Annotated in this window: 57 protein-coding genes (2 of these 57 only partly in view); 24 read left to right on the forward strand and 33 right to left on the reverse strand. The window is 71.7% G+C overall.

Annotated features, from left to right (window positions below):
* Positions 1-1610, forward strand: partial view of a polyprenol phosphomannose-dependent alpha 1,6 mannosyltransferase MptB gene (gene mptB, locus ACN27G_RS20260; RefSeq protein ID WP_421494345.1) — the 3' portion only. It extends 166 nt beyond the left edge of the window; 1610 of the gene's 1776 nt are visible here — the last part of the coding sequence; its start codon lies beyond the left edge, outside the window; it ends in the stop codon at positions 1608-1610.
* Here mptB and ACN27G_RS20265 read toward each other — a convergent pair.
* From ACN27G_RS20265 to ACN27G_RS20275, 3 genes are read right to left on the reverse strand one after another with little or no spacing between them, the layout of a single operon-like run.
* Positions 1586-2044 (reverse strand): lycopene cyclase domain-containing protein, encoded by a 459-nt coding sequence (locus tag ACN27G_RS20265; RefSeq protein WP_421494346.1) that lies wholly within the window; start codon positions 2042-2044, stop codon positions 1586-1588. The genes mptB and ACN27G_RS20265 overlap by 25 nt on opposite strands.
* A gap of 49 nt (positions 2045-2093) precedes the next feature.
* On the reverse strand, positions 2094-2438 hold the full coding sequence (locus ACN27G_RS20270) for a lycopene cyclase domain-containing protein (RefSeq protein WP_421494347.1): 345 nt from the start codon (positions 2436-2438) through the stop codon (positions 2094-2096).
* A 14-nt stretch (positions 2439-2452) separates the two neighbouring features.
* Complete coding sequence (locus ACN27G_RS20275; protein ID WP_421494348.1) at positions 2453-2824, reverse strand: Rv2175c family DNA-binding protein; 372 nt, start codon at positions 2822-2824, stop codon at positions 2453-2455.
* 188 nt (positions 2825-3012) lie between these two features.
* Here ACN27G_RS20275 and pknB point away from each other — a divergent pair, with 188 nt between their 5' ends.
* The 3 genes from pknB (at position 3013) to ACN27G_RS20290 (ending at position 6860) form a co-directional block, all read left to right on the forward strand.
* Positions 3013-5022 carry a Stk1 family PASTA domain-containing Ser/Thr kinase gene (pknB, locus tag ACN27G_RS20280; RefSeq protein WP_421494349.1) on the forward strand — a complete coding sequence of 670 codons (2010 nt, stop codon included), beginning with the start codon at positions 3013-3015 and terminating at the stop codon, positions 5020-5022.
* Between the two features lie 91 nt (positions 5023-5113).
* The gene (locus ACN27G_RS20285; RefSeq protein WP_421497399.1) at positions 5114-5983 is read left to right on the forward strand and encodes a deoxyribonuclease IV; all 870 of its coding nucleotides are present in this window, start codon (positions 5114-5116) and stop codon (positions 5981-5983) included.
* A 91-nt stretch (positions 5984-6074) separates the two neighbouring features.
* Positions 6075-6860, forward strand: coding sequence for a M15 family metallopeptidase (locus ACN27G_RS20290; protein WP_421494350.1), 786 nt, complete (start codon positions 6075-6077; stop codon positions 6858-6860).
* A 57-nt stretch (positions 6861-6917) separates the two neighbouring features.
* Here ACN27G_RS20290 and ACN27G_RS20295 read toward each other — a convergent pair whose 3' ends face one another.
* The 4 genes from ACN27G_RS20295 to ACN27G_RS20310 form a co-directional block, all read right to left on the reverse strand.
* Entirely contained in the window at positions 6918-7928 is a 1011-nt protein-coding gene (locus ACN27G_RS20295; RefSeq protein ID WP_421497400.1) for a threonine aldolase family protein, read from the reverse strand.
* A 73-nt stretch (positions 7929-8001) separates the two neighbouring features.
* Positions 8002-9408 carry a class II 3-deoxy-7-phosphoheptulonate synthase gene (locus ACN27G_RS20300; protein WP_421494351.1) on the reverse strand — a complete coding sequence of 469 codons (1407 nt, stop codon included), beginning with the start codon at positions 9406-9408 and terminating at the stop codon, positions 8002-8004.
* Between the two features lie 108 nt (positions 9409-9516).
* Positions 9517-10014: a hypothetical protein gene (locus ACN27G_RS20305; protein WP_421494352.1), complete on the reverse strand. Its 498-nt coding sequence runs from the start codon at positions 10012-10014 to the stop codon at positions 9517-9519.
* A gap of 92 nt (positions 10015-10106) precedes the next feature.
* Positions 10107-11297, reverse strand: a complete 1191-nt coding sequence (locus ACN27G_RS20310) for an MFS transporter (protein ID WP_421494353.1) — start codon at positions 11295-11297, stop codon at positions 10107-10109.
* A gap of 80 nt (positions 11298-11377) precedes the next feature.
* Here ACN27G_RS20310 and ACN27G_RS20315 point away from each other — a divergent pair, with 80 nt between their 5' ends.
* Positions 11378-12481, forward strand: coding sequence for an ArsR/SmtB family transcription factor (locus ACN27G_RS20315; RefSeq protein ID WP_421494354.1), 1104 nt, complete (start codon positions 11378-11380; stop codon positions 12479-12481).
* A 30-nt stretch (positions 12482-12511) separates the two neighbouring features.
* Here the strand turns inward: ACN27G_RS20315 and tuf are convergent, their stop codons facing one another.
* From tuf to ACN27G_RS20330, 3 genes are all read right to left on the reverse strand, one after another.
* Positions 12512-13699, reverse strand: coding sequence for an elongation factor Tu (gene tuf, locus ACN27G_RS20320; protein WP_421494355.1), 1188 nt, complete (start codon positions 13697-13699; stop codon positions 12512-12514).
* Between the two features lie 588 nt (positions 13700-14287).
* Positions 14288-14584 (reverse strand): flavin reductase, encoded by a 297-nt coding sequence (locus tag ACN27G_RS20325; protein WP_421494356.1) that lies wholly within the window; start codon positions 14582-14584, stop codon positions 14288-14290.
* Positions 14585-14587: 3 nt separating this feature from the next.
* Complete coding sequence (locus tag ACN27G_RS20330) at positions 14588-14968, reverse strand: hypothetical protein (protein ID WP_421494357.1); 381 nt, start codon at positions 14966-14968, stop codon at positions 14588-14590.
* A gap of 251 nt (positions 14969-15219) precedes the next feature.
* Here ACN27G_RS20330 and ACN27G_RS20335 point away from each other — a divergent pair, with 251 nt between their 5' ends.
* The 5 genes from ACN27G_RS20335 to ACN27G_RS20355 all read left to right on the forward strand — a co-directional run bounded on the left by ACN27G_RS20335 (position 15220) and on the right by ACN27G_RS20355 (position 18748).
* Complete coding sequence (locus tag ACN27G_RS20335) at positions 15220-16017, forward strand: helix-turn-helix domain-containing protein (RefSeq protein WP_421494358.1); 798 nt, start codon at positions 15220-15222, stop codon at positions 16015-16017.
* On the forward strand, positions 16004-16192 hold the full coding sequence (locus ACN27G_RS20340; protein ID WP_421494359.1) for a DUF397 domain-containing protein: 189 nt from the start codon (positions 16004-16006) through the stop codon (positions 16190-16192). Before ACN27G_RS20335 ends, ACN27G_RS20340 begins: the two co-directional genes overlap by 14 nt.
* A gap of 178 nt (positions 16193-16370) precedes the next feature.
* Complete coding sequence (locus ACN27G_RS20345; RefSeq protein ID WP_421494360.1) at positions 16371-17006, forward strand: hypothetical protein; 636 nt, start codon at positions 16371-16373, stop codon at positions 17004-17006.
* Positions 17007-17374: 368 nt separating this feature from the next.
* Entirely contained in the window at positions 17375-18217 is an 843-nt protein-coding gene (locus tag ACN27G_RS20350; RefSeq protein ID WP_421494361.1) for an alpha/beta fold hydrolase, read from the forward strand.
* Between the two features lie 27 nt (positions 18218-18244).
* A complete protein-coding gene (locus tag ACN27G_RS20355) occupies positions 18245-18748 on the forward strand; it encodes an SRPBCC domain-containing protein (RefSeq protein WP_421494362.1) in 504 nt (167 codons plus the stop codon).
* A gap of 206 nt (positions 18749-18954) precedes the next feature.
* Here ACN27G_RS20355 and ACN27G_RS20360 read toward each other — a convergent pair whose 3' ends face one another.
* A complete protein-coding gene (locus ACN27G_RS20360; protein ID WP_421494363.1) occupies positions 18955-19692 on the reverse strand; it encodes an SDR family NAD(P)-dependent oxidoreductase in 738 nt (245 codons plus the stop codon).
* A gap of 127 nt (positions 19693-19819) precedes the next feature.
* Between ACN27G_RS20360 and ACN27G_RS20365 the strand changes: the two genes are divergently transcribed.
* Positions 19820-20290: a MarR family winged helix-turn-helix transcriptional regulator gene (locus ACN27G_RS20365; protein ID WP_421494364.1), complete on the forward strand. Its 471-nt coding sequence runs from the start codon at positions 19820-19822 to the stop codon at positions 20288-20290.
* Between the two features lie 11 nt (positions 20291-20301).
* Here the strand turns inward: ACN27G_RS20365 and ACN27G_RS20370 are convergent, their stop codons facing one another.
* Positions 20302-20775, reverse strand: a complete 474-nt coding sequence (locus tag ACN27G_RS20370) for a CGNR zinc finger domain-containing protein (RefSeq protein WP_421494365.1) — start codon at positions 20773-20775, stop codon at positions 20302-20304.
* Between the two features lie 81 nt (positions 20776-20856).
* Between ACN27G_RS20370 and ACN27G_RS20375 the strand changes: the two genes are divergently transcribed.
* The 4 genes from ACN27G_RS20375 (at position 20857) to ACN27G_RS20390 (ending at position 24016) form a co-directional block, all read left to right on the forward strand.
* The gene (locus tag ACN27G_RS20375) at positions 20857-21738 is read left to right on the forward strand and encodes an alpha/beta fold hydrolase (protein ID WP_421494366.1); all 882 of its coding nucleotides are present in this window, start codon (positions 20857-20859) and stop codon (positions 21736-21738) included.
* 153 nt (positions 21739-21891) lie between these two features.
* The gene (locus tag ACN27G_RS20380) at positions 21892-22479 is read left to right on the forward strand and encodes a carboxymuconolactone decarboxylase family protein (RefSeq protein WP_421494367.1); all 588 of its coding nucleotides are present in this window, start codon (positions 21892-21894) and stop codon (positions 22477-22479) included.
* Entirely contained in the window at positions 22479-23357 is an 879-nt protein-coding gene (locus ACN27G_RS20385; RefSeq protein ID WP_421494368.1) for an RNA polymerase sigma-70 factor, read from the forward strand. Before ACN27G_RS20380 ends, ACN27G_RS20385 begins: the two co-directional genes overlap by 1 nt.
* Positions 23358-23407: 50 nt before the next feature.
* Positions 23408-24016, forward strand: coding sequence for a YdeI/OmpD-associated family protein (locus ACN27G_RS20390; protein ID WP_421494369.1), 609 nt, complete (start codon positions 23408-23410; stop codon positions 24014-24016).
* A gap of 7 nt (positions 24017-24023) precedes the next feature.
* Here ACN27G_RS20390 and ACN27G_RS20395 read toward each other — a convergent pair whose 3' ends face one another.
* Positions 24024-26306: a putative bifunctional diguanylate cyclase/phosphodiesterase gene (locus tag ACN27G_RS20395; protein WP_421494370.1), complete on the reverse strand. Its 2283-nt coding sequence runs from the start codon at positions 26304-26306 to the stop codon at positions 24024-24026.
* 448 nt (positions 26307-26754) lie between these two features.
* On the opposite strand from ACN27G_RS20395, the gene ACN27G_RS20400 reads away from it, so the two are divergent.
* Positions 26755-28014: an MFS transporter gene (locus ACN27G_RS20400; RefSeq protein ID WP_421494371.1), complete on the forward strand. Its 1260-nt coding sequence runs from the start codon at positions 26755-26757 to the stop codon at positions 28012-28014.
* A 117-nt stretch (positions 28015-28131) separates the two neighbouring features.
* Here ACN27G_RS20400 and ACN27G_RS20405 read toward each other — a convergent pair whose 3' ends face one another.
* The 5 genes from ACN27G_RS20405 to ACN27G_RS20425 all read right to left on the reverse strand — a co-directional run bounded on the left by ACN27G_RS20405 (position 28132) and on the right by ACN27G_RS20425 (position 32000).
* Positions 28132-28455 carry a plasmid stabilization protein gene (locus ACN27G_RS20405; RefSeq protein ID WP_421494372.1) on the reverse strand — a complete coding sequence of 108 codons (324 nt, stop codon included), beginning with the start codon at positions 28453-28455 and terminating at the stop codon, positions 28132-28134.
* 28 nt (positions 28456-28483) lie between these two features.
* Positions 28484-29332 carry a glucose 1-dehydrogenase gene (locus ACN27G_RS20410; protein ID WP_421494373.1) on the reverse strand — a complete coding sequence of 283 codons (849 nt, stop codon included), beginning with the start codon at positions 29330-29332 and terminating at the stop codon, positions 28484-28486.
* A 123-nt stretch (positions 29333-29455) separates the two neighbouring features.
* On the reverse strand, positions 29456-30148 hold the full coding sequence (locus ACN27G_RS20415; protein WP_421494374.1) for a hypothetical protein: 693 nt from the start codon (positions 30146-30148) through the stop codon (positions 29456-29458).
* 137 nt (positions 30149-30285) lie between these two features.
* Positions 30286-31359, reverse strand: coding sequence for a hypothetical protein (locus tag ACN27G_RS20420; RefSeq protein WP_421494375.1), 1074 nt, complete (start codon positions 31357-31359; stop codon positions 30286-30288).
* A 128-nt stretch (positions 31360-31487) separates the two neighbouring features.
* Positions 31488-32000 (reverse strand): 2'-5' RNA ligase family protein, encoded by a 513-nt coding sequence (locus ACN27G_RS20425; protein ID WP_421494376.1) that lies wholly within the window; start codon positions 31998-32000, stop codon positions 31488-31490.
* A gap of 332 nt (positions 32001-32332) precedes the next feature.
* Here ACN27G_RS20425 and ACN27G_RS20430 point away from each other — a divergent pair, with 332 nt between their 5' ends.
* Complete coding sequence (locus ACN27G_RS20430) at positions 32333-32674, forward strand: hypothetical protein (protein ID WP_421494377.1); 342 nt, start codon at positions 32333-32335, stop codon at positions 32672-32674.
* A 99-nt stretch (positions 32675-32773) separates the two neighbouring features.
* Here the strand turns inward: ACN27G_RS20430 and ACN27G_RS20435 are convergent, their stop codons facing one another.
* Positions 32774-34387 (reverse strand): glycosyl hydrolase family 18 protein, encoded by a 1614-nt coding sequence (locus ACN27G_RS20435; RefSeq protein ID WP_421494378.1) that lies wholly within the window; start codon positions 34385-34387, stop codon positions 32774-32776.
* A 254-nt stretch (positions 34388-34641) separates the two neighbouring features.
* Between ACN27G_RS20435 and ACN27G_RS20440 the strand changes: the two genes are divergently transcribed.
* Entirely contained in the window at positions 34642-35139 is a 498-nt protein-coding gene (locus ACN27G_RS20440) for a glutathione peroxidase (protein WP_421494379.1), read from the forward strand.
* Between the two features lie 66 nt (positions 35140-35205).
* Here ACN27G_RS20440 and ACN27G_RS20445 read toward each other — a convergent pair whose 3' ends face one another.
* The 4 genes from ACN27G_RS20445 to ACN27G_RS20460 form a co-directional block, all read right to left on the reverse strand.
* Positions 35206-35556 (reverse strand): DUF2203 domain-containing protein, encoded by a 351-nt coding sequence (locus ACN27G_RS20445; RefSeq protein WP_421494380.1) that lies wholly within the window; start codon positions 35554-35556, stop codon positions 35206-35208.
* 57 nt (positions 35557-35613) lie between these two features.
* On the reverse strand, positions 35614-36438 hold the full coding sequence (proC, locus tag ACN27G_RS20450; protein ID WP_421494381.1) for a pyrroline-5-carboxylate reductase: 825 nt from the start codon (positions 36436-36438) through the stop codon (positions 35614-35616).
* 126 nt (positions 36439-36564) lie between these two features.
* Positions 36565-37593 carry a 6-phosphofructokinase gene (locus tag ACN27G_RS20455; protein ID WP_421494382.1) on the reverse strand — a complete coding sequence of 343 codons (1029 nt, stop codon included), beginning with the start codon at positions 37591-37593 and terminating at the stop codon, positions 36565-36567.
* Positions 37594-37768: 175 nt separating this feature from the next.
* Positions 37769-38278: a polyadenylate-specific 3'-exoribonuclease AS gene (locus ACN27G_RS20460; protein ID WP_421494383.1), complete on the reverse strand. Its 510-nt coding sequence runs from the start codon at positions 38276-38278 to the stop codon at positions 37769-37771.
* A 482-nt stretch (positions 38279-38760) separates the two neighbouring features.
* Here ACN27G_RS20460 and ACN27G_RS20465 point away from each other — a divergent pair, with 482 nt between their 5' ends.
* On the forward strand, positions 38761-39453 hold the full coding sequence (locus ACN27G_RS20465; RefSeq protein ID WP_421494384.1) for a Crp/Fnr family transcriptional regulator: 693 nt from the start codon (positions 38761-38763) through the stop codon (positions 39451-39453).
* Between the two features lie 128 nt (positions 39454-39581).
* Here ACN27G_RS20465 and ACN27G_RS20470 read toward each other — a convergent pair whose 3' ends face one another.
* A complete protein-coding gene (locus ACN27G_RS20470; protein WP_421494385.1) occupies positions 39582-39767 on the reverse strand; it encodes a hypothetical protein in 186 nt (61 codons plus the stop codon).
* Between the two features lie 270 nt (positions 39768-40037).
* On the opposite strand from ACN27G_RS20470, the gene ACN27G_RS20475 reads away from it, so the two are divergent.
* Positions 40038-43775: an AAA family ATPase gene (locus ACN27G_RS20475; RefSeq protein ID WP_421497401.1), complete on the forward strand. Its 3738-nt coding sequence runs from the start codon at positions 40038-40040 to the stop codon at positions 43773-43775.
* A 97-nt stretch (positions 43776-43872) separates the two neighbouring features.
* On the opposite strand, the gene ACN27G_RS20480 is transcribed toward ACN27G_RS20475, so the two are convergent.
* Entirely contained in the window at positions 43873-44604 is a 732-nt protein-coding gene (locus ACN27G_RS20480) for a lysophospholipid acyltransferase family protein (RefSeq protein ID WP_421494386.1), read from the reverse strand.
* Positions 44605-44864: 260 nt separating this feature from the next.
* On the opposite strand from ACN27G_RS20480, the gene ACN27G_RS20485 reads away from it, so the two are divergent.
* A complete protein-coding gene (locus tag ACN27G_RS20485) occupies positions 44865-45728 on the forward strand; it encodes a DUF308 domain-containing protein (protein WP_421494387.1) in 864 nt (287 codons plus the stop codon).
* A gap of 219 nt (positions 45729-45947) precedes the next feature.
* Complete coding sequence (locus tag ACN27G_RS20490) at positions 45948-47363, forward strand: alpha,alpha-trehalose-phosphate synthase (UDP-forming) (protein WP_421494388.1); 1416 nt, start codon at positions 45948-45950, stop codon at positions 47361-47363.
* A gap of 69 nt (positions 47364-47432) precedes the next feature.
* Here the strand turns inward: ACN27G_RS20490 and ACN27G_RS20495 are convergent, their stop codons facing one another.
* Both ACN27G_RS20495 and ACN27G_RS20500 read right to left on the reverse strand, forming a co-directional pair.
* Positions 47433-48239, reverse strand: a complete 807-nt coding sequence (locus tag ACN27G_RS20495; protein WP_421494389.1) for an alpha/beta hydrolase — start codon at positions 48237-48239, stop codon at positions 47433-47435.
* Positions 48236-49636, reverse strand: coding sequence for a flavin-containing monooxygenase (locus tag ACN27G_RS20500; RefSeq protein ID WP_421494390.1), 1401 nt, complete (start codon positions 49634-49636; stop codon positions 48236-48238). Before ACN27G_RS20500 ends, ACN27G_RS20495 begins: the two co-directional genes overlap by 4 nt.
* A 292-nt stretch (positions 49637-49928) precedes the next feature.
* Here ACN27G_RS20500 and ACN27G_RS20505 point away from each other — a divergent pair, with 292 nt between their 5' ends.
* Entirely contained in the window at positions 49929-50594 is a 666-nt protein-coding gene (locus ACN27G_RS20505) for a TOPRIM nucleotidyl transferase/hydrolase domain-containing protein (RefSeq protein ID WP_421494391.1), read from the forward strand.
* Between the two features lie 20 nt (positions 50595-50614).
* Here ACN27G_RS20505 and ACN27G_RS20510 read toward each other — a convergent pair whose 3' ends face one another.
* The 6 genes from ACN27G_RS20510 to ACN27G_RS20535 all read right to left on the reverse strand — a co-directional run bounded on the left by ACN27G_RS20510 (position 50615) and on the right by ACN27G_RS20535 (position 55385).
* Positions 50615-51604: an alpha/beta hydrolase gene (locus ACN27G_RS20510; protein ID WP_421494392.1), complete on the reverse strand. Its 990-nt coding sequence runs from the start codon at positions 51602-51604 to the stop codon at positions 50615-50617.
* Positions 51605-51631: 27 nt separating this feature from the next.
* Positions 51632-51937 (reverse strand): putative quinol monooxygenase, encoded by a 306-nt coding sequence (locus ACN27G_RS20515; RefSeq protein WP_421494393.1) that lies wholly within the window; start codon positions 51935-51937, stop codon positions 51632-51634.
* Positions 51938-52078: 141 nt separating this feature from the next.
* Complete coding sequence (locus tag ACN27G_RS20520) at positions 52079-52765, reverse strand: endonuclease/exonuclease/phosphatase family protein (RefSeq protein ID WP_421494394.1); 687 nt, start codon at positions 52763-52765, stop codon at positions 52079-52081.
* A gap of 83 nt (positions 52766-52848) precedes the next feature.
* Entirely contained in the window at positions 52849-53796 is a 948-nt protein-coding gene (locus ACN27G_RS20525; RefSeq protein WP_421494395.1) for an ROK family glucokinase, read from the reverse strand.
* 104 nt (positions 53797-53900) lie between these two features.
* Positions 53901-54668, reverse strand: coding sequence for a hypothetical protein (locus tag ACN27G_RS20530; protein ID WP_421497402.1), 768 nt, complete (start codon positions 54666-54668; stop codon positions 53901-53903).
* 255 nt (positions 54669-54923) lie between these two features.
* Entirely contained in the window at positions 54924-55385 is a 462-nt protein-coding gene (locus ACN27G_RS20535; RefSeq protein ID WP_421494396.1) for an SRPBCC family protein, read from the reverse strand.
* Between the two features lie 227 nt (positions 55386-55612).
* Between ACN27G_RS20535 and ACN27G_RS20540 the strand changes: the two genes are divergently transcribed.
* Positions 55613-56008: the 5' portion of an AMP-dependent synthetase/ligase gene (locus ACN27G_RS20540; protein WP_421494397.1), read on the forward strand. The gene runs 1419 nt beyond the window's last position; 396 of the gene's 1815 nt are visible here — the first part of the coding sequence; the start codon lies at positions 55613-55615; the stop codon falls past the right edge of the window.

Below are 56008 nucleotides of genomic sequence, written 5' to 3' on the forward strand. Positions count from 1 at the left end.
ACGGCTGGATCTCCTGGCTCGGCCTGGCCGGTTGGTTCGCCGGACTGGCGATCCTGACGGGCGTCTGGTGGCGGCTCGGCCTGCGGATCCGGCGCCGGCCGGGGAGCGTGCCGCTGGGGTGGCTGCTGCGCACCGGGCTGCTCTGGGCGGTTCCACTGCTGGTCGCGCCCCCGGTCGGCAGCCGGGACGCGTACGCCTACGCCTGTCAGGGCGCGCTCTGGCTCGACGGCGTCGACCCGTACACCATGGGTGTGCTGCCCGGCGGATGCGTGTGGGCGGACGCCGTGCCGGCGCTGTGGCGGGACACCACGACGCCGTACGGGCCGCTGGCGGTGGCGCTGGCCGGCGGGGCCGTCGCGGTGGCCCGGCTGGTCACGGCGTCGACCGACGGCCAACTGCTGGTGGCGGTCGCGCTGCTCCGGGCCGAGGCGGTGGCCGGCGTCCTGCTGGTCGCGGGTTGCCTGCCCCGGCTGGCCCGCGCCGGTGGCGTCGAGCCGGTCCGGGCCGCCTGGCTCGGGCTGGTCTCCCCGCTCGTCCTGGTCCACGCGATCGGCGGCGCGCACAACGACGCGCTGGTGCTGGGGCTGGTCGTGGCCGCCCTGGCGCTGGCGGCCAGCGACCGGACCGTCGGTGCCGACCCGGGGTCGGGCACCGGCCGGGCTCGTGTCCCGGTCGGCGTGGTGGTCGCGGTCGCGGCGATCGCCGGCGGGCTGCTCGGTCTGGCAGTCGCGATCAAGGTCACCGCGATCGTGGCACTGCCCTTCGCCCTCCTACTCGCCGCCGCCCGGCCCGATGCCGCCCAGCCCCGCACCAGCCGGCCCGACATCGCCCAGCCCCGCACCAGCCGGCCCGACATCGCCCAGCCCCGCACCGGCGAGGCCGAGAGCGGCCAGTCCCTCCCGACCCTCCTGCCGACCGTCGCGGTGGCCACCGTCGCCGGGCTGGCCGGTGCGGGGCTGGCCTTCGCCGGAGTGTCCCTGGCCACCCGGCTTGACCTGGGCTGGCTCGGCGCCCTCTCCGACACGGGCCGACTGGTGCAGTGGACGTCGATACCCACCGGGCTGGGCATGGCGGCCGGCTACCTGCTGCGCCTCCTCGGTCGCCCGGAGGCGGTCGACGGCGCGGTGGCGACGGCCCGGCTCGCCGGCCTGCTCGCCCTGGCCGGCACATGGGGACTACTACTGGTCCACGGCTGTCGGATACTGGTCCACGGCTCGCGGGTGCACAGCTCGCGGGTGCACAGCTCGCGGGGCGCTTCGGCAGCCGACCGGACCCGCACACGGCGCCACCTGGTCGGCACGACCGGGGTGGCCTTCACCGCCCTCGCCCTGCTCTCCCCGATCTTCTACCCGTGGTACGGGCTGACCGCCGTGGCCGTGCTCGCGGCCGGCCTCTCCGCCGACCGGTGGATTCGACGGGTCGCCGTGGCGGTGATCGTCCTCAGTTTCCTGGTCCTGCCCGGTGGGCTCGGCCTGGCAGTGCTCACCAAGCTGCCCGGTGCGCTCCTCGACGTGGCCCTGGTGGCGGTGCTGTCCGCCGTGGCGTACCGGAAATGGCGACGCCGGTCGCGGGCAGGCCGTCGGAATCAGCGCCGCGTCCGACGGCGCTGACCGGACTCCCGGCGTGCGTCGGCGCCGTCAGGGGACCGGCCAGGGTCGGGTGCCACCGGCGCGGTGCCGGGCTGCTGCCGATCCAGGGGCCGGAACAGCCGCAGCAGCCGGGCCCCGTCACCCGCGGCCGGGGCGCGCTGCACGCCGGCCCTGCCGAGCCGGACCCAGACGGCCAGGGTCAGCAGCACCAGGGCGAAGCCGAAGAGCAGATCCTCCACCGGCGCGTACGCGATCCGCCAGCCGATGATCGCATCCGGGGCGTACCGGACGATGTCCCGGCCGGTCAGGATCCCATTGGAGATCAACTGGAAGAAGACGACGATGGGATAGGTGGCCCAGAAGACCGGCCGGAGGAGCAGCCGGGTGCGCAGTACGAAGAGGTCGACCAGGGCGACGCCGGCCACCCCCAGCAGGGCCGCCACCGTGTAGCTCACCGCGCCTCTCCGCCCGTCTCGTCCACTCCGTCCCGCACCCCCGCCCGAGCTAGCCGCCGTCCCGCGGCGGCTCGTCACCGGCCGGCCAGCGCCGTACCGCCCGGACCGCCTCGAAGCCGAGGATGGCGCAGCAGGGTACGACGAGGAAGAAGAGCACCTCGTCCAGGGGCAGCCCTCCGGGGAGCAGTACGCCGGTGGTCTGCTCCGGATCGAAGGTCCAGTGTCCGGCGGCGATGGCGGCCAGGTCCCAGAGCGCGAAGACCACGACCACCGGCAGGAGGGTGAGCAGCAGTCGACGCCACCGCCGCAGCACGTTGACCCGCAGGACCGGTTCCAGCCACAGCGCGGCGCCGAGACATCCGGCGAGCACCCCCAGGTAGGTGAACCGCTGCACGACGCGAAACCCGGTCAGAACCCGGTGGCCTGGGCCCGGCGCTTGACCTCCCGGGCCCGGTCGTCGCCGAGCGCCGCCGCCGGGGTGCCCGGCAGGGTGTCGTCGGGCAGGTAGAGCCAGCGCAGTGTCGCCTCGTCGTCGTATCCGGCGTCGTGCAGCAGGGTGAGAATACCCGGCAGGTGCTTGCGTACCGTCCGGTTCGCGACCAGCTCGCCCGGAACCACCCGGGTGCCGTCCCGGCGGACCGCCAGCAGCTCCCGGTCCCGGAGCATCTGGTGCACCTTGCTGATCGACACCTCGAGGCGTTCGGCGACCTCCGGCAGGCTCAGCCACCCCGACGGCTCGGTGGGCTGCGGCTGCGGGTCGGCGGGTGAGGTTTCGGTCACCCGCTCACCTTGCCACGTGGTCGCCCGCACCGACGAGCGGCTCCCCGCGACGGTCCGGCCGGAAGGTTTCCTGAGCGGGTGCGACCGCCGCACCGGAGGCGGCCCGGGCGACACGAAACTTTTCGCTTCGGCGTCGGCTGTGGCATCCTGTTCTGCCGCTGCCCTCTGGAGACATAGACTGCCTGCCGATGGACATACAGGTCGCCGACACGCTGCTGAACTCGCTGATCGACGGGCGCTACCGCATCCGCGGTCGCGTGGCCCGTGGTGGGATGGCGACCGTCTACACCGCCATCGACGAACGACTCGACCGTACGGTCGCAATCAAGATCATTCATCCTAACCAGGCCCCGGCCGCGCGGGTGCAACTCACCGACTTCCTGGAGCGGTTCACCGACGAGGCCAAGACCATCGCCCGGCTCACCCATCCGAACGTGGTCGCCGTCTACGACCAGGGCACCCACGGCGGGCTGCCCTACCTGGTCATGGAGTACGTCCGCGGCCGGAACCTGCGGGAGATCCTGGCCGAGCGCAAGCGGCTCAACCCGAGCGAGGCGCTCGCGATCCTGGAGCAGATGCTCGCCGCGATCGGGGCCGCCCACCGGGCCGGCCTGGTGCACCGGGACGTCAAGCCGGAGAACGTCCTGGTGGCCGAGGCGCCGAGCGGCGGCGCGGGCAACCTGATCGACAGCGTGGTGAAGGTCGCCGACTTCGGGCTGGCCCGGGCGGTGGAGGCGAGTTCCGACACCGAGGGCGGCAACCAGTTGATGGCGACGGTCGCCTACGTGGCGCCGGAGCTGGTCACCGACGGCCGGGCCGATCCCCGTACCGACGTCTACGCCGCCGGCATCGTGCTCTTCGAGATGCTCACCGGCCGGGTCCCGTACGACGGCGACCGGGCCGTCGACGTCGCCTGGCAGCACGTCGACCGGGACGTGCCGCCGCCGTCCACGCTGGTCCCGGGCCTGCCACCCGTCCTCGACGAGCTGGTCCGCCGGGCGACCCGCCGCGATCCGGGAGCCCGGCCGACGGACGCGGGTGCGTTCCAGAGCGAGGTCCAGGTGGTCCGGGACGACCTCGGCACGGTCGCCAACGCCAACACCACGGTGCTGCGGCAGATATCCACCGCCGACCAGCCGACCATGGTGGTGCAGCAGCCGACCATGGTGGTCCCGCCCGTACAACCCAGCGAGCGGCCGTCCTGGGCCCGCCTGCCGGACCAGCCGCGGGAGCGACAGGCCCGGGACGGCGGCACCCCGCACCGCCGCCGCGCGGCGAGCCCGGGGTCGGACCTTCTCGACCGGGTACGCGAGACCGGCGAGCGGATCTTCGCCGGCCGGGCCGCGGTGGTGGTGACCGCGGTGGCGCTCGCCCTGGTCGTCGGGATGGTCGGCTGGTGGTTCGCGTTCGGCCGTTACACCGAGACACCGAGCCTGGCCGGCCTGGCCAGGGCGGAGGCGCAGGCGCAGGCCGAGCGGTCGGGTTTCGTGGTGAAGTTCGCCGATCCCCGCTACAGCGAGGAGGTGACCAAGGACGCGGTGCTGGCACAGGATCCCGAGCCGACGAGCCGGATCCGGCGGGGCGGCACCCTCACCCTCACCCTGTCGCTCGGTCCGGAGCGCTTCCCGGTGCCGGACGTGGTCGGCAAGACGCTCGATCTCGCCCAGCTCGACCTGGAGAACGCGAATCTGGTCGTGGAGCGCGGCACCGACCGCTTCAACGACAACCTTCCGGAGGGCGTGGTGATCGCCACCAGCCCGAAGGTCGGCACCGTGGTCAAGCCCGGAGACAAGATCACCGTCATCGTGAGCAAGGGCAGGGCGCCGATCGACGTTCCCCTCCTGGTCGGCAAGAACATCAACGACGTACGCGGCATCGTCGAGGAACTCGAGCTCAAGCTCGTCCTGGAATACAAGGACTCCGACAAGCCCAAGGACCAGGTGATCGCGCAGAGCCCGCAGGACGGCGCCGGGGTGGAGAAGGGCGCGGAGATCAAGGTCGAGGTCAGCGAGGGACCGCCGGCCGTGACCATGCCCCGGGTAATCGACCTGCCCTGCCAGCAGGCGAAGCAGCTCCTGGAGGGCCAGGGTCTCGCCGTCGGCGTGCAGTTGAACCCGAACGGGACGGTCCGGTTCCAGAACCCCAACGAGAACACGCCGGTGCCCCCGGGGACACAAGTTGTCATCACCTGCCTCTGAACCCGCCCCTGAGCCCGCCTCGACGCCGGGCGGCCGTCCGCCTGCCGCTGCCGCTGCGGCTGCGGCTGCTGCGGGGCCGCCGCGCCGGCCCATCGGCTCGCACACCCCGACCTCGGGCGGGCTGGCCCGGGCCGCCCTGCCCTACGCCGAGGCGGTCGGCTCGGAGGTGGTGCAGGTCTACGTCGGCAACTCGCGCGGCTGGGCGCTGCCGCCCGGCGATCCCGGGCAGGACGCGGCGTTCCGGGCCGGCTGCGAGGAACGCGGGCTGCGCGCGTACATCCACGCGTCGCTGCTGGTGAACCTCGGCTCGCCGACCGCGGCAACCGTCCAACGGTCGGTGGCGACGCTGGCGCACGCGCTGGACCGGGGGGCTGCGATCGGTGCGGCCGGGGTGGTGTTCCACGCCGGCAGCGCGGTCGACGCCGGGCACGCGGAGGCGGCGATGCGCCAGGTACGCGAGGCGCTGCTGCCGCTGCTCGACTCGGCCGCGGCCACCGGCGGGCCGAAGCTGCTGGTGGAGCCGAGCGCGGGTGGTGGCCGCTCGCTGGCCTCCCGGGTCGAGCACCTGGAGCCGTACCTCGCCGCCGTCGAGTGGCATCCGTGGCTCGGCGCCTGCTTCGACACCTGTCACGCCTGGGCTGCCGGGCACGACCTGGCCCGCGAGGGCGGCATGCGCGAGACGCTGGACGCGCTGGTCGGCGCAATCGGGGCGGACCGGCTCTGGCTGGTGCACGCCAACGACTCGCGCGACCTCTGCGGCTCGACCCGGGACCGGCACGAGACGATCGGCAAGGGCAGCATCGGCGAGTCCGCCTTTGCCGAGCTGATGGCCCATCCGGCGACCGCCGGCATCCCGGTGGTCGTCGAGACGCCCAGCGAGAACCACGGCCACGCCAACGACATCACCACCCTGCGCCACCTGACCATCCCGCACACTGCCACCTCTCCCTCCGCCACCTGATGGGAGCGCCGGGTCGCGTAGCGTGGCGGCGGGTCGCGTAGCGTGGCGGCGGGTCGCGTAGCGTGGCAGCGGGTCGCGTAGCGTGGCGGCGGTGAAACGCAGGTCGCGCGGTTCGCCGCTGATCGGGCTGCTGGCCGCCCTCGCCGTGGCCGCCCTCGCCGTGCTCGGCGGTGCCGCCGGCTGTGCCGCCCGATCGGCCGACCCCGCCGGATCCCCGGAAGCACCGACGGCGCCGGCCGGTGGTTCGGGCACGCCGACCGCGTCCGCCGGCCCGGGTGGCGGTGCAGGTGATGACCGGAGCTCGACCGTGCCCGGATTCGTCACCGAGGTCTCCACGGTCACCGCCGACGACCTCGGCGCGAGCTGGCGCCCCGGCTGTCCCGTCGGCCCGGACCAGCTCCGGCGGATCCGCCTCGGATACTGGGACTTCGACGGCCGGCCCCAGGTCGGCACGATCATCGTGCACCGGTCGGTCACCCCGGAGGTGGTCGGGATCTTCGCCACGCTCTACCGGGAACGGTTCCCGATCCGGCGGCTACGGCCGGTCGACGCGTACGGCGGCAGCGACGACAGGTCGATGGCCGACGACAACACCTCCGGCTTCAACTGCCGGAAGGCGGTCTCCACCGGCCGGGCGACGTGGTCCTCGCACGCGTACGGGAAGGCGATCGACGTCAACCCGGTGGAGAACCCGTACCTGCTCGACGGCCGGGTGCTGCCGCCGGCCGGGGCGGCGTACCGGGACCGCTCCGGTTACCGCCCCGGGATGGCCGTCCGGGGCGGCACCCTGGTCGAGGCGTTCGCGGCGGCGGGTTGGCAGTGGGGTGGCGGGTGGGACTCCCCCGACTACCAGCACTTCACCAGGACCGGCGGCTGAGCCCACCACCCGCCGGGCCGGCGCCGGAAAAACGAGGTCAGCGCCGGGAGATCGAGGTCAGCGCCGGAAAAGGTCGGTGAGCACCGTGATCGCCCGGTCCACGCCCGCGTCGTCCAGATCGTGGTGGGTCACCAGCCGGGCGATGCGCGGGCCGAGCACCGAGACCAGTACGCCCCGCTCCCAGGCCGCCGCACCCAGCGCGGGAGCGTCGAACCCGCACTTGGTGAGGTCCAGCGGGACGATGTTGGTGCGCACCGGACCGGCCAGTACACCGAACGGGGCGAGCGCGTCGGCGAGCCGGGCCGCCCGGGCGTGGTCGTCGGCGAGCCGCTCGACGTGGTGGCGCAGCGCATACCGGCCGGCGGCGGCGAGCACCCCGGCCTGGCGCATCCCGCCGCCCATCCGCTTGCGGATCGTCCTGGCCCGGGCGATCCGCTCGGTGCCGCCGACCACCAGCGAGCCGACGGGCGCGCCGAGCCCCTTGGAGAGGCAGACGGAGAGGGTGTCGAAGAGCGCGCCGTAGCTCGCCAGCGGCACCCCGTCGGCGACGTGTGCGTGCCAGATCCGCGCGCCGTCGCAGTGCAGCCCGACACCGGCGTCGTCGGCGATCCGGCGCAGCTGCCGGAGAGTGGCCAGCGGGATGACCCCGCCACCGCCCCGGTTGTGGGTCTGCTCGACGGCGATCGCCCGGGTCGGCACCGCGTGGTAGCCGTCCGGGCGGATCATCGCGGCTACCACTTCCGGGTCGAGGTCGGCACCGGCCGGCGACCACGTCCGGGTGGAGACGCCGCCGACCGCGGCGGCCGCGCCGATCTCGTACGTCACGACGTGCGCGTCGGCGTCGCAGAGCAGTTCCTCGCCGGGCGGGACCAGGAGCTGGATGGCGATCTGGTTGGCCATCGAACCGGTTGGGGCGAAGAGTGCCGCCTCGTGCCCGAAGAGCGCGGCGACCTCGGCTTCGAGGGCGTTGACGCTCGGGTCCTCGGCGTAGACGTCGTCGCCGACCTCGGCCGCCGCCATCGCGGCACGCATCCCCGGGGTGGGCCGGGTGACCGTGTCCGACCGCAGGTCGACGGGGGCCGGGGCGGCCGAGGCAGCAGCCGGCGCCGGGGCGGGCGGAGCCGGGGAGGACCGGTCGCGGTCAGCCACGGAGCATCTCCGCCACCAGGAAGGCGAGTTCGAGCGACTGCTGGGTGTTGAGCCGGGGGTCGCAGGCGGTCTCGTAGCGGTCCGGCAGGTGGATGTCCTCGATCGCCTGGGCGCCGCCGAGGCATTCGGTGACATCCTCGCCGGTCAGCTCGACGTGCAGGCCGCCCGGGTGGGTCTCCAGGGACCGGTGCACCTCGAAGTAGCCGAGCACCTCGTCGACGATCCGGTCGAAATGCCGGGTCTTGTAGCCGTTGGAGGACTCGTGGGTGTTGCCGTGCATCGGGTCGCACTGCCAGACGACCTTGGCGCCGGCGGCGGTGACCTTGGCCACGATCGGCGGAAGCACCTCCCGGACCCGGCCGTTGCCCATCCGGCTGATCAGCGTGAGCCGGCCCGGCATGTTCTCCGGGTTCAGCTTCTCGCAGAGCTCGATCGCCTCGTCCGGGGTGGTGGTGGGGCCGAGCTTGACGCCGATCGGGTTGGCGATCCGGGAGATGAAGTCCAGGTGCGCGCCGTCGAGCTGCCGGGTGCGCTCGCCGACCCAGAGGAAGTGCCCGGAGAGCCCGTACGCCCGGCCGTCGGAGACCCGGGTCAGGGCGCGGTCGTACTCCAGGGCGAGCGCCTCGTGCGAGCAGTAGAGGGTGACGGTGCGCAGCGCCTCGTCCTCGGTGAGCCCGCAGGCCCGAATGAAGGCGAGCGCCCGGTCGATCTCCCGGGCGATGGCCTCGTAGCGCTCGCCGGCCGGGGAGTTCTTGACGAAGCCCTTGTTCCAGTCGTGCACGGCGTGCAGGTCGGCCAGCCCACCGGCGAGGTACGCCCGGAGCATGTTCATCGCGGCGGCCGAGTTCGCGTACGCCCGGATCATGCGCTGCGGGTCGGCGACCCGGGCCTCCGGCACCGCCTCCAGCGAGTTGATCATGTCGCCCCGGTATGCCGGCAGCCCTCGCGCGTCGGTCGGCAGCGAGCGCGGCTTGGTGTACTGCCCGGCGACCCGGGCCACCTTCACCACCGGCAGCGAGGCACCGTAGGTCAGCACCACCGCCATCTGGAGCAGGGTCCGGGCGTTGGCCAGCAGGTGGCTCTCGGTGTTGTCGGTGAAGGTCTCGGCGCAGTCGCCGCCCTGGAGCAGGAACGCCCGGCCCTCGCAGACCTGCGCCAGCCGCTGCCGGAGCTGGTCGACCTCGTAGGGCGCGACGATCGACGGCACGTTCTGGAGAATCTTGCAGACCCCGTCGACCACCGCCTGGTCCGGCCACGGCGGCGTCTGGGCCCGGGGCAGCTCCCGCCACCGGTCCAGGCCGAGCGCCTCGTCCTCGGCGGAGTCCTCCGTGGGTCGGCTCGTCTGCAACGTCGGGTTGCCCACGGCGGGGTAGCTCAACTGGTGCCACTCATGGCGCATGCCAAGAAGCGTACGGCGACGGCCGGACCGGTACGGGGGCGAGGTGTCCCGGTCCGCTTCGTGGGAGCTGTCCGCCGGCCCTCATCTCGCGGCCGGCCCACCGGCAGGTCAGCTCTCCGGGTCGGGTGTGCCGGACGGCGGCGCCGGGGTGTGGCCGCCGACCTGCTCCCTGGCGATGCACCACTGCCCGTCGGCCCTGGCGACGGTAAAGAGGATCTTGGTTGAGGCGGCCTTGCCGCCGACCTTCACCGTGATCGACGTGCTGACGTCCTGGTCGGCCCCGTTGGCCCGGACATCGACGATCTTGGCGGCGGAGACCGTGAAATGCTTCGCGAAGTCGCCGGTCGGGCCCGTGGCGGCCTGGTCGAAGGACTTCCGCAGCGGCTCGCAGAGCTGTTCGCGGCCGTCGGCGACGCTCTTCGCCTTCATCGCGTCGAGGTACGCCTGCACCCGCTCCCGGGCCCGCTCCGGCCCCTCGTCCGGGGTGGGGGTGGGCTCGGCGCCCTGCCCGACGAGCCCGTCGAGCGGGCCGCAACCGGCCAGGCCCAGCGGCGCCATCGCGAGCACCGCGACCACGCCGACCATCCGCCGCCGTACGCCGACCATCCTGCTCCTTCCGCCGGAGAGTTTCCCACCCTAGTCCCACCGGAGGGATTCTCAGGTGGTGGACCCGTCGGCGACATCGCCCCGCGATGGGATCAGGCGGCGGCCGGTTCCGGCGTACGGGCGTCGGCCGGAATGCGCAGCCCGGGGCGGAGCAGCAGCACCACCGTCAGGGAGAGCACCGCCATCGTGGCCATGGCGGCGCCGACCGGCAGGTACTGGGCGACGGCACCGGCCACGGTCGCCGCCACCGCCTGCATGGTCAGCATCCCCGAGGAGTGCAGCCCGAGCGCCTGGCCGCGCATGTCGGCCGGGGTGAGGTCGACGAGGCGCTGCTGGAGCAGCACCCCCGCGCCGAAGCCGGCCGAGGCCGCCGCGGCGGCGAGCGCCGCCACCGGCAGCGGGATCGGCAGGACGAAGAGCAGGTACGGCGCCCCCAGCAGCAGTTGCAGCGGCGTGATCAGCCGGTGCCGCCATCCGGCCGGGACGAACCGGCCGACGATCGTGTCCCCGGCGAGCATCCCGAGCGCCCCGGCGACGAAGAGCGCTCCGGCGGCTTCCGGGGCGTACGGGATGAACAGCGCCTCGCAGCCGACGACGAGGCCGTTCGGCAGCCAGAGCGCGAGGTAGACGTACCGCCGGGCGGGTGCCGCCCAGAGCCGGACGTTGACCTGCCAGGTGCGGCGGACCGAGGGCCGGCCCACGGCCCTCGGCGGGCGGCGGCCGAGCCCGAACCGCGCGACGAGCGCGGCGGTGAGATACAGGGTGGCGCCGATCAGCAGCACCTGGCGGGGTGTGGCGACGGTGAGCAGGGCACCGCCGAGGGCGAAGCCGCTGATCTGCGTCGCCCCGACCGACATGTTGATCACCGACCGGCCGAGCAGGTAACCGCCCTCCGGCAGGATCTCGCCGAGCAGCCCCCAGCGGACGCCACCGCCCATCGAGCCGGCCAGCCCCATGAAGAAGATCACCACGAAGAGCGCCCAGATCGGCCATCCGGGCAGTGCCAGCACCAGGGCACCCGCGCCGAGGAACAGCGCGACGCCGGCCAGGGCGGCGCGCGGCGGCACCCGGTCGGCGACCGAGAGCAGCGTGGTGGCGCCGACCACCTGGGCGAAGGAGGGGCCGAAGATGCTGATCGCGGCGAGCAGCGGCGATCCGGTGGCGGAGTAGACGAGCGTGCCGAGGGCCAGCCCGTTGACGGTGGTCCCGGCGATCTGGGTGGCGATCAGCAGGAAGAGGGGACGGAACTCTGGGACCCGGAACAACTCCCGATAGGTACGCACGGCCAGCAGTCTGCGGTGCGCCGGCCACGACCGGATACCTTTTCACCTGCACACGAAACCGGCGTGGTGTGCGGCCGAGGGTGGAGGTGGCCGTGGGGCTCTGGCTGCTCGACGCGGACGTGCTGGCCCGGAGCAGGTTCGCCGTCTCCCCGCTGGTCGAGACCGTCGCGGCGCTCAAGGCGCTGGACGGCCATCCGACCCTGCCCGGCCAGCGGGCCTGGATCGAGGCGCACTCCCCCGCGTACCGGTCCCGGCTGGCCGCCGACCCGTTCGCCGCCGCCTTCGTCCGGGCCGCCTTCCCACCGCGCTGGCTGCCCGACTTCCTCGCCACACCCGGCGCCTCCGCCAACCCCGGCAGCTCCCGCCCGCCCGGCGTATCCGCCACGCCCAGCGGCTCCCGCACGCCCAGCGGCTCCCGCACGCCCAGCGGCTCCCGCACGCCGGCCGGCGACGCCGACGCGGCGCTCGCCGCCGAACTGCGTCGGATCCGCGACACCGCCGCCGAGGTCGTCCGGGCCGACCTGTCGGCCGGGCTGGCCGGGCCACTCCCCGCCGAGCTGACCGGCGACGACCTGCCGGAGCGCGCCGCCGAGCTGCTGGAGTGGGTCTGGCAGCGCACGCTGCGCCCGGACTGGCCGCGCCGGCAACGGCTCTTCGAGGCCGACATCGTCTCCCGGGTCCACCTGCTCGGCTCCGGCGGCTGGGCGGCGACCCTGGACGGGATGCGGCCGGGGATGCGCTGGCTGGGGCGGGGCCGGCTCCAGATCAACACGTACGACCTGCCGCCGCAGGACCTCGCCGACACCGGCCTGCTCTTCGTGCCGAGTACGTCCAGCCGGGGCTGGGTCGGCTCCGACCAGCCCGACACGCACACGGTGGTCTACCCGTGCCGGGGGATCCTCGCCGACCCGGCCCGGAACGCCCCGCCGGCCGCGCTCCGCCGGCTGCTCGGCCCGGTCCGGGCGGAGATCCTGACCCGGCTGGAGTCGCCGACCAGCACCACCGGCCTCGTCGCCGCCACCGGATACGGGCTCGGCTCGGTCGGCGGGCACCTGCGGGTGCTGCTCGACGCCCAACTGGTGCACCGGCGCCGCTCGGGACGGTACGTGCTCTACTACCGCACCCCGGACGGCGACCGGCTGGTCCGGCTCAGCCGGCGGCCCGACGAGCGGACCGCCGGCTGAGTTCCCGGTCGGGTAGGGCCGACGGAGGCCCTAGTCGAGCAGCGCCGTCACCGTGCCGGCGGCGACCGTCCGGCCGCCCTCCCGGACCGCGAAACCGAGCCCGACGTCCATCGCGATCGGCTTGCCCAGCTCGACGGTGATCGAGACCGTGTCACCGGGCGCGACCTGGTGCAGGTCGCCCAGGTCGACCGCGCCGACCACGTCCGTGGTCCGGAAGTAGAACTGCGGCCGGTAGTTGGCGTGGAACGGCGTACGCCGGCCACCCTCGGCGGTGGTCAGCGCGTAGAGCTGCGCGGTGAACCGGCGGTGCGGTGTGACACTGCCCGGCAGTGCCACCACCTGACCCCGCTGCACCTGGTCACGCTTGACCCCGCGCAGCAGGACGGCCGCGTTGTCCCCGGCCTGCGCCGACTCCAGCGACCGGCCGAAGGTCTCCAGCCCGATCGCCACCGTCGCCAGCGTCGGCGCCAGCCCGACCACCTCGACCGGGTCACCCGCGCGCAGCGAGCCGCGTTCCACGGCTCCGGTCACCACGGTCCCCCGGCCGGAGATGGTCAGCACGTTCTCGATCGGCATCAGGAACGGCCGGTCGAGTTCGCGCGGCGGCACCGGCACGTACCGGTCGACGGCGTCGAGCAGGTCGGCGATGGAGCCGACCCAGGCCGGGTCGCCCTCCAGCGCCCGCAGCGCGGAAACCCGCACCACCGGCACCTCGTCGCCGGGGAAGCCGTACTCGCTGACCAGCTCCCGGACCTCCAGCTCGACCAGGTCGAGCAGCTCGGGGTCGTCGACCGCGTCGGCCTTGTTCAGCGCCACCACCAGGTACGGCACCCCGACCCGCTGGGCGAGCAGCACGTGCTCCCGGGTCTGCGGCATCGCACCGTCGAGGGCGGAGACGACCAGGATCGCCCCGTCCACCTGCGCCGCCCCCGTGATCATGTTCTTCACGTAGTCGGCGTGACCCGGCATGTCGACGTGCGCGTAGTGCCGGGTGGCGGTCTCGTACTCGACGTGCGCGATGGTGATGGTGATGCCCCGGGCGACCTCCTCCGGCGCCCGGTCGATGCCGTCGAAGGCGACGAACCGGTTGACGGACGGGTCCCGCTCGGCGAGCACCTTGGTCATCGCGGCGGTCAGCGTCGTCTTGCCGTGGTCGACGTGCCCCATCGTGCCGATGTTGAGGTGCGGTTTGGTGCGTACGAACTGGCTCTTGGCCATGACTGTGTCCTCGACAGAGAGACGGGTTGGCGGACGACGAGCGCGGGCGGCTGCCACACCGCGAGTAGGAGACCGCGCCAGAACCGCGCATCCGGTGCGCCGAAAAAGATGGGGCGGCACCGGGAACCGGGCCACCCTCCTCCGTGGGTTCTGCTGGTGCGGGAGGAGGGTCAGCCTCGCGCGCCGCTATCCAGCCGGTGGGGCTGGACGCTCGGCGAGCTGGATGCCACGCACACGACGGCGGGGCCCGGCAGGAGGAACCCTGCGGGCCACACGAAGCCGGCCGTGCCGTACATGGCGATCACGTTAGGTCGGAACGCTCCCGACCGCGACCGATATTCCGGCCCCGCCGCCCCGGAACCCTGACCGCGCGGCACCGGTCGTCGGGAGCGCCGGTGCCGATCCTCGACATCCGTCGGCACCAGGGCCAGGGCCGGCGGGTGGATCGGCCACCAGGCGCCCACCGGACCGGTCGAACCCTCGCCCTTGATGCTGGCCGGGACGTCCTGCCGAGACGCCGCGCCCACCCGCCCCGGCCCGCCGAGGGGAGGCGGCGAACCGGGGCGGGCCGCCCGGGTGACGGGGCGGTCAGCGGCGGCGGGGCACCCAGCAGAGGATCTGGCCGACGATCAGCGCGGGGTGCCGGTCCGGCAGTGCCGCCAGGGCGCGGGCGAGGTGGGCGGCGAGGTACATCATCAGGGCGAGCCGGTCGCCGTCGAAGCCGATCAGCAGTGCCCGCCGGGCGGGCCGGCACGGCCAGGCGTGGTCACACTCGGAGCAGGCGTACGTCCGCGCCGGCAGATGCCCGCCGATGAGATCGGGTAGGCGACGACGCCTCCGTTTCCGCGCGACGTGCCGGTACCAGCGTTCCTGCGGGCCGATCACCGCTCACGTCCGTGCACTACGGTGCCGGGCACGATGCACCGGTGCCGGGATCAGTCCCTCGGCGCGGGCGTTGATCGGGTGTGCGCGGGTGGGCGCGGCTCGCCCCGCAGCGCGACCGTTGCCCGCCTGGACACGGGCCCAGGCGCGGGCCGGTGGTGATGGCGTGTCCGCAGCATCGGCGGGCGGCGGCGTGGCCGCGAGGGCCCGGATCTCGGCCCGCTCCGCCTCGGTCAGCCGGGGCGGTGACTGGTAGGGCACCGGCACCAGGTCGACCGAGCCCGGGCAGCGCCAGCGCCAACCGCATCGGCAGTAGCGCCACAGCCGGCGCCAGTCCCGGCGGTGGTAGGGGCGTGGCCCGATCAGCTGCCGCAGGAGCCAACTCATCACGTCCTCCTCGGGGTAGTGCTCGTCGGGGTGTTGGAGGGGAGCCGGTCTCAGCAGGAGGTTGACACCGGCTCCCGAGGCAGGTTCCACCCGGGCGCTTGACGGTCACCGAGCAGTTCCGCTGGGTGACACTCTGGTGTGGACGGCACTAGGCTCGGAAGGCAATCGAGCAGGTGACGGCACAGGTCTGGCCAGCCACCAACGGCGGCCGGCAACGCCCTGGCGATCTAGACACACTCTCTGGAGGTCCGATGGGACACGAAGACGCGTTCGCCTTCATCAGGGATCAGGTCAGGCGGCAACGAGCCCTGCGCGGCATGTCACAGGAGGAGTTCGGCAAGCGGGCCAACTACTCGGCCTCCACCGTCTCCGCAGCCGAGACCGGTACCCGGCCGATCGACATGCCATACGCGACGCGAGCCGACGAGATCCTGGATACGGGTGGACTGTTGGTGTCCCTGGTGAAGGCGGCGCAGCGGGACAACCAGCCCACCTGGTTCAAGCGCTGGCTGGACGCGGAGCGTGCCGCCACGCAACTCCGCTACTACCATCCCACCCTGATCCCCGGCCTACTTCAGACCGAGAACTACGCCCGAGCGGTGCTCCGCCTCGACCCCACTCGCACCGATGCGGAGGTGGAGAAGCTGGTCGCGGCCCGACTCCAGCGACAGGAGATTCTGACCAGGGATGAACCGCCGCTGGTGATCGCCGTGCTCGACGAGTCAGCGCTGCGCCAGCGCGACGCCATCATGGCCGAGCAGCTCCGTCACCTGCTGCGGATGGCCGAGTTGCCCTACGTGCAACTGCACGTCATCCCGGCCGACGCCGGCCTGCACATCGGCCTGTCGGGACAACTCGCCCTGGCCAGATCCGCCGACGGCAACTGGACTGGAAACCTGGAGAACCAACTGGCCGACTTCGTCGTCGTTGACGAGGATGGGATCGCCACGCTCCTCGCGCGTTGGGAGAGCGTGCGCAGCGTAGCCTTGCCGCAGAACCAGTCGCTCGCCCTGCTGAAGGAAGTAGAGAGCCAGCATGCACCCCAGTAATGCCCAGTGGCGGAAGTCGACCCGCAGCGGTACGGCCGGCGGTGACTGCGTAGAGGTGGCCGAGAACCTGCCCGCTGTCGTCGCCGTCCGGGACAGCAAGGACCCGGCCGGGCCCGTGCTGACCTTCGAGCCGGCGGCCTGGCGCGCCTTCGTCAACCTCGCCAGGCAGGGCTGACCAGCACGGCAGCCTCCAAGGACCGGCATCGCCCCGCCGCCCACTTCAGACCCTGAAATGTCCGTGGTGGATCTTTCTCCCCATGCTGCACGACGGGGACTGTGACTGATCCATCGACCGGAGGACATACTTTGTCTACCACCTCGGCCCTGGAGGCGCTGTGAAGATGGTCGGCCCGATGTCCCGGTATCTCCGGCGTATCAGCATCGTCACGGTTGTCGCGCTGTTGGCGGTCGCGGGAATCGCCGCCCCGGCCAGCGCCGCGCTCGCCGGGCCACCTCGCGGTTGGTGCAACGCCAGCACCGCGAACAGCATCTGGTACGACATCACCGCGGCCGAGGTCAACCCGACGCTCACGCACTTCATGAGCATCAACATCACCCCCGGTACGACCGGCGAGCGGACCGAGACGCTGAGCAGGGTCAATTCGGTGAGTACGACCATCGGCGGCAGCGTCGAGATCAGTTCCAGTGCGGGGGCGATCTTCGCGAAGGTCTCGGTCAAGGTCGGGTTCTCCGTGCAGAACACCACCGCCAGCACCGACACCGAGACGACGAGCATGCGCTGGACATTCAGCGAACCGGGCTACTACGGCCTCTACAAGGGCACCCGGGCGGTTGCCGGCTCGTACGCCAGTTTCCGATGCATCCGCCAGGACCTCCCACCGCCGTACGGGACGTCCTACAGCGTCTGGAACATGGGCGAGACCCAGTACACGACCTTCGACAACATCGAGGTGGGCACCGTCCGCTGCGACGATCCGGTGCCGGCGGGCACCCTGCGCTTCAAGGCACGCCTGCAACTCGGCTGCTGACCTCAGCCGGGTCAACTGATCCAGCTCGGCTCACCCCGCCCCCGCCGCGCCACCGGGCCTGCTTCGTCGGCCGCTGGGCCTGCTTCGTCATGGGCGTTGCCAACAGCCCATGCCGTCCAGGCTGCCGGCGGCGGTCGTAAAGAACTCCACCCGGTGGCCGACACGGCCCTGCGGGCATTCCCGCCCACCTGACCCTCTCGACCACCTCGACCGCGGTAGGTCTCGTCCACCGCGTTGTCAGGCGCGTCACACTTCAGTACCGATCGGTCCATAAGTGCTACGGTGGCTTCTACACCGATCGGTACTGAAGTTCGGCCGCCCTGCGGTCGATGCTCCGTACAGCACTCCACACAGAGTCAGGACTGAGGATGCTCGAAGGATTCGACAGCCGCTTCGCCGACGTGAACGGCACCCGCCTGCACTATGTCATCGGCGGCGAGGGCGACCCCCTGGTGCTGCTTCCAGGATGGCCACGCACCTGGTACCAGTTCCACAAGATCATGCCGCGGTTGGCGGAGCGCTACCAGGTGATCGCCGTTGACCTGCGGGGCATGGGCGACTCAGACAAGCCCGTGCACGGATACGACAAGAAGACCATGGCCCGAGACATCTACGAGTTGGTCCGTTCTCTCGGGCTCAACCAGGTCAATGTCGCGGGCGAGGACATCGGGTCGATGGTGGCGCACAGCTTCGCCGCGAACCACCCCGAAGCGATCCGGAAGCTCGCCCTGTGGGAGGCGGGGCATCCCACCGAGGCGTTCAACGAGGTGCGCGCGCTGACCCAGCCGGGCCAGCCGACGACACCGTGGTGGTTCGCCTTCAACGAGCTTCACGGGCTTCCCGAAAAGCTGGCCGAGGGTCGGTTCCGGTACATCGTCGACTGGCTGATCGACTTCCACGCCACGACCCCGGAGGCATTCAGCGAGGAGACCCGGGATCTCTACGCCGCCGCGTACAACACCCCGGACGCGATCCGGGCCGGAAACGGCTGGTACCAGACCTTCCAGCAGGACATCGTGGATCTGAAGGACTATCCGGTCCTGACCCTGCCCGTCCTCGCGCTCGGTGGCTTCTATTACCCGCTCATGGTCGCACAACTGGAGGGAAGAGCCACCGACGTGCGCTTCGTCGAATTGAAGGGCGCGGGTCACTACCTTGCCGAGGAACGTCCCGACGAGGTCGTACGGGAACTGACGGAATTCTTCGCGTAACATATCCGGTGCAAGAGGAGAGACATCATGTACGACAAGGTCAACTGGCCTGAGAAGTTCGATCCGAGGACCTCGGCCATATACGGGCTCAACGACATCGACGTGAAGGCGCCACCCGAGGTCGTATGGAAACTGCTGGTCGACGCCGAGAACTGGTCGAGCTACTTCCCGCCCGAAAACCAGATCAAGATCGTGAGCGGTACGCCTGACCTCGAACTGGGCAGCGAATACACCCGGGTGACCGTCGGATTCAGGATGCGCTGTGTCGTGACCGAGTACGAGCCGTTCCGCCGACTGTCGTGGCGGACAACCGTCGACGGGGACGAGACCGGCTCGACCGCGTACCACGGGTGGGTGATCAGCCCGACCGACGACGGATGTCACGTGCTGACCGAGGAGACGCAGCAGGGGCCCTTCTTCCTCGAGGAGATCGGACGCAAGCGCCCCGGCGCGGTCTACGACTACCACCAGCAATGGGTCGAGCTGCTCGCCGAGGCGGCGGAGGCGGAAGTGGCGAAGCGCGCCCGCTGACTCCGGCGGCTGTTGGGGGCGGATCACCTCACTCGCTGCCGGTGATCCGCCCACGCCGAGACGGCGGGCATGCGCGGGACGTTCAGCGAACCGGGTTGCTACGGACGGGGCAGCTCGACAGCGTGCTTCCGACGGGTTGTCCCGCCTGTCACCCCGGTGAGGACGCCCCGGCTGCGCAGGGCCGGTACATCAGCGACCGCCACTTCTCACAAGAAATGTAACCCGCCGTCGACGTTGACGGTCTGGCCGGTGAGGAACCGGGCGTCGTCGGAGGCCAAGAAGTAGATCGTTCCGACCAGGTCGGCCGGCGTCTCGTCCCGGTGGAAGGACCGCTGGTCCCGCTGCATCTGGAGCAGCTCCTCGGGCAACACCCCCTCGGTCATGGGCGTGATGGTCAGCCCCGGCGTGAGTAGGTTGACGGTAATGCCGTACCCGCCGAGTTCGCGCGCCAGGACCCGGGTCAGGCCCACAACACCGCCCTTCGCCGCGATGTAGTGTGCCTGCCTGGGAGTGCCCTTATAGACCGATCCTGATCCGATGTTGATGATCCGGCCGCGGCTGCTCTCCTTCAGGAGCGGAACGAACGCCCGGATCATGAGGAACGTTCCGGTCAGGTTGATGTCGAGAACCGTGCGCCACTCCTCGGTGCTCATGTCCTCGAACCGGGTGTGCGAGAAGAATCCGGCGTTGTTTATCAAGACGTCGGCTCCGTCGGCCCGCTGCCGCACCGCGTCGGCCAGCGCGGTGACGCTCTCCTCGCTCGCGATGTCAGCGGCGACGGTGTGCAGAGCGGCTTCCCGGCCTCGGGTTGCGTTGTCGTCCCAGCGGCTACGCCACTCCTCGAGCGCGGCCTCGGACAGGTCGGACGCGACGACGGTGTCGCCCTCGGCGAGGAAGCGATCGACAATTTCCGAACCGATGCCGCCGGCGGCGCCGGTGACCACGACCGTGCGACTCATCTGGATCCCTCCTGTCGGTTGTCAGCCAGCTTATCAGGCAGCTGATAACTGGCAAGCGGGTTAGCGTATGCCAACGCACCGTGGATGAGCGACCGGAACGAGGCAGGGCACGATGGCGGAGAACTTCGAGGAGCGGCTGACCTACCTGATGCGAAGGGTGAGCACGGCGCTCGCACAGGACGTCGACCGGGTGCTGCGGGACTTCGCCATCACCCATGCCCAGTACGGCGCGCTCGCCCAGCTGGGCCTCGTCGACCCTGAGGCGCTGTCCGCCGCCACCATGGCCGACCGGAACGGCATCACCGCCCAGTCCATGTCGTCGGCCATCGCCGGACTGCTCGACCGGGGTCTCGTCCGCCGCGAGCCGCATCCGACCCACGGGCGCATCCTTCAGGTACGGATCACGCCGAAGGGCGCCGAGCTACTCGACCGGGCACACGTTGCCACCGGCAAGGCCGAGAACCGTTCGCTGGCGTTCCTCGACGAGCAGCAGAAGCATGCCCTCGGCAGCTCGCTCCGCGCCATGATGCGGGCGATGGGCCTGTACCTCTACTTCCCGGCAGCCGACGGCGACCGGCCCTGAGGTCGCCGTCACTACAGGTCTCCGGTGTGCGATGACGCCTGGTGCCGAGTCCGTCGGTAGTGCCGTCGCGCCTTCAACTTGTTACCGCATGTGGCCATCGAGCACCATCTTGCGCTGTTTGACCTGCTACGGTCCAGCAGGAACAGGGTGCAGTCGTCGTTTGCGCACGGGCGAAGCCGGCCGGGACGCGTGCGCCGCACCTCGTCCCACGCGGAGATCACCCTGACCAGTAGGGCACGCGCCTTCGAGGCGTGGACCGTCCAGGCGAGCCGACCGTCCTCGGTGATCGACGGGTGTGACGCCACGCCTTCAAGCAGCGGAGCCAGCGCCGAGGGCGGCAAGTCTCCCCGGACGACCGCCTGGATGAGGTCACGGCCTGCCCGAAGTGTTGCCTGGTCGTCGATGTCGAGGGCCAGGATGTCGGTACGGACGCCGTTGATCATAGGCGTGCTGTTGAGCAGTGTGAGGAGCAACTCTTCGCTCATCTAACCCCCAAACCTGACTTGCCTGGTTATGCTAGCGGACGCAGGAAGTAACCACCAATCAGCTTCAAGGGAGTTAGTGCCGTGGTGCATCATCGGTACGCGACGGTCGACGGACACAGAATCTTCTATCGGGAGGCCGGCGATGCGGCGAAGCCCGCAATCGTCCTGTTGCACGGTTACCCCACCAGCTCGTTCATGTTCCGAGAGCTCATCCCTCAGCTCGCCGACGATTCCCATGTGATCGCGCCGGATCACCTGGGCTTCGGACTCTCCGACGCCCCGCCGACAGCCCGATTCGACTACACCTTCGACGCGCTCGCCGAGGTCACCGCCGCACTGCTGGCGCAGCTCAGGGTCGAGCGATACGCGATCTACGTGCAGGACTACGGCGCCCCGATCGGCTGGCGGCTGGCGCTCAACGACCCGTCCGCTATCACCGGGATCGTCACGCAGAACGGCAACGCGTACGATGCCGGATTCGTCCCCGGGTTCTGGGACAGCGTGTGGGCCTACCACCGCCAGCGCGACGAAGCCACGGAAGCCGCGATGCGGCAGGCGATGACGCTCGAAGCGATCCGGTGGCAGTACGTGACTGGGGTGCCGGACGAGACACTGGTCGACCCCACCACCTGGTGGCACGACTACGCGCTGGTATCAAGGCCCGGCAACGACGCCATCCAGCTCAACCTGTTCGCCGACTATGCCAGCAACCCGCCGCTCTACCCACGGTTGCATGAGTATTTCCGCAGCTACCAGCCGCCGCTGCTAGCCGTTTGGGGCGAGGGCGACGAGATCTTCGGGCCGGCCGGCGCCCACGCATTCGCCGACGATCTGCCGAACGCCGAGATTCGGCTCATGCCTGGCGGCCACTTCCTTCTGGAGACCGCGGTCAACGAGGTGGCGCTACTGATCCGGCAGTTCCTGACCAACCGAACCGGCCGAGCCGCCCTCCCCGGAGAGTGAGGTGCCGCAGCAGCGGGCGGCCGGCGCGGCCGCACAGACGGTGTCGGACCGATCTGGTCTTCCGTCCGGTGTCACACCCGGAGCCCGGCCGGTGTCTTCATGACATAACGACCTGCCAACCCGTCGGCACGGCCACCGCTCGCAGGAGGAGACATGGCGCACACGACCCGCATCCCGCCGGCCGAGATCACCGGTGTCAGGGGAGCGCTGATCAAGCGGATGATCGAGAAGAAGCTGGGCAAGGTGCCGACGGCGGTGGGCGTCTACTGGCACAACCCCAGGGTGCTGTTCGCCAGCTTCGGCCTCGGCGGCAAGCTACGGAAGTGGGACGCCTGCGACGAGAGCCTCAAGTCGTTCGCCCACATGGCGGTCGCGTCGCTGGTCGGCTGCACGTGGTGCCTGGACTTCAACTACTTCGAATCACGCAACAGGGGACTCGACGTGGAGAAGGCGCGCGAGATCCCACGGTGGCGGGAGGCGGATGTCTTCACCGCGGTGGAGCGCGACGTCCTGGAATACGCCGAGGCGATGAGCCAGACACCGCCGACCGTGACCGACGAGTTGGTGGACCGGCTGCACACCGCGCTGGGACCCTCCGCCGTGGTCGAGCTCACCTCGGTGATCGCATTCGCCAACATGAGCACGCGTGGCAACGTGGCGCTCGGGATCGAGTCCGACGGCTTCGCCGCCGCGTGCGGCTTGAGGCCGCTGGCCGAGCGACCGAAGGTAGCGTCCGTGTGATGAGCGGGGATCCCTTCATCGCCCACCGCAGCCTGCTGTTCACCGTCGCCTACGAGATGCTCGGCTCGGTCGCCGACGCCGAGGACGTGGTGCAGGAGACCTGGCTGCGGTGGGCGGCCCCGGCCGACGCCGAGCGCGGCGAGGTCCGGGACCCCAGGGCGTACCTCGTGCGGATCGTGACCCGGCTCTGCCTCAACCGGCTGCGCACCCTGGCCCGACAGCGCGAGGAGTACGTGGGCGAGTGGCTGCCCGAGCCGCTGCTGACCAGCCCGGACGTCGCCGAGGACGTCGAACTCGCGGAGAACGTGTCGATCGCCATGCTGGCGGTACTCGAGACGCTGCTACCGACCGAGCGCGCGGTCTTCGTGCTCCGCGAGGTCTTCGACGTGCCGTACGACGAGATCGCCGAGGCGCTGGACAAGTCGCCGGCAGCGGTGCGCCAGATCGCGACGCGAGCCCGCAGGCACGTGGCGGCGCGCCGGCCACGGATGTCGGTGAGCCGCGCCGAGCAGGAGCAGGTGGTGGAGCGGTTCCTCGCCGCGCTGACCACCGGCGACGTGCCCGGGCTGCTCAAGGTGCTGGCCCCCGACGTGCTCGTCGTCGGCGACGGCGGCGGCCTGGCCCCGACAATCCCGAAGCCGGTCCGCGGTGCCGAGAAGCTCGCCCCGGTGATGGCCCGCTTCGCCGAGGTCACGCCGGACGCCAAAGCCTCCGTCGTCGACCTCAACGGCGGCATCGCGGCGCGCATCGACCCCGGCGGCGAGAACGACACGGCCGTGTCGTTCGTCATCGAGGACGGCCGGATCACCCAGATCTACGCGATCCGCAATCCGCACAAGCTCGAGCGGCTGCGCGAGGTGGCCGAGCTCCGCCGGTGAGTCCGGACCCACGCATGCCGCGGCTGCGGCGCAGCGGCTAACCTGCCGTCATGGCGAGCGTCGAGTTGGACGAGTTGATCGTCGCGGACGCCGGAGCGCTGCGATCGTGGTTGTCGGCCAACCACGCCACGTCGCCCGGCGTCTGGCTCGCCCTGACCCGGAAGGGCGGCGCGGTCACCACGCTGACCTGGCAGCAGGCGGTCGACGAGGCGCTGTGCTTCGGCTGGATCGACGGGCAAACCCGTAGGCGGGACCAGGAGACCTCCTGGATCCGGTTCACCCCGCGCCGGTCCCGCAGTTCCTGGTCGCAGCGGAACGTCGCCCACGTGGCCCGGCTCGAGGCGGAGGGGCGGATGCTGCCCCCGGGCCGCGCCGCGGTGGAAGCCGCGAAGGCGGACGGGCGGTGGGCGGCCGCCTACGCCCCGTCGTCGGAGGCCGAGGTGCCGGCCGATCTCCTCGCCGCGATCGCCGCCGTCCCCGCCGCCCAGGCCATGTTCGAGGTACTCACCAGGACCAACCGGTTCGCTCTCATCCACCGCGTCAACGCCGTCAAGCGGGCGCAGACCCGCGAGCGGAAGATCGGCGAGTTCGTCGCCATGCTGGCCCGTCACGAGACGATCTATCCGCAGAAGGCCAGGCCGCCAGACCCGCCGTCATGATGGCGCCTCAGCGTTCGGCGGCGGCCATCGTCTGCTGGCGTGCCAGCAGCCGCGACACGCCCTGCGCGGTCATCGGCCGGGCGAGGTGATAACCCTGGCCGTGGGTGTAGCCGAGCTCGCGGAGCACCGCCGTCTGGCCGGCGTTCTCGATCCCCTCGGCCACGGTGTCCAGGCCGAACGCGTGGGCGAGCTGAATCACCGCGCGGGCCACCGCCTGCCGGGCGTCGGCGGCCGCCGCCTGGCCGTCGTCGATCTCGATGCCGTCGACAAAGGACTTGTCGAGCTTCACGATCGCCGCCGGGAACGCACGCAGCAGGCTCAGCGACGATTCGCCGGTGCCGAAGTCGTCGAGCGACAGGCGGATCCCCATTCCGTCGAGTTCGCACAGTGTCCGGGAAACCTGTTGGCCGCGAAGCACCGCCGACTCGGTCACCTCGAGCACGAGCCGCTCGGAGGGCAGCCCGCTGTCGGCCAGCGCGGCAGTCACGTCGGAGACGAAGTCGGGGTCGTGCAGTTGTCGCGCGGAGACGTTCAGCCCCGCCTCCTGCAGCGCGTCCGGCCCGAACTCCGACGACCACGCGGCCGCCTGGCGGCAGGTCTCGCGCAGCACGAACCGGCCCAGCGGCACGATCAGGCCGGTCCGTTCGGCCGCCGGGATGAACTCGGCCGGGGAGACGACACCGCGGGTCGGGTGATGCCAGCGGACCAACGCCTCGACACCGATCACCCGGTTGTCGTCCAGCCGCAGGATCGGCTGATAGACCAGCCGGAACTCGTTGTCGTCCAGGGCCCGTCGCAGCTCGCCGCCGAGCTGCATGTGCGCCAACACGGGCTCCCCCATGCCGTCCACATAGCGCACGAAGCTCGCCTTACCACGCTGTTTGGCCGTGTACATCGCGACGTCGGCGTCCCGCAGCACCGAGTCGACGGTCGCGCCCGGCACGGCGGCGGCGATGCCGATGCTGGCCTGCACCAGCAGGCGGTGCTCGCTGATCGGGCGGTCGAGCGCGGCGAGCAGCCGGCCGGCCAACGCCTCGGGGTCGGCATCGGCGCCGGTGAGCAGCACCGCGAACTCGTCACCCGCAACGCGCACCGGCAGTCCGTCGTCCCCGACCTCGGCGCGCAGCAACTGTGCGACCGAGACGAGCAACCGGTCACCGACGCCGTGGCCGAGCAGATCGTTGACGGTCTTGAAGTCGTCCAGGTCGACAAGGAGCACCGAGGCCCGTGCCGTCGTGGCGAGAGCGGTCGCGAGCCGGTCCCGGAACAACGCCCGGTTGGCCAGCCCGGTGAGGGCGTCGTGGCTGACCTCGTACTGAAGTCGCTCCTCCTGAAGACGCGTGTTCCGGAGCAGCCGGGCGTTCTCCCGGAAGGCGATGAACTGCCGGGCCCCGACCAGCGTGGTCACCACCACGGCGGCGACCAGGACCACCCGGACCGACCAGCTCAGTGGTGCGCCGGCCGCGACCGCGAGCAGCGGCACGTCGACCGCCATCATGGCCAGGTACGGCAGGAGCACGCCACTGCGGGCCGCATGGCGGCGAAGCCCGAGGTCGGCACGGCACTGCGCCACGACGCCCAGCGTGGCCAGCACCGGGGTCAGCGGCATCACGACCGCCTGGGCCGCGATGCCGCCGGCATACCCGAACCACACCGCGAGCACGGCCACGATTCCGGCGGTGACGCCGCCGCTGGCCGCGACGAGCCGTATCGCGGCGCGGTCGACGGGGCCGCCGGCGACGTACGACACCTTCGTCGCCGCGCCGACGGCGACCAGGAACGCGAGCCCGACCAGCGCCATCGCCTGCCGGCTCCACGGCTCACGGGCGGAGAGCATCGGGGACAGCCCGACGTACCACAACACGGTCGCGCAGCCGAGGAACGCGATCGTGCGGTCGAGCACCATGCGCCACCACTCGACCCCACCGGCCGTGACCACCGGCACCCGGGCCACCGCCCAGATCGCGACGCCGAAGCCGATCGCCACGCAGGCCGCGGCCGGTAACGGCATGCTGCGCGTACGGGCCTGGGCGGCGTGCGCCAGCATGTCCACCGCCAGCCAGCCGTAGCCCACGGTGATCGCAGCCGCCGCGACGAGCAGGGCACCCCAGAACCGCCGGGCGACGGGGTCGAGCTCGCCGCCGCGGAGCAGATGGAGGACGGACGCGGTGGTGAGCACACCGCCGACGGGAACGAACACGTACGACAGCGCCTCGGTGCCGGCGCCAACCGTGAGGGACGCCACATACCAGACGGTGCCGATGGCGGCGACCCCGACGGTGGCTGTCACGTACCGCCGGGCGGCCGGGCAATCGCTTGTGCCAGCGACGTCGGCCGCAGGGCTCACCATTGACCGAAGCGCCTCTCGCGTCACGGCCCCGACAATAACCCGCCATTTGTGTACGGCATCTCACCCGAACGTTTGGAACTCACCCGTGTGCGCCCGGATCCACAGAGGCAAGCATTAGCAAGTCGACTGAGGTGAGCTTTTCCTACGACGCGCATTACCGGTTCGATCGGTTCGGCGACCGTCCTGAGTCGAACGAAAATCCGGACCGCTGATTGCCGAACGTCCGGGTCGACGGTAGGCGTCGAACATAGAAATTCCACGGAACAGCGGTCGGACGAAGCCACCGATCCGATCCGTGGGTGACGAGTGACACCCTGGCGGGCCGACCCGGATCTTCTCTACGGTCGAGAGCGGCCGATCACGGGAAACAATCCTTACCGGAGGACGGGTGCGGGCGGCGGCAAGGGCGTGGCTCGCCGACACTGCCGGCGGGTTGCCGGCGGTCTTCTGGTACCTCTGGTCGGGGCTGCTGGTCAACCGGGTCGGCGCCTTCGCCATGCTCTTCCTCCCGCTCTACCTCACCGACGTACGCGGGGCCGGCGACGCGCTCGCCGGCCTGATCGTCGGGGCGTACGGGCTCGGCGGCGTGCTGGGGGTCCTGCTCGGCGGGGTGCTCGCCGACCGGTGGGGGCGGCGGCGCACCCTCGTCTGGTCGCATCTCGCGGCCTCGACGCTGCTGGCCACGATGGCGATCGTGACCAGCCTGCCGGTGATCGCGCTGCTCGCGACGCTCGTCGGGATCGCCCACTCCATGCCGGGCCCGGCCTTTGTCGCCGCGATCGTCGACGTGGTGCCGCCGGACCGCCGCTCCCGCGCCTTCAACCTCCAGTTCTGGGCTCTCAACCTCGGCATGGCGGGCGCGTCGGCGCTGGCCGGCCTGCTCGCCGAGGCGAGCTATCTGGCGCTCTTCCTGGTCGACGCGGCGGCCACCCTGGTCACCACCGCCATCATCGCCTGGAAGGTGCCGGAGACCCTGCGCCGCACCGCGCCGACGCCGCACCCGGAGCTGGCCGGAAGCCGCCGGGCCGGGTTGCTCGCCCCGCTCACCGACCGCGTCTTCCTGGTCTTCGTGGGCCTGACCTTCGCGTACGCCGTGATGACCACCCAGACCTCGACGGTGATGCCGCTGGCGATGCGCGCCGACGGCCTCGGTTCCTCGGCGTACGGGCTGGTGGTGGCCGTCGGCGGGTTCCTCATCGTGATCGGACAGCTCTTCGTGCCCCGGCTGATCGACGGTCGCCGCAAGCACCGGGTGCTGGCCACCGCGCTCGGGCTGGCCGCGATCGGGTACGCCGGTCTGGCCGTCACCGACGGACTGCCCGGCTACCTGGCGGCGGCGGTGGTCTGGACGGTCGGCGCGATGCTCGCCGCCCCGCCGAACGCGGAGATCAACGCCGAGTTGGCCCCGCTCGCACTGCGTGGCCGCTACCAGGCGGTCTTCTTCCTGACCTTTCCGGCGGCGGCGTTCGTGGCACCGGCGGTCGGCGGGGCGAGCCTGCAGTACCTCGGCGACGGCCACTGGTTGGCGGTCGGCCTGCTCGGCCTCGTCACGGTCGCCGGTCATCTGCTCGCCGGTCCGCCCCGGGAACGCCGGGTGGCCCGCCTCACCCGGGTCCGGACAACCACGCCGGTGGTGCGGCGACGGTAGCCGGTCAGCGGTGCGGTCCGGCGCGGATCTCGGCGGCGGTGGCCAGGTCGGTGACGGCGAAGAAGCGCGGTTCGATGCCGCCCCGGCGGACGGCGGCGTACGGGTCGGGGCGGTTCCTCAGCGCGAGAGCGCCTTCTCCAACTGGGCCTTGGACATGCTCGACCGGCCCTTGATGTTGCGCTTCTTCGCCTCGTTGTAGAGCTGCTCCTTGGTGCGCCCCTGCGCACCGCTGTGCGACCGCTTGCCACCCCGGTGCCCGGAGGAGACGTCCTTGACCGACGAGCGGCTGGCGGTCTTCGACTCGCCGGAGCGGGCACGCTCCTTGTTGACGGTCCGGGCGGCGATCTCCTCGGCGCGGCCGGCCGACTCGCCACGCTTCTTCGCGCTGGCCTTGATGTGCTCGTACTGCCGTTCCCGTTTCGGGCTCGAACCTGCGGGCATGACGGAACTCCTTCCGAGGAGACGACGGTCAGAGAATGGGCTTGCCGCCGGTGACCGGGATGACCGCGCCGGAGATGTAGCTGGCCTCGTCCGAGGCGAGCAGGACGTACGCGGGAGCGACCTCCTTCGGCTGGCCGGGGCGGCCCAGCGGGGTGTTCCTGCCGAACTTCTCGACGTGTTCGGGCGGCATGGTCGAGGGGATCAACGGGGTCCAGATCGGGCCCGGCGCGACGGCGTTCACCCTGATCCCCCGCTCGCCGAGCAGCTGGGCCAGCCCGGCGGTGAAGTTGGCGATCGCGCCCTTGGTGGTCGCGTACGGCAACAGCGTCGGGCGCGGCGTGTCGTAGTTGATCGAGCTCGTGTTGATGATCGACGCCTTCTCGCCGAGGTGCGGCAGGGCGGCCTGGACCAACCGGAACATCGCCGTGATGTTGACGTCGAAGGTGTGCTGCCACTCCTCGTCGGTGACCTCTTCGATCGTCTCGTGGGTCATCTGGTACGCGGCGTTGTTCACCAGTACGTCGATCCGGCCGAACTCCTCGACCGCCCGGTCGACCACCTCCCGGCACACGGCCCGGTCGCCCACGTTCCCGGGGACGAGCACGGCCCTGCGGCCCTCGTCCTCGACGAGCTTCCCGGTGTCCCGGGCGTCGTCGTGCTCGTTCAGATAGGAGATCAGCACGTCGGCGCCCTCCCGGGCGAACGCGATGGCCACGGCCCGGCCGATGCCGCTGTCCCCGCCGGTGATGACCGCCTTCTTCCCCGCCAGCCGGCCCGCCCCCCGGTAGGAGTCCTCGCCGTGGTCGGGCTTGGCGCGCATCGCGTCGAGAGTGCCGGGCGGCTGCTGCCGCGGTTCGTTCTGCTGGTCGTCGGGCATCGGGTCGCTCCTCGCGTTTCCAGGTACGGCGCGCCGGGAAAGGCCGGTCGGCAAACTCCGCTTCCTCGGCCGATAGTGGCGAATGTCCCCATGCCCGGCAGGTGGTAAACCCGCCTCCGCTGCTCAGCCGGCAGCGTGCCGCAGCGCGAACCTCGCCACCGGCTGCGACCGCTCCGCCAGGAAGGGCGCGAAATACTCGGCCACCAGGTCGGCGACGCCCTCGGCGTCCCGGCTCCCGTCGACCTCGATCACCCGGATCTCCAGCCGCCGGGCACCGCGTACGGCGTCGTCGGCCAGCAGGCGGTCCCGCTCGATCCGGTGGCGCTGCCCGAGTGTGGGGTCGCTGACCTCAAGACCGAGGCGACCGGCCCGGGGCAGCCGGGCGAGCTGCCGCTGCCGGAACTCCTCCGTCGGCACCATCACCACCATCCGGCGGGTCGATCCGGCGACCGGTGCGACCAGCTCGGGGCGGAGCCCCCAGCCCTCGGCGAGGATGGGGCGGGGCGAGACGAGAGCCGCCAGGTCGTCCTTCACCCACTCGAACCGCTCCGCGAAGTCGTCCAGCGCCCGCCGGGCCATCTCCTCCGGCGTCGTACGCACCCAGACCGTCTCCTGGTCGGGCTCCGCCGGCTCGCCGCGCCGGATCCGCCGCAGCGTCCGCCGATCGTGGTGGCCGCGCGCGTCGTGGTAGTCGTAGTGGTAGTGCGTCAGTCCATGACGCTCGGCGAGGATCCCGGCGACGGTGGACTTGCCCGCCCACTGGCCACCGCCGATCCAGAGTGCCCGCCGCAGGGTGCTGAAGGGGTCCCATCGCATACCCAGCAGGGTGGGCCGGTTCGGACCCGAATTCCAGTCTTGTTCTCGGACGCCCGCCCTGGTCAACTGAAAGTAGATGACGCGGGTCGGGTGCCCACCGCCCTGGACGGCGGGCACCCGACCACCTCACGACAGGCTCAGTCGACGACGGGGGGCGCGGTCCTCGCCGCCTCCCGCAGCGCCGCCGCCGCACTGGCGTACGGGTTGTAGGTGTACGACCGGGAGAGGCTCCCCGGGACCGTGAAGTACTCGACCGACAGCTTCGCGGGGTCGGTCGCGATCTCGCCCCGCCCCGGCAGGTCGTTGCCGTCGTCCCAGCCCCACGGCGCGTTCGCCGAGTTCGTCGAGCAGGAGAAGGTGCCGACGCCGCAGTCGCCGGAGGTGTCGCCGGCGAAGGTGCCGAGGTGGGCGAAGAGGCTGGCGTTGGCCCGCTGCGCCCAGAGCCCGCCGGAGGCGAAGATGTCGACGAGCTTGTAGCGGACGTCCCGGTCGTTGCCGTTGCTCGGCGTCTCGGCCACCGTCGACGGGTAGTAGACGATGCCGTCACCGTTGATGTTGTACTGCGGGTACGCCTTCAGCCCGTGTCCCCGCGCCTCCTGTGCGGTCACCGGATGCTGGAACGAGTCGTGCGGCGACGACGCGAACTGGAGCGTGCCGTCGACGTTCTCCCGCCCGCCGGTCCAGTTGCTCCCGGCCGGCGTGTAGGAGTAGAAGTCGCTGTGTGCCACTGTGACCGCCGAGCGCAGCACCCCGTACGTCGAGCCGTCCCGCTCGATGGCGAACATGACGCCCTCGCCGTCGTTCTCGTGCTCGGTCTCGAAGAACGGGTGGTCGATCCAGTCCCGGGGGTGGAAGAACAGGTACGTGATGTACCAGTGCGTGCTGGTCTCCAGCACCGAGTAGTACGCGTGCGCGGCGAACGAGGCGCTGGAAGCGGCGGCGTTGTCCCAGTTGTTCCGCCCGTTCAGGTCGCCGTCGAAGTCGACCCTCGTGATGTAGTCGGAGCGGCCGCCGAGCGCGTGGCTGCCGGTGGCGTCCACGTCCTGGTAGTGGATCGGCGCCCAACGCAGCGCCAACTCCGCCCGGCTGACCGCCGCGCCGGCCGGCGCCGGTGCCGCCAGCCCTCCGGCCACCAGTGCTCCGGCCATCATCGTCGTCGCCAGTACGGCCGTCGCCAGGGATCTCCCGGCGGTCCTGAGCCGATTCGGCATGTGTGCCCTCCCACGGTCGGGTTTGGATAGACCGCGGGCAATCTATGTGATCGACGACGGCTGGCACGTGTCCAGCCGTCGACGAGCGTCTTGAGAACAGTCGACGGGTTGGCGGCACCGCCGGCCGGTCAGCCAAGAGGACGGGCGATGTCCCGGGCGTAGTCGACAAGCGCCGCACCGACCACGGTCGCCTCGATCGGCAGCACCTCCAGGCAACGCCGCACCGCCACCGCCATCAGTGCGTTCGGCACTCGCATCGACAGGGTGCAGTGCGGCACCCAGCGACCGGGCTGGTACAGCTCGCTGACCGGCACGCCTGCCGAGGTCAGCTGCGCGTGCACCGTCGCATGGTGGGCCAGCAACTCGGGGCTGGGGCTCGGGCCGAGCCAGAGCACCCGGCCGACGAACTGGCCGGCGTACTGGAGGGAGAGCCGCAGCGGCGGGGCCACCACCGTCCCGGCCAGCGCCTCGCCGACCGCGTCGGGATCGAGTTGGGCGGCAACCGCCAGCGAGACGTGCGGCCGGTGACGGGGACCCAACGACCGGAGGCTCTGCACACCCTCGGACTCCAGCGTGTCCCAGAGCACCCGGATCCGCCGGGTGGCGTCGGTGTCGAGATACACCTCCAGGGCGGCGACCACCGACCAACTCTCCGGTCGTGACGCCTTCCTGTCAATGAGGCGCGATCCCAGCTCACACCCGATCTTGATCAAAGCGCCCCTTATCGAACCGGTGCGGGATGAGGTCGGTCGATCTCGCTCAGCGGTTCACTGACTTCACGTCGTCGGATTCGTCCTCGGTGTCGCAGACCCTGAATGTACGGCAGCATCACCCATCAGCCCGACCAGAACCAACCGATCTACCGCTACAGTATGGGATCGGCCACGTGGCGTGTGGTGGTCAGCACGCGCTGCGACTCACCCCGGGACGATTCCATAAACGGCATCATCACCGCATTCCAGGAGTAGCGCCGGTGACGCGTGACGAGTTCAAGGACGTGGTCCTTGCTGACACGCGTGACCGCCTCGCCGCAGGAGCGTTCATCACCCATCCGGTCACGATCGGATCCGTCTCGTTGGAGAGGAGCGGATCGGCGACGGACCTCGTCGTCGAGTTCACGAGCGCCGAGAGCGGTCAGCCGCTCCGTTACGGCTGGCGAGCTGCCGTCTGGCCGGCGCCCGACCTACCGCCGGCCGCTGTCGCTCAGCATCTCGTCTCGTCGCTCGTCGAGCGGGTCGAGGCCGCCGACGCCGAGCTCGCCGGTTCCGAGCGCGACGGCGTGCTGTGGCTGGCGCCATCACCAAGGTCGCGTTAGAAACGCCGACGATCCCCGCCCGGAGATTCCGGGCGGGGATCGCCACGATCCGCCCCGGGTGCACGCCTCGGCGCCGCCCGGCGGGTCCGGCTGCCGGTTCTACCGCAGCCCGTTGGAGATGGCCGTGATGAGTTCACCGTTGCTGGTGTCGCCGGAGAGCTCCCAGAAGAAGGAGCCGCCCAGGCCCTGGCTCTTGGCGTACGACATCTTGCCGCCGATGGTGGCCGGGGTGTCATAGCTCCACCAGTTGCTGCCGCACTTCGCGTACGCCGTGCCGGCGACGGTGCCGGTGGCCGGGCAGGTGTTCTTGAGGACCTTGTAGTCCTCGATGCCCGCCTCGTAGGTGCCGGGTGCCGCCCCGGTGGCGGTACCACCCGGAGCGGCCTGGGTGACCCCGGTCCAGCCCCGGCCGTAGAAGCCGATGCCGAGCAGCAGCTTGTTGGCCGGGACACCCTTGCTCTTCAGCTTCTGGATCGCCGCGTCCGACCAGAAACCCTGCTGCGGGATCCCGTTGTACGAGGTCAGCGGCGAGTGCGGCGCCGTCGGGCCCTGCGGGGCGAAGGCACCGAAGTAGTCGTAGGTCATCGGCATCAGCCAGTTGAGGTTGTTGATGGCCCCGGCGTAGTCGGCCGCGTCGATCTTGCCACCGTTGCTGCCGTCCGCGGTGATGGCGGCGGTGACCAGCGCCGAGGAGCCGAACCGGCTGCGCAGCGCGGAGATGACGTTCCTGAACGCGTTCGGGCCGCTGCTGTCGCAGGTCAGGCCGCACGCGTTCGGGTACTCCCAGTCGATGTCGATGCCGTCGAAGACGTCCGCCCAGCGCGGGTCCTCGACCAGGTTGTAGCAGGACTCGGCGAACGCGGCCGGGTTCTGCGCGGCCTGGGTGAAGCCACCGGACCAGGTCCAGCCGCCGAAGGACCAGATCACCTTGAGGTGCGGGTACATCCGCTTGAGCTTGCGGAGCTGGTTGAAGCTGCCGCGCAGTGCTCCGGCGTCCCAGGTGTCGGCGACGCCGTCCACACTCTCCGCCGCCGTGTACGCCCGGTCGTAGTCGGCGTAGCTGTCGCCGATCGCGCACCGGCCGCCCGTGGTGTTGCCGAAGGCGTAGAGGATGTGGGTCAGCTTGGCGGCCGAGCCGCTGGTGTGGATGTTCTTGACGTGGTAGGCCCGCTGGTAGACACCCCACTGGGCGAAGTAGCCGACCACCTTCTGCGCACCCGGGTTCGGTGGCGGCGCGGTCGTCGGCGGCGGGGTGGTCGGCGGCGGGGTCGCGGTCGGCCGTGGGGTGGTCGGCGTCGGCGTGGGGGCGCCGCCGCCCGAGCAGGACGCGCCGTTGACGGTGCAGCTCAGCGGCGCGCGGTAGCCGCCACTGCCGACGTATCCCCAGCTGAACGATGCACCGGGGGCGAGTGCACCGGCCCAGCTCTTCTGCACCGCGACGTAGTGGTTGCCGCTGCGGGTGACGTCGGCGTCCCAGAAGCTGCTGACGGTGGTCCCGGCGGGAAGGTCGAACTCGATCCGCCAGTTGGCCACCGACGCGTCGGTGCCGTTGGTGACGGTGACCCGTACCTCGTGGCCGGAGCCCCAGTCGGAGGTGGCGGTGAAGCTCGTGGTCAGGCTGCCGGCGCCGAGGGCCGCGGTGACCGGGACCACGGCGACGGCCATCGCGGCCGCGACGCCGGCCCACAGCGCCCGGCGGATGGATCTCCTCATGGTGGGCGTCTCCCTAATAGATAGGAAACTTTCCAGATAGCTGAGGCGACGCTACTCAGCAGTTCACCTCTTCGTCAAGATGTCCATCTTTCGATTCCATACGGCCGACGACGGACGGGACGTCGGGGATGGAAGGAGAAAGTGGATCCTGGCGGCCGCGTCGCCCGGTAGCCTCGGGCCATGACCGAGCCATACACGAGTCCCAGTCGGCACCGGCGCCCCGGACGCGTCGGCGAGCGGCGCGGAGGGACGCGGTGACCCTCTTCGACGTCCAGATCGGAGCACTGACCGGGGGCCCCGCCGCACTCGACCAGTTCCGGGGCAACGCCGTACTTGTGGTCAACCTCGCCTCGAAGTGCGGGCTCACCCCGCAGTACGCCGGCCTGCAGGCCCTGCACGAGGCGTACGCGGACCGGGGGTTGACCGTCCTCGGGGTGCCCAGCAACCAGTTCGCCGGGCAGGAACCCGGCACACCGGACGAGATCGCCGAGTTCGCCCGTTCGACCTTCGGGGTCACCTTCCCGATGACCGAGAAGGTCGACGTGAACGGGCCCGACCGGCACCCGCTCTACGCCGCGCTGGTCGAGGCGACGGATGCCGACGGGCACTCCGGCGACGTCCGGTGGAACTTCGAGAAGTTCCTGGTCGGCCCGGACGGCACCGTGGTCGCCCGGTTCGCGCCCCAGGTCGAACCGGAGTCACCGGAGATCAGCGCCGCCATCGAGCGGGTGCTGCCGCCGGGCCGGCAGTAGCGCGCCCCGACCGGCGCCGTGAGCCGCCGCCGACCCGCCCGCCAGCACGCACCGGGCGTGCCGGGGTCAGACCCGGCGCCGACCGGAGAAGCCGCACTCCACCCGGTGGTACCAGCCCAGGTCGCTGTCCCCCTCCAGCCAGCACCAGAGCACCGGGCGGCCGTCCCGCTCGCCGGGGAAGTCGAGCAGCACCGGGGCGAAGCCCTTGACCTGGATGTCGTGCCCGGTCAGCTCCTCGAGGATGCCGAAGATCCGCGCCTCCAGACCCTTCACCTCGGCCAGCCCGCCGAGCGGACTGGCCCCGCGTTCGGTCAGGTCGACACGCATCTCGGCCAGGTCGGCGCGGAGCACGATCAGCTCGTCGATCCGGGGCCGCAGCGTCGCGACCAGATGACGTGCCTGGGCAAGGGTGAACACGCGGACAGTATGGAGCACCGGGCACCGGACCGGGACGACCGGCCGCCGACCGGCGGCTCAGTCGTGCTGTGCCGCGATCTCCCGGGCCCGGTCCCGGGCGGCCTCCAGAGCGGCCAGCAGCGCCGCCCGTACGCCGTGGTTCTCCAATTCGCGGATCGCCGAGATGGTGGTCCCGGCCGGCGAGGTCACCGCCTCCCGCAGCTTCACCGGGTGCTCGCCGGAATCACGCAGCATCACGGCGGAGCCGATCGCGGTCTGCACGATCAGCTCGTGTGCCACCTGGCGGGGCAGGCCGAGCAGGATGCCGGCGTCGACCATCGCCTCGACCAGCAGATAAAAGTAGGCCGGGCCGGAGCCGGAGAGCGCGGTCACCGCGTCCTGCTGCGACTCCGGCACCCGGATGGTGGGGCCGAGCGGCCGGAACATCTCCTCGGCGAGTTCCAGGTGCGCCGAGGTCGCGTGCGCACCGGCGGAGATCGCGGTCATCGCCTGGTCGACCAGGGCCGGTGTGTTGGTCATCACCCGGATCACCGGGGTGCCCTCCGGCAGCCTCCGGGCGAAGAAGTTCGTCGGCAGCCCGGCGCAGAGCGACACCACCAGCTTGTCGGCCGGCACCTTCGGCCCGATCTCGTCGAGCAGCGCACCCGCGTCCTGCGGCTTGACCGACACGGCGAGGACGTCCGCCTCGGCGACCGCCACCAGGTTCTCCACCACCCGTACGCCGTAGCGGGTGGCGATCTCCTCGGCCCGGCTCTGCCGCCGGGTGGTGGCCAGCAGCCGGTCCACCGGCCAGCCGGCACGGAGCAGCCCGGAGAGCATCAGCTCGCCGATCTTGCCGGTGCCGATCACGGCGACCGTGTGCGCTCCCGGCGCCAGCCCCATCGCTCCTCCTCCGGTGAAGCCCGCAGGCTCTGCTGAGGCCCGCAGGCTCTGCTGAGGCCCGCAGGCTCGGTGAAGCCCGCAGGCTCTGCTGAGGCCCGCGGGCCACCCCGCCACCGCCGGTCGCTGCTAGCTGCCGAAGAAGACCTCGGCCTCGGTGTAGCGCTCCAGCGGCACGGTCTTCAGCTCACGGGTCGCCTCGGCCAGCGGCACCCGGACGATGTCGGTGCCCTGCATGGCGACCATCTTGCCCCAGTCGCCCTCGTTGACCGCATCGATCGCCTGAAGTCCGAGCCGGGTGGCGAGCACCCGGTCGAAGGCGGTCGGGGTGCCACCGCGCTGGATGTGCCCGAGTACGACGGTCCGGGCCTCCTTGCCCGTCTTCGCCTCGATCTGGTCGGCGAGCCACTGCCCGATGCCACCCAGGCGGACGTGCCCGAACGCGTCGAGTTCCTGGTTCTGCAGGCGCATCTGACCGTCGAGCGGCAGGGCGCCCTCGGCGACCACCACGATCGGGGCGTACTGCTTCTGGAACCGCTTCTCGACGTAGGTCGCGACCTGGTCGACGTCGAACTGCCGCTCCGGCAGCAGGATCACGTTGGCGCCACCGGCGAGGCCGGCGTGCAGGGCGATCCAGCCGGCGTGCCGGCCCATCACCTCCACGACCAGGGTCCGGTGGTGACTCTCGGCGGTGGTGTGCAGCCGGTCGATCGCCTCCATCGCGATGTTGACCGCGGTGTCGAACCCGAAGGTGTAGTCGGTGGCGCCCAGGTCGTTGTCGATCGTCTTCGGTACGCCGACCACCTGGACGCCGAGCTCGTGCAGCTTGGTGGCGACGCCGAGGGTGTCCTCGCCGCCGATCGCCACGAGCGCGTCCACGCCCTGCTGCGCCAGGTTGGTCTTGATCTGCTCGACCCCGCCCTCGATCTTGAACGGGTTGGTCCGGGAGGAGCCGAGAATCGTGCCGCCGCGCGGCAGGATGCCCCGCACCTCCGCGATGCCGAGCGGCTTGGTCAGCCCCTCCAGCGGGCCGCGCCAGCCGTCCCGGAACCCGACGAATTCGTGGCCGTAGGTGGCGACGCCCTTACGCACCACCGCTCGGATCACCGCGTTCAGACCCGGGCAGTCACCACCACCGGTGAGCACGCCGATACGCATGATCTGCTTCTCCTCCTGGAGCAACGAGTGAGCCCGCGAGCCCCAGGGTGCGAGTCAGGTCAGACCGTCGGCGTCGTTGCCGGCCCGGGGCGGGCCGTCATTGCGCACTGTAGTCGCCCGCCCGGGGGCGGACCACCGCGCCCCGGACCCTTTCGGCAACGGATTCGTGCGCGGCTCAGGACGATGCCGGCCGGGCCTGGATGGCCCGCCACCGTGCGAGGTTGTGCCTGGCGTCGACAAGCGCGTCGTGCCGCCCGGCCGCGGCCTCGGGCAACGGCGGGCTTCCCCGGTCCTCCCAGTGCTGGCGCAGCTCCCTGGTGAACCGGGGGATCTCCCGGGGCAGCGCCGGCATGGCGCCCCAGAGTTGGGCGAGCGCCACGTGGTCGTACGCGGCGTACCAGGCCCAGAGTTCGATCCGCTCCCCCGGCCGGCCCCGGACCGGCTCCATCAGGAACTCGTAGAGATCGTCCCGGATCCGTTCCCGGGAGCGCCAGGCCCGGTCGCCCGGTGACGGGAGCTTGTCCAGCACGTGCCGGCGCACCCAGGGCACGGCGCGGGAGTCGTCGAACTCGGTGGAGACGGCGTAGAACTCGCGGCCGTACTCGTCGACGACGCCGATAGAGACGAGGTCGACGAGCCGGCCGTCCTCGATGAACTCGCAGTCGTAGAAATAGCGGTAGACCATCGCCGCCATCCTCGCCCATGCGTCCCGCCGTGCGGGAATCGGGGTGGAATTTCCACCATTCGGCGTCGGCGTGCCCGGTCGGCCGCGACGAGGGGTCGGCGTGGTGATCCGGATGTGTCGGCGGATCACCACGCCTCCTCCATCGGGCAGCCCGGCGCCCCCACGCCGGGTGGTACCCGTCCGCCGCAGCCGGCCAGCGGACTCGCGCCCTCCGACCGGCCCCGGCCTCCCCGCGCCCCCTCGTATCCGCCACGCCCCCGTATGGCCCCCACCCAGTGGCGGATCTGACATCAGAATGCCCCCTGGTCAGCGACAGAACTGTCACAGAAGTGATTTCGGGGGTGTACAGCAAGCGACAGGGCCGTCATGATCTGATGTGTACCGCTGCCGGACCCTACCGGTATCAGTTTCATCTTGCTTCTTCGGTCGGTTGCGGGTCGACCGAGAGCAATACTGTGGTTTTACCGGGGAGGGGTTGAGCCGTGGAGATTCGCCTGCCTGAGCCGGGCGACGCCCTCACCGGCGTCGAGATGTTCGCCGGCCTCGAGCCCGAGGTGCGCCAACGGGTGATCGCCGCGGCGGTGCCGCGTACCTACCGCAAGGGACAGCTGCTCTTCGTGGAGAACGATCCCGGCGAGTCCCTGATCGTCCTGCGCCGGGGGGCGGTCGCGGTCTTCCGCACCGCGCCGACCGGCGAGCGCGCGGTGCTCAACGTGATCCGGCCGCCGGATGTGCTCGGCGAGGTCTCCCTGCTCGACGCCTCCACCCGGTCGGCCTCCGCCGAGGCCATTGAGGACTGCACCGCCCTGGCACTGTCCCGAGGGGCGTTCATGGAGCTCGTGCACTCCAACCCCCGGATCCTCGACGCGGTGATGCGGTCGCTCGGTGGGCTGATCCGGCGGCTGACCGAGCAGAACGCCGACCATGTCTTCCTCGACCTGCCCGGCCGGGTCGCCAAGACGCTGGTGCGGCTCGCCGGCGAGAGCCAGGCACCGATGATCACCATAGAGCTCAACCAGAGCCAGCTCGCGGAGATGGCGGGCGGCTCGCGGCAGAGCGTCAACCAGGCGATCGGCTCGTTCGCCAGCCGGGGCTGGCTGCGTACCGAGGGACGGCGGATCGTGGTGACCGACGTGGCGGCGTTGCGCCGCCGCGCCGGCATGACCGAACGCTGAACCCGTCCGCCGACCCACGGCACGACACACTCACGTCCAGCACGACACACACGTCCAGAAGGTGCGACCGGGCCCGACCGGTCCCACCGTCCGGCTCCCGGCGGCCCGACCGGGTCGGGCCGGACCGGTCAGGTCGCCCCCGGCCAGTTGGTCGTCTCCCCGCCGCCGCCCTTCCCGTCGCCGCCCTCTCCGCCGACCACCCCGGCGGCCTGCAGCTTCGCCAGCGTGGCGGCGTCCACGTCAACCATGTCCCCCGAGGAGTGGCCGACGCCGTCGGCGTCGGTCCATTCCTTCTCCAGTCGGACGTACACCATTGCCCATCCTCCATAACTCGTCGATAGGTAGGCGCCAATGACTGTATCTTGGATCACTATGGGCAGGACTGTCCGCTAGCCAACAGCCCGGTTCCGGACACCCGGTGCCGGCCCTGATACTCGGCGGTGGTAATTCCAGGATCGCGCGACCGCTGGCGAGCGACCGCGCGACCGCCGGTGACTCGCCGGAGTTTCCGGCCGGCCGCCGCCACGGCCGGGCGGCGCCGCCCCGCCGAACAGCACGTCCCATCGACGCTGTAGGAGGACGGCATCTCCGCTACCTGCACCAGATGCGGCCGAGTCGCTGCCGTCGGCGACCGATACTGCGGCGGCTGCGGCACCGAACTGACGCCGAGCTGCCCGCACTGCGACCAGCCGCTGCCGGCTGACGTCGCGTTCTGCACGGCCTGTGGCAAGCCCCGGCCAACTCCGTCGGGCCGTCCCGCCCCGCTGTCCCAGGAGGACCGGCGGCGGGTCAGCGTGCTCTTCGTGGACCTCATCGACTTCACCCCGTACGTCGAGCGGGCCGATCCGGAGCTGGTCCGGGGCATGCAGACCGCCTTCTTCTCGGCGGCCCGCCGCGTCATCGGCCAGTACGGCGGGGTGGTGGAAAAATACATCGGCGACGCCGTGATGGCACTCTTCGGCGCGCCGGTGGCGACCGAGACCGACCCGCTGCGCTGCGTCCGCGCCGGGCTGGAGTTGCAGCGGGTGCTGACCCGGCTGACCCCGACCGGCGCCGACGACCTCCGGTTCCGGGTGGGGGTGGCGACCGGCGAGGCGCTTGTCGACGTCTCGGCGGCGCGGGACGGCGGCCAGGCCATCGTCGCCGGTGACGTGGTGAACACCGCCTCCCGGATGCAGTCGGTGGCGCCGCCCGGCGGCGTACTGGTCTGCGGCACGACCTACGCGCTGACCCGGGACGCGGTCCGCTACGCGGAGCAGACGCCGGTGACGCTGCGGGGCCGGTCGAGCCCGACCGAGGTGTGGCTGGCGCTGGCGCCGGTGGACCGGCAGCCGCCGGACCGCGAGCCGGACAGCACTCCGCTGATCGACCGGGAACACGAACTGGGGTTGCTTGTCAACGCCATGCACCGCTCCATCCGCGACCGGCTGCCGCAGCTCGTCACGGTGCTCGGACACGCCGGCATCGGCAAGAGCCGGCTGGTCCGGGAGTTGTTCCGGCACACCGAGCGGCTGACCGACGAGCCGGTGACCTGGCGGATCGGCCGCTGCCGGCCGTTCGGCGAGAACGTCACCTTCGCCGCGCTGGCCGACATCGTCAAGGCGGAGGCCGGGATCCTCGACACCGATCCGGCCGCCACCGCGGCCCGACGGCTGGAGACGGCACTTGTCGACCTGGTCGGCCGCGGTCCGGCGGACCGGCTGATGGACGCGCTGCGCCCGGTGGTGGGACTGCCCGGGCCGACCCTGCCGGCCGAGGAGGCGGAGTCGGCCTGGCGCCGGTTCCTGGTGGCGCTCGCCGCCCGGCAGCCGACGGTGCTGGTCTTCGAGGACCTGCACTGGGCCGACGAGGCGATGCTGCACTTCGTCGAACTGCTCGGGGCGTACGCGGAGAGCGTGCCGCTGCTGCTGCTCTGCACCGCCCGCCCCGAACTGGTCAGCCGGGAGCCGAGCTGGGCCGGGACGATCGCCGCCTCGCTGACCGTCACGCTGCCGCCGCTCCGGGACAGCGGCATCGCCTCGCTCTACGGGCACATCTTCGGCCAGGCCGCCTTCTCCACCGACATGCTCAGCCCGCTGGTCGAGGTCGCCGACGGCAACCCGCTCTACGCCCACGAGTACGTGCGGATGCTGATCGAGCAGGGCGCGCTGCGCCAGTCCGGCCGGGGCTGGTCGCTGGAGAAGCAGCACGACCTGGCGATGCCCGACAGCGTGCACTCGGTGATCGCCAACCGGGTGGACCTGCTCGACGGCGCGGACCGGATGGTGCTGCTCGCCGCCTCGGTGGTGGGCATGCAGTTCTGGCCGGGCGCCGTCGCGGCCGCGCTCGGCCAACCGGTCGAGTCGGTCGAGCGGGCGCTGCGCCGGCTGGAGCAGCGGGACTTCGTGCACGAGCAGTCCAGCTCGGCAATGGCCGGGCAGCCGGAGTTCCGCTTCCGGCACATCCTGGTCCGGGACGTCTGCTATCAACGGCTGCCCCGCACCGAGCGGGTCGCCCGGCACGAGCGGACCGCCGACTGGCTGGCCGGGCTCTCCCGCGGCCGGGACACCGACCTGGCCGAGGTGCTCGCCCACCACCGCTGGGCGGCGCACGAGATCGCCCACACCCTCGGGGTGGAGACCGAGCGGTACGCCGCACCGGCCCGGGAGGCGCTGCACCGGGCGGCCCGCCGGGCGTACGCCCTGCACGCGCTCGACGCCGCGGCCAACCACGCCGCCCGGGCGCTCGGGCTGGCCGACGACGGCGACCCGGTCGACCGGCTGCGACTGGAGCTGCTGCTCACCGAAATCAACTACTTCCGCGACGGCACCGCCTTCCTCGCCGGGGGCGGCACCGACCAGTTGCACGCGCTGGCCGAGCGGCTCTTCGCGTACGCCGACCACGGCGGCGCGGCGCGGGCCTGGACCCTGCTCGGCAAGGCTGCCTGGCTGAGCGCCGACCGGGGCGAGGCATTGTCCTGCCTGGACCGTGCCGTCGAGCTCTTCGACGCGTTGCCGGACACCGCCGAGAAGGCCGACGCCTACGCCGAGCTGGGCCGGTTGCACATGCTCAACTACGAGCGCGACCCGGCGGTGGCGGCGGCCGGCGCGGCGGCGGACATCGCGCAACGGCTGGGTCTGCTGGAGACCCGGACCGACGCGCGGATCACGGTGGCGACCGCCCGCTACCAGGCCGGCGACCGGGCCGGGCTGGACGAGCTGCACAGCATCCTGCGGTTCTGCCAGGAGTCCCAGCTCGTCGTGCTGCCCCGGGTGGTACGCAACCTCGCGCACGCCATGCGGGAGGAGGGCGACTGGATCCGGGCCGACGAGCTGGTCGCCTCCTGCCCGGCGCTGGCCCAGGCCGAGGCGCTCTCGACCGGCGGCTCGGCGGAGGCGCCCCGCGCCTACTACGAGGGCGACATCGGCCGGCTGCTGACCGTGGCCGACGGGTTCGTGGACACCCCGGCCGGCCGCTGGGACATGCAGATCCGCGGGATGCGGGCATACCTGCGGGTACTCCGCGACGAGCCGGTACCAACCGGCGGGCCGAAGGGTGGACCGGCCACCGGGGCGAAGAGCGGACCGGCCGGCGGATCGAAGAGCGGACCGGCCGGCGCGGCGCTGAACGGACCGGCCGGCGCGGCGAAGAACGGACCGGCCACCGGGGCGAAGAGCGGACCGGCCGGCGCGGCGCTGAACGGACCGGCCGGCGCGGCGCTGAACGGACCGGCGGGTGGGCGGCCGGGGATGCGCGCTCCGGACGACGTGACGGACGCCCTGGAGACCGCGCGGCGCAGCGGCTTCCACCGGCTGCACTGGAACATGCTGGCCCTGGGCGCGCTCTGCCGGGCATTGCAGGGGCGGGACCGGGAGGCGGCCGGGCTTCTCGACGAGCTCGCCGACTCGTGGGCGGGGGTGCCGGCGCTGGCCAGCGGAGAGTGGATACCGGCCGCCGCGTACGCCGCCGTGCTCGCCGGCCGCGACTCGGCGGTACGCGTCCGGGCGATGCTCGACTCGGTCACCCATTCCACGCTCTGGGCGGAGGCGGCGGTGCAGACCGTGACGGCGGCGCTGGCCGGCGCCGACGGCGACCACGCCCGCGCCGGGCAGCTCTACACCGCGGCGGCGGAGACCTACCGGCAGATCCCGGACGTCACCGACCGGATGCTGGGGCTGGCGCTCGCCGCTGCCGAGCTGGCCCTGGCCGGGGAGGACGCCGCCGCCGAGGTGGCGCTGGCCGAGGTACGCGCATTCGCGCTGCGCAACCGGATGCCCGGTCTGCTCCGGCTCGGCGAGGGCGGGCCGGCCCAGGACACCGACGCCCCGATGCTCGCCTCCTGACGCCCGGCAGCACCAGCGCTGCCCGGCACCGCCCTCGGCTGAAGTGTTAGGAAGGGCCCCCGCTACAACAGAAAACGATAAGCGGGGGCCCTTCCTTTCAGGCGGCCAGGGAGTCGGCGGGGGGTGCGACGATGGCGGGCGGGCCGGCCGTCTTCAGCTGCTGGTTCTTGATCTTCTGGGCGTAGATGTCGACGTACTCGCGGCCGGAGAGTTCCATCAGCTCGTACATGATCTCGTCCGTGATGGCCCGCTCGACGAAGCGGTCACCGGCCATGCCGGCGTAGCGGGAGAAGTCCAGGGGCGTACCGAACCTGATCTTCACCCGCTTGATCTTCGGAAGCAGCTTCCCGGGCGGTTGGATCTCGTCGGCGTTGAGCATCACCACCGGGACGACCGGGGAACCGCTGTCCAACGCGAGCCGGGCCACCCCGGTCTTGCCCCGGTAGAGCCGGCCGTCCGGCGAGCGGGTGCCCTCCGGGTAGATCCCGGCCAGGTTGCCGGCCCGGAGGACCGTGAGCTGCGTCTCCAGCGCGGCCTGCGCGGCCCGCCCGCCGGTGCGGTCCACCGGGATGGTGCCGGTCCCCACGAAGAACATCTTCACCAGCCAGCCCTTCAGCCCCTTGCCGGTGAAATATTCGGCCTTCGCGACGAAGGTCACTTTTCGCTTGACCATCAGTGGCATGAAGATCGAGTCGGAGAACGACAGGTGGTTGCTGGCGAGGATCGCCGGACCGGAGGCGGGGACGTTCTCCCTCCCCTCGACCTGCGGCCTGAAGACCAACCTCAGCCAGGGCCCGAGGACGACGTACTTCATCAGCCCGTACAGCACCAGTGTCCTTCCCGAGATCCCGCACGTCCCCACGTCGGCCGCCGGCCGCCGGCCGGCGCGGCGCACGGGTGCGCGTCGCGCCGCCGCCGGGAAAGCCGCGGGCGGGAACTGTCGGCAAGAAGCCTACGAAGCGGGTACGCCGCGCCACAACGCACTCCCGCAACCCGTGCCCGCCGTGTCACGATTCATTGCACGGCACGCAGGCGCGAGCCGCGGTCGCGAACACGGCCGCGCGCCGGGGCCGGTGAGGAGGGGGTCGGGTGTCAGCGGGCGGCGCCCGCCGGGGACGGCGGGACAACGGACTGGAGGCGACGGAGTACGCCGTCGCCGGTGACGTCGACCCGCGGCTCGGTGAACACCTGCTGGATGTGCTGGCCGCCGGCGGTATCGCGGCATACCTGCAACCCTCCGCCGATCTCAACCCGGTGACCCGGACCACCACCGTGCCGCCCCGGCCGGTGGACCGGCTCTACGTCGACCGCAGCTTCCTGGCCACCGCCCGGGACTACCTGACCCAGCTCGCCGACGAAGAGTCCCCGACCCAGCCACCGGCCCCCCGCCCCGACCCGGACCGCGACCCGGACGTGGAGGCGGAGTGGGCCCGGATCGTCGCCGGCTACCACACCGAGGTCGCGGCGGACCACCGGTCCTGGCCGGCCGTCGAGGACGTGTCGGTCGGCGAGCCGCCGGAGCGTGCCGCCGGCACCCCGGGCGCCAGGCCCGGCCCGGAGGCCCCCGGACCGGCGGACCCGGGCGCCCGCCGGCTCCCCTCGGCCACCGACATCTCCGGGATCTCCGTCGGCGGGCGGACCGACGGAGACGGGTCACTCCTCGACGGCCTGGACACCTTCGGCGCCGGACTCCCCGACGAGCAGGAGGAGCGCTACGTCCCGCCACCGCCGCCGCCACTGCCCCGGCTCTCGAAGTACGCGGTGGTCGGGGCGCTGGCCATCGTCGCCGGCTTCGCCCTCTTCCTCTTCCCCCACCTGCTCCCGATCGACCGGGGGTTGGTCACCATGCTCGGGTTCGCCGGGATCCTCGGCGGCTTCGTGACCCTGATCTGGCGGCTGCGGCCCGGCACCGACGAGGACGACGACGACCCCGACGACGGCGCGGTGGTCTGACCCTGCGCGGTCCGACCCGGCGCGCTGACCGGGTGCGCTGGCGCCCGGCACTCTGACCCGTGGCGTCCAGATCGCGAGATTCCTCGCGCTGTGGAGGCAACCCGTAACACTCGCGTAATTTCGCCTCAGTAGGAATACTGCTGTAAGTTACCTTCCCCTCACGACTGCCCGATCGCTCATTATTCGCGGTGGTCGCCTCGCCCGGAACGAGGTGCCCGATTGCGACAGAGTTCCCTCGTGGTGGTGGCCAACCGGCTGCCCGTCGACGACAGCGTGGCGCCGGACGGCGCCTGCGAATGGCGCCGCAGCCCCGGCGGGCTGGTCAGCGCCCTGCACCCCCTGCTCCAACACACCCCCGCGACCTGGGTCGGCTGGGCCGGCGGCACCGGCCCGGCCCCGCTGCTCGCCGACGTCGACGGCGTACGCATGCACACCGTGCCGCTCGCCGCCGAGGACGTACGCGACCACTACGAGGGCTTCGCCAACGCGACGCTCTGGCCGCTCTACCACGACGCGGTGGAGCAGCCGGTCTACCACCGTCGCTGGTGGGAGGCGTACCAGCGGATCAACCAGCGGTTCGCCGAGGCCGCCGCGGAGGCGGCCGAGCCCGGTGCCGTGGTCTGGGTGCAGGACTACCACCTGCAACTCGTGCCCGGCCTGCTCCGGGCGATCCGCCCCGACCTGCGGATCGGCTTCTTCATGCACGTGCCGTTCCCACCGCCGGAGCTCTTCATGCAGCTCCCCCGCCGCGCCGAGCTGCTACTCGGGATGCTCGGCGCCGACCTGGTCGGCTTCCAGCGCCCGCAGGCGGCGCACAACTTCGCGCAACTCGCCACCAAGGTGCTCGACCTGGCCGCCACCGACCGGCGGATCGCGGTGGACGACCGGGTGGTCCGGATCGGCGCCTTCCCGGTCTCCATCGACATGACCGAGATGGAGGCGCTGGCCAACCGTCCCGACGTGGTCACCCGGGCCGCCCGGATCCGCCAGGACCTCGGCGACCCGCAGCACATGCTGCTCAGCGTCGACCGGATGGACTACACCAAGGGCATCGAGCAGCGGCTCAAGGCATACAGCGAGCTGCTCGCCACCGGGCACGTCAAGGTGCGGGACACGGTGATGGTGCAGGTCGCGGTCCCGAGCCGGGAACGGGTCGAGCAGTACCAGATCCTCCGCGAACGGGTGGAGCGGGAGGTCGGCCGGATCAACGGCGAGTTCGGCCGGGTCGGTGAGCCGGCGATCCACTACCTGACGCAGCCCTTCGACCGGGCCGAGCTCACCGCACTCTACCGGGCCGCCGACATCATGGCGGTGACCCCGCTGCGTGACGGGATGAACCTGGTCGCCAAGGAGTTCGTCGCGGCCCGGGTCGACGACGGTGGTGCGCTGCTGCTCAGCGAGTTCGCCGGTGCCGCCGCCGAGTTTCCGGAGGCGTTCCTGGTCAACCCGCACGACCTGGAGGGGCTGAAGCTGACCCTGATGCACGCGATCCAGGCCACCCCGGCCGACCTGACGTCCCGGATGCGGGCGATGCGCGGACAGCTGCGGGTGCACGACATCCGGGCCTGGGCCCGCTCCTACCTGACCGCCCTCGACCAGAGCGGCCACCTCGCCAACCGGCTCACCACCACCTGACCGTCTTCCCTGATCAGGGAGCGGTCGGCTCGCCAGAGCAGGCCGAGCGCTCCCTGATCACGAATCGCCCTACCGGGTTTCGTTTTTTTCCAGCCAGTCGAGGATGGCGTCGATCGGCTCCCGCCAGCGGGCGTCGAGCATCATGTCGTGGCCCATGCCGGGGAAGAGCAGCGGGGCGGCGCCGTACCGGGCCGCCGTACGGGTCAGCGCCGACGCCGGCACCACCCGGTCGTCGGGGCTGCCGAGCACCAGCATCGGCGGGTTGCCCACCGGCGGCTCGGGCGCGCGGTGCCGGAGCAGTTGCCACTGCGCCCGGGAGGAGGCCCGGCCGAGCCGTCCGGCGTACTCCCGGGCCGCCGCGTCCGGCAGCTCCCGGCTGAACAGCTGCCGGTGGTTCAGCCGCAGCGGGCCGCCGACAAGCGCCGGCAGCGTGCCGGCGGGGTTGCGGCGCAACGCCAGGCCGAGCGTGCTCCAGCCGCCGAAGACCGGCGCGACCAGCACCCCGGCCCGGGCCGGATAGCGGGCCAGCGCGTGTGCCACCACGAGCGCACCGGCACCGTGCCCGACCAGCACCGCCTGCCGGTCCAGGCTCGCGGCCACCTGGACCACGTCATGCGCGTACGCCCGCAGCGTCGCCTTCGGTGCCTGCCCGCTGCCGCCGTGCCCACGCAGGCTCACCGCGTGCGCCGGGAAGGCCCGCGATGCGGCGTGTTCGAGCCAGTGCTCGGCGAAGGCCCAGGCCCCGTGCCCGAACCCGGGCACGAAGAGCAGCGGCGGCCGGCCCTCCGGCGCCTCCGGGGTGGCGACCCGCACCTCCCGGAACACCGCCGGCACCGGGCGGGCCCGGTCCGCCACCCGCAACACCCGGGTCGTCACGCCGCCACCTCCAGCTCGTCGAGGGTGCGCTGCACCGCACGCAGATAGTCGATGTGCCCGATCTCGAACCAGTGCCGGGTGCTCTCCTTGACCTTCGCGGAGTGCCACCGGTTGCCGGCCTCGGCGTCGACCCGGCCGGCGAAGGCGCGGGCCCGCTCCGGGGCGGTGTCGCGCAGCCGCAGCCAACGGGCGATCATCACGGTCTGCCAGTGCACCAGCGGCAGCAGGCCGGAGTCGGGCTGGAGCAGGCCGGCGACGGTCAGCGTCGGGTGCCGCCGGGGAAAGGCGTTGAGATAGAGGGCGGGTCGCCCGGTCGCGTCGGTGCCGATCAGCTCCGGGGCCAGGAACTCGAAACGCGGCAGGTAACCGGTGGCGAAGACGACCAGATCCGGCTCGAGCTCCCGGCCGTCGACCAGGGTCACGCTGTTGCGCCGGAACCGGCCGATCTCCGGCACCGGGGTGATCGTCCCGTGTCCGAGCTGGTAGACGAGCTGGCTGTTGACGATCGGGTGGGTCTCGAAGAGTCGGTGGTCGGGCCGGGGCAGGCCGAACCGGGTGAGGTCGCCGACGGTCAGCCTCAGCACCCACTGGAAGATCCACTGCCGCAGCCGCAGCGGCAGGCGGTAGAGCCCGAAGGAGTCGTTGACCTGGTCGGCCGGACGGCCGAGGGCGTACTTCGGGGCGTACCAGTAGCCGCGGCGGGTCGAGTGCCAGCACCTGGCGGCCTGCTGGCCGGCCTCCACCGCGATGTCGCAGCCGGTGTTGCCGGCTCCGACCACCAGCACCCGCTTGCCGCGCACCTGGGTGGCGTCCTTGTACGCCGACGCGTGGATCACCTTGCCCCGGAACTCGTCCAGCCCCTCGTACGCCGGCATCTTCGGCGCCCAGTTGTGCCCGTTGGCGACCACCACCGCCGCGTAGCGGGAGGTGCGCTCGGCGCCGTAGCCGCCGGTGCTACGGGTGGTGACGTCCCAGCGGTCGCCCTCGGCCGGCTCGACCCGCACCACCTCGGTGCCGAACCAGACGTGTGGCCGCAGGTCGAAGTGGTCGGCGTAGTGCTCCAGATAGGACAGTAGCTGGCTGTGGTGCGGATAGTCCGGCCAACTGTCCGGCATCGGGAAGTCGGGGAACTCCGTGAACGGGCGGGACGTGATGAGGTGGGTGCTGGCGTAGACCGGACTGCGGTCGTGCCGCCAGTTCCAGGCCCCGCCGACCCCGGTCTCCCGTTCGTAGCAGTCGACGCCGAAGCCGTACTCCTTCAGGTTCTTGATGGCGGTGAGGCCGCTGGCCCCGGCGCCGATCACACAGACGGTGCCGCCCCGGTCGTAGACCGGGCGCCCGTCCCGCCAGAGGGTCGCGGCCGGCTCGTTGCTCTCCTGGTCGCTGAAGGTGGACACCGAAGAATCTCCTTTTGTCCGGCACGAGTGCCGACGTGCGGGGGAATCCTCTCGGCTGCCGTCGCCCTTGTCCAGCCCGCCGCGCGCCGTTACGGGAAGGCGGCGGCATGGCCGACGGGCGAGCGGCGGTAACCCGTGGTCGCCGACGGCGGTAGACCCGTGGTCGGCGGGCGGCGGTAAACCCGTGGTCGGCGGGCACGGGCAGCACCGATGATTGCGGTCATGGTCACCACCCGACGAGCCGGCATGCGCACCGGGGACGGTGGGCCGTCCGATGCGCCCGGGAGCCGGCATGGGCGCCACCGATCGTCGCCGTGAGCGCGCCGTCAGGGCGCTCGACGGCTACGCCAGTGGCCCCGACGCCCCGATCCTGGCAACTGCCCGCGCCCTGGCAAGACTCGACGACGCCGACGCGGTGGTGCTGGTCGAGGGCATCAGCGACCAGATCGCCGTGGAAACCGCCGCCGTGGGGCGCGGCCGGGATCTCGATGCGGAACGGATCGTCGTCGTACCGATCGGCGGGGCGCACGCGATCGGCCGCTTCCTGACGGGACTGGGTCCGCTGGGCGGCCGGGTGCGACTTGCCGGCCTCTGCGACCGGCGCGAGGAGGAGCTGTTCCGGCGCGGCCTCGCCGCCCGGCTCGGCGCGTCCGCCCCCTTCGGTGGGATGGAATACCTGGGATTCCACGTCTGCGTCGACGATCTGGAGGACGAGCTGATCCGCGCCGTCGGTGCCGCGGCGGTCGAGGTCCTCTTCGACGCGGAGGGCGATCTCGGGTCGTTCCGCTCGTTGCAGGCCCAGCCCGCCTGGCGCGGCCGGCCACTCGACGCGCAGATGCGACGGTTCCTGGGCAGCGGCTCGCGCCGCAAGCTGCGCTACGCACGGCTGCTCGTCGAGACGGCGGTTGGCCGGGACGGCCTGCCCCGGCCGCTCGACGCGCTGCTCGCCACCGTCTGACCCACCGGATGTCAGCATGGTCAGCTGACCTGTTCCGCGGTGTCTCCGCCGGAAACCGTGGTGAGTACGCGGGCGAGCCAGTCGTTGCGGGTCCGCCTGGCGGCGGCCGAGACCGGCACCCGCGGATACAGCGCGTCGAACCCGTGGAAGCCCCCGGCCCAGACGTGCAGTTCGGCCTGGCCGCCGGCCGCCCAGATCCGGCTGGCGTAGTCGACGTCCTCGTCGCGGAAGACCTCGGCGGAGCCGGCGTCGACGTAGGTGGTGGGCAGGCCGGCGAGGTCGCCCGCCAGCGCCGGTGAGACGTACGGCGAGACGGGCCCGCCGGTGCGGTCGCCGAGCACCGATCGCCAGCCGAACTCGTTCATCTCGCGGGTCCAGACACCCGGTCCACCGGAGAACTGCCGGCTCGACGTGCTGCTGTTGCGGTGGTCCAGCATGGGGCCGATCAGCACCTGGGCCGCGATGGGCGGGGTGCCGAGGTCGCGTGCCATCAGGGTCACCCCGGCGGCGAGGCCGCCGCCGGCACTCGCGCCCGCCACGACGACGCGGGTCGGATCGATGCCCAGCTCGGCGGCGTGCTCGACGGCCCAGACCAGGCCGTGGTAGCAGTCGTCGACCAGGGTCGTGCCGCCGACCTCCGGCGCCAGCCGGTAGTCCACCGAGATCACCACGGCGCCGAACAGGTCCAGCCACTCCAGCGGGATGTCGATCTGCGAGTAGCGGTCCCCCATCACCATCCCGCCGCCGTGGATCCAGTAGACACACGGCGCCGCGGTGGCACCGCTCGCCCCGGCCGGGCTGATGACCGACAACGGGATAGGCGCGCCGTCCGGGCCGGAGATGATGACCTCGCGCCGGTCGACGGCCCGACCGTCGAGCAACGGCTCGATCGGCGTCGACGCGTACGGTCGGATCTGTGCGAGCAGTTCGGGGTCGAGTTCGGACCCGAGCGGCATGCCGGCGAGCAACACGCGCAGTTCGGGGTCGAAGTCAGGTCGTGCGAGAGTCATGGTGCGTCCTTCCTCGGGTCAGCGAGCTCAGAAGGCGGCCTTGCCGCCGACCGGGACCTCGTCGGTGTAGTGGGACTCTCCGGCGAGCAGCGGCTGGATCCTGGCGACCAGTGCCTGCGCCTGCTCGGAGGCGAAGAACCTGCCGTGGGCCTGCTCGCTGGTCCAGCCCTCGGTCACGTGGACGACGTCGGGGTTGCTGGCCGAGCGGCCGACCAGGAAGACGACGCAGTCCTGCTGCGGCAGGGACGGCGCGTCGAGCAGAAGCTCGACCAGCTCGTCGCCCCTGCCCGGTCGGGCGGTCATGGTGGCGTGGAACCCGTGGTTGACGGCCATGGCTGGCGTTCTCCTCGGTCATGGCGCTAATGAAGCGCTGTTGGGATATCGACAATCCCATGAAATCAGCTTGACCAGGAGAAACGTTAGATTGATGCTCGCACTCTCTTGCCTGATCCTCTCGCTATAGCGAGGATCAGGTCAACCGGCGGCGGGCAGCAGCAGATCGGCGCGGATCGGGAAGTGGTCGCTCGCCCGCCGGGTCTGCTCGGAGTCCACCACGTCGTAGTCGAGTACGTCGATCCGGGGATCCACGAAGAGCGCGTCGATCCGGTCGCGCGGTTGCGGGCACGGGAAGGTGAACCGCCCCTCGCCGCCGGCCACCACCGCCACGTCGGTGAGCCCGTCGGCGACGGTACGCCAGGCACCGCCGCCAGAATTCTCGTTCAGGTCGGCCCCGACCACCACCGGCAGCCGCAGCGCGGTCAACTCCTGCTTGAAGAGTGCGGCCTGACCGGGACGCTCGGTCGGGTCGGTGGAGAGGTGCGAGCCGGCGACGACGAAGCGGGACGCCCCGACCCCGCATTCGGCGAAAACCGCACCGCGCATGTGCCGGCCCGGCGTCAGCGGAAACTGCCGGCACCAGGTCCGGTAGACCCGGACCCGCAAGCTGGTCAGCAGCAGGTTGCCCAGCGACGGCAGGCCACCGGCCGCGACCACCAGACCGAGCCGGTCCGCCAGGGCGGCGCACCTGTGCCGCCAGCGGAACCGACGCGGCGCCTCCTGCACGATCACCACGTCCGGCTCCAGCGCCCGGACCGCCCCGGCCAACGCGTCGACGTCGTCCCGCTGGCCGTGCACGTTGTAGGAGACCACCCGCAGCCGCATCGAATACCCTTCGAGTAAGGAAGGGCCCCCTCTTATCGCTTTCGGTAGAAGAAGGGCCCCTTCTTAACAGCATTCCGTTCCGGCTACCGCCGCCGGGCCAGGTCGGCGGCGCCGACCATGCCGGCCGAGTTGCCCAGCTCCGCCGGGCGGATCTCGGCCACCGGGATCTTGGCACGCGCGGCCAGGGCGTCCATGAAGGATCGCCGGGTGGGCCCCATCAGCAGGTCACCGGCCTCCACCACCCCGCCCCCGACGACCAGCACCTGTGGATCGAGAATCTGCGCCATGTCCGCCAGACCGATGCCGAGCCAGTGCCCGATCTGGGCGAACGCGGTGGCCGAGACCGGGTCGCCGGAGCGGGCGGCGGCGGTCACCATCGGCCCGCTGACCGCCTCGACGTCACCGCCGGCCAGATCGAGCAGGATGGTGGCTCGGGCCGGCTCCTGCCGTGCACCGGCACGGGCGAACCTGACCAGGGCGTTGCCGCTCGCGTACTGCTCGATGCAGCCGAGCCGGCCACAGCCGCAGAGGTGCCCCTCCGGCACCGAGAGCATGTGCCCGAGTTCGGCGGCGATGCCGTGCGCGCCCCGCAACAGTTCGCCACCGAGCACGATGCCACCGCCGACACCGGTACCGATGGTGAAGAGCACCATCGAGTCGTCGGCGTCCCGGGCGGCGCCGTACCGGAACTCGGCCCAGGCCGCGACGTTGGCGTCGTTCTCGACGATCACGGGCAGGCCCACGGCGTTGCCGACGTAGTCGCGCAGCGGCTCGTCCCGCCAGGCGATGTTCGGGGCGAAGAGCACCGTCGACCGGTCGGCGTCGATCCAGCCGGCGGCACCGATGCCCACCGCCGCCACCTCGTGCTCGGCCGCCAACTCCTTGACGACCTCGACGATCACGTCCCGGGTCCGCGCGACGTCGTCGGCCGGGGTGTCCCGGCGCAGCTGTGCCCGCACCTCACCCTCGACGTCGACGACCCCGGCGGCCACCTTGGTGCCCCCGACGTCGACTCCGATGGTCAGCGTCACCGAGCCGCTCCCCTCTGCCACACCGCACCCCTGCGGTCACTGTCCGCCACTGCCGCCGTACCGTGCCGCCCGTTCCGCGGCCACCGGCGGCCCCGTCCCGGCGGTCAGCCGCCCTCGCCGGGTCCGGCCTGCTCACCGGGACCGCTACCGACCGGTCCCTCCGGGGTCCGCGCCGCGGGTACCGGTGGTCGTCCGGTGGCCGGCGGCCCGGTGGGCCGGGCCGGCTCCGTCCCGGCCGGGGTCGCCCGGTCCGGACCGGCGGCCGCCCCCGTCTCCCGGGAACCGGCCTCGGCACGGGTGGCGGCCGCCCAGACGTCGTCCGGCTCGTCCGCCGGCCACGAATCATGCCTGGTACGGGTCGCCTCGCGCCACACGGCGTCACGCTCCGGGCCGGACCCGCCGGTAGGGCCGGTGTCGGCGGTCACCCGGCCGGTCCCCGACGCGCTCCCGTCCGCCGCCGGTCGGGCCTGGTCACCGGCACCCTCCTGCCGGCCAGCACCCTCCTGCCGGCCGGGACTCTTCTCCAGGCCGGGACCGGCGCGGCCGCCGCTGGAACTGGTGACCGAGGAGAGGGCACGCAGCAGGCTCGCCACCCCGGCAGCGAAGTCGCCCGCGCCGGTGGCCAGCCGCTCGACGAGATCCGGACTCGGGTCGCGCAGCGCCGCGATCGACCGGCAGACCGGGCAGACACAGCATTCGGGATCACCGGTGGCGAAACCGGCGGCGAACCCCGCTCCCGCCGGCTCGGACCGGCCGGCATCGGACCGGCCGGCATCGGGCTGGGCTGCCTCGCGCTGGGCTGCCTCGCGCTGGGCTGCCTCGCGCTGGGCTGCCTCGCGCTGGGCGGGCTCGGGTTGGACGGGCTCGGGCACGGTGCGCTCGGGTCCGCTCGACTCCGGCCGGCTCGACTCCGGCCGGCTCGACGGCGGTACGCCGCCGGCCTGGCCCAGAACGTCGGAGAGCACCTGGCCGAGCGGGCCGAACGCGCCGGCCCGGTCCCGCGCCTCCGACGCCGCCGAACGGGCCATCGCGAGCGCGGCGGCGACCAGCCGCTCGGCCTCCTCCCGGGCAGAACCCGGATCGGTCGCCCGTCCGGACGAACCGCTGTCTACCATGATCCGCTCCCTCTACGCCGGTCCGGCTCCCTTCATAGTCTCCACGCGCCGCTTGAGCTGCGTCAGCGCGGCATCCATGATCATCTTCTCTGCCTTGCGCCGGAACATCCCCAGCATGCCGACCGACAACTCGACCTCCAGGGTGTAGGTCACCGTCGACGTGCCGTCCCCGTTGTCCTCGATGTCGTACGACCCGTTCTGGACCTTCTGCATGCGGGAAGGCTCCACCAGGTGCCACTCGATCCGGGAGATGTCCTCGGCATACTCGTACGCCAGGGTGTACTCGTCGGTCATCACGGAGGCGTCGAGCACGAACCGGACCCTGGCGGGATAGCCGTCCTCGTACTCCTCGACCACCTCCACCCGCTTGACCGCGTCGGTCCACTCCGGGTAGCGCGGAAAATCACAGATCACCGCCGTCACCTGGGCCGGCGGCGCGGCGATGACGATCGACTGGGTGGAGGAATCCGCCATGTCCGGGAGGCTACCCCGCGCCGGGGCGGATCCGGCCGACCATCTCGACCTGTTCGTGCCCGGTCGACCACCTGCTCGGGCGGACCGGACCGGTCGAAGGTAGGTTGCGGATAGCCCGACCGGCCGACATCGGCGGGGTCGACGCGAGCACGAGATCGAACGAGCACAAGGTCGAACGAGCACAAGGTCGAACGAGCACGAGGTCGAACGAGCACGAGGGAGTGCAGGTGCGCGAGTTCTCGGTCCCCCCGGAGGTCACCGTCGGCGACGCTGCCAACCTCACCGACCCGGTCTGGGACAACGCCGAGGAGGCCCCCGACAGCGTGCAGTTCGTCCGTCGGGCCGTCGACGCGGCCGGACGGCAGGACGGCTGGACCGACGTGACCTGCCGGCAGTTCCGCGACGAGGTGGTCGCGGTGGCCCGAGGGCTGGTCGCCGCCGGAATCAACCCGGGCGACCGGGTCGGGCTGATGTGCCGGACCCGGTACGAGTGGACCCTGGTCGACTACGCCATCTGGACGGCCGGCGGTGTGCCGGTGCCGATCTACGACACCTCCAGCCCGGAGCAGGTCGCCTGGATCCTCTCCGACTCCGGCGCGGTCGCCTGCGTGCTGGAGACCAAC

The sequence above is a fragment of the Plantactinospora sp. WMMB334 genome, from assembly GCF_049179095.1.
Taxonomy (GTDB): domain Bacteria; phylum Actinomycetota; class Actinomycetes; order Mycobacteriales; family Micromonosporaceae; genus Plantactinospora.

Excerpts from the sequence above, each read along its gene's own strand:
- ACN27G_RS20470 (WP_421494385.1), bottom strand. The coding sequence starts at position 39,767 with ATGGTGTACGTCCGACTGGAGAAGGAATGGACCGACGCCGACGGCGTC.
- ACN27G_RS20370 (WP_421494365.1), bottom strand. The coding sequence starts at position 20,775 with ATGAGCGAAGAGTTGCTCCTCACACTGCTCAACAGCACGCCTATGATC.
- ACN27G_RS20535 (WP_421494396.1), bottom strand. The coding sequence starts at position 55,385 with ATGGCGGATTCCTCCACCCAGTCGATCGTCATCGCCGCGCCGCCGGCC.
- ACN27G_RS20340 (WP_421494359.1), top strand. The coding sequence starts at position 16,004 with ATGCACCCCAGTAATGCCCAGTGGCGGAAGTCGACCCGCAGCGGTACG.
- ACN27G_RS20510 (WP_421494392.1), bottom strand. The coding sequence starts at position 51,604 with ATGACTCTCGCACGACCTGACTTCGACCCCGAACTGCGCGTGTTGCTC.
- ACN27G_RS20405 (WP_421494372.1), bottom strand. The coding sequence starts at position 28,455 with ATGCCCGCAGGTTCGAGCCCGAAACGGGAACGGCAGTACGAGCACATC.
- ACN27G_RS20335 (WP_421494358.1), top strand. The coding sequence starts at position 15,220 with ATGGGACACGAAGACGCGTTCGCCTTCATCAGGGATCAGGTCAGGCGG.
- ACN27G_RS20355 (WP_421494362.1), top strand. The coding sequence starts at position 18,245 with ATGTACGACAAGGTCAACTGGCCTGAGAAGTTCGATCCGAGGACCTCG.
- ACN27G_RS20410 (WP_421494373.1), bottom strand. The coding sequence starts at position 29,332 with ATGCCCGACGACCAGCAGAACGAACCGCGGCAGCAGCCGCCCGGCACT.
- ACN27G_RS20455 (WP_421494382.1), bottom strand. The coding sequence starts at position 37,593 with ATGCGTATCGGCGTGCTCACCGGTGGTGGTGACTGCCCGGGTCTGAAC.
- ACN27G_RS20390 (WP_421494369.1), top strand. The coding sequence starts at position 23,408 with ATGGCGAGCGTCGAGTTGGACGAGTTGATCGTCGCGGACGCCGGAGCG.
- ACN27G_RS20385 (WP_421494368.1), top strand. The coding sequence starts at position 22,479 with ATGAGCGGGGATCCCTTCATCGCCCACCGCAGCCTGCTGTTCACCGTC.
- ACN27G_RS20380 (WP_421494367.1), top strand. The coding sequence starts at position 21,892 with ATGGCGCACACGACCCGCATCCCGCCGGCCGAGATCACCGGTGTCAGG.
- ACN27G_RS20330 (WP_421494357.1), bottom strand. The coding sequence starts at position 14,968 with ATGAGTTGGCTCCTGCGGCAGCTGATCGGGCCACGCCCCTACCACCGC.
- tuf (WP_421494355.1), bottom strand. The coding sequence starts at position 13,699 with ATGGCCAAGAGCCAGTTCGTACGCACCAAACCGCACCTCAACATCGGC.
- ACN27G_RS20305 (WP_421494352.1), bottom strand. The coding sequence starts at position 10,014 with ATGGTCGGCGTACGGCGGCGGATGGTCGGCGTGGTCGCGGTGCTCGCG.
- ACN27G_RS20415 (WP_421494374.1), bottom strand. The coding sequence starts at position 30,148 with ATGCGATGGGACCCCTTCAGCACCCTGCGGCGGGCACTCTGGATCGGC.
- ACN27G_RS20345 (WP_421494360.1), top strand. The coding sequence starts at position 16,371 with ATGTCCCGGTATCTCCGGCGTATCAGCATCGTCACGGTTGTCGCGCTG.
- ACN27G_RS20460 (WP_421494383.1), bottom strand. The coding sequence starts at position 38,278 with ATGGTCTACCGCTATTTCTACGACTGCGAGTTCATCGAGGACGGCCGG.
- ACN27G_RS20350 (WP_421494361.1), top strand. The coding sequence starts at position 17,375 with ATGCTCGAAGGATTCGACAGCCGCTTCGCCGACGTGAACGGCACCCGC.
- ACN27G_RS20515 (WP_421494393.1), bottom strand. The coding sequence starts at position 51,937 with ATGGCCGTCAACCACGGGTTCCACGCCACCATGACCGCCCGACCGGGC.
- ACN27G_RS20520 (WP_421494394.1), bottom strand. The coding sequence starts at position 52,765 with ATGCGGCTGCGGGTGGTCTCCTACAACGTGCACGGCCAGCGGGACGAC.
- ACN27G_RS20505 (WP_421494391.1), top strand. The coding sequence starts at position 49,929 with ATGGGCGCCACCGATCGTCGCCGTGAGCGCGCCGTCAGGGCGCTCGAC.
- pknB (WP_421494349.1), top strand. The coding sequence starts at position 3,013 with ATGGACATACAGGTCGCCGACACGCTGCTGAACTCGCTGATCGACGGG.
- ACN27G_RS20300 (WP_421494351.1), bottom strand. The coding sequence starts at position 9,408 with ATGCGCCATGAGTGGCACCAGTTGAGCTACCCCGCCGTGGGCAACCCG.
- ACN27G_RS20365 (WP_421494364.1), top strand. The coding sequence starts at position 19,820 with ATGGCGGAGAACTTCGAGGAGCGGCTGACCTACCTGATGCGAAGGGTG.
- ACN27G_RS20420 (WP_421494375.1), bottom strand. The coding sequence starts at position 31,359 with ATGCCGAATCGGCTCAGGACCGCCGGGAGATCCCTGGCGACGGCCGTA.
- ACN27G_RS20435 (WP_421494378.1), bottom strand. The coding sequence starts at position 34,387 with ATGAGGAGATCCATCCGCCGGGCGCTGTGGGCCGGCGTCGCGGCCGCG.
- proC (WP_421494381.1), bottom strand. The coding sequence starts at position 36,438 with ATGGGGCTGGCGCCGGGAGCGCACACGGTCGCCGTGATCGGCACCGGC.